At 44.4% G+C, this 57671-nt stretch carries 37 protein-coding genes (2 of these 37 running past the window's edge); 32 read left to right on the top strand and 5 right to left on the bottom strand.

Features of this window, described 5'->3' with window-relative positions; all coding sequences use genetic code 11:
* A protein-coding gene (locus tag AC58QT_RS09925; RefSeq protein ID WP_497408778.1) for an AraC family transcriptional regulator crosses the window boundary here: on the bottom strand, positions 1-1777 show its 5' portion. 467 nt of this gene lie to the left of the window's left edge; 1777 of the gene's 2244 nt are visible here — the first part of the coding sequence; it begins with the start codon at positions 1775-1777; its stop codon lies off the left edge, out of view.
* 239 nt (positions 1778-2016) lie between these two features.
* Between AC58QT_RS09925 and AC58QT_RS09920 the strand changes: the two genes are divergently transcribed.
* The 4 genes from AC58QT_RS09920 (at position 2017) to AC58QT_RS09905 (ending at position 6509) form a co-directional block, all read left to right on the top strand.
* Complete coding sequence (locus tag AC58QT_RS09920; RefSeq protein WP_497408777.1) at positions 2017-2907, top strand: carbohydrate ABC transporter permease; 891 nt, start codon at positions 2017-2019, stop codon at positions 2905-2907.
* 64 nt (positions 2908-2971) lie between these two features.
* The gene (locus AC58QT_RS09915; RefSeq protein WP_497408776.1) at positions 2972-4525 is read left to right on the top strand and encodes a DUF3502 domain-containing protein; all 1554 of its coding nucleotides are present in this window, start codon (positions 2972-2974) and stop codon (positions 4523-4525) included.
* 77 nt (positions 4526-4602) lie between these two features.
* Complete coding sequence (locus AC58QT_RS09910) at positions 4603-5523, top strand: ABC transporter permease (RefSeq protein ID WP_497408775.1); 921 nt, start codon at positions 4603-4605, stop codon at positions 5521-5523.
* A 98-nt stretch (positions 5524-5621) separates the two neighbouring features.
* Positions 5622-6509 carry an AraC family transcriptional regulator gene (locus AC58QT_RS09905; protein ID WP_497408774.1) on the top strand — a complete coding sequence of 296 codons (888 nt, stop codon included), beginning with the start codon at positions 5622-5624 and terminating at the stop codon, positions 6507-6509.
* Positions 6510-6524: 15 nt separating this feature from the next.
* Here the strand turns inward: AC58QT_RS09905 and AC58QT_RS09900 are convergent, their stop codons facing one another.
* Together AC58QT_RS09900 and AC58QT_RS09895 are read right to left on the bottom strand one after the other, a co-directional pair.
* Positions 6525-7667: a Gfo/Idh/MocA family protein gene (locus AC58QT_RS09900; protein WP_497408773.1), complete on the bottom strand. Its 1143-nt coding sequence runs from the start codon at positions 7665-7667 to the stop codon at positions 6525-6527.
* Between the two features lie 129 nt (positions 7668-7796).
* Positions 7797-8720 carry a helix-turn-helix domain-containing protein gene (locus tag AC58QT_RS09895; RefSeq protein WP_497408772.1) on the bottom strand — a complete coding sequence of 308 codons (924 nt, stop codon included), beginning with the start codon at positions 8718-8720 and terminating at the stop codon, positions 7797-7799.
* Positions 8721-8844: 124 nt separating this feature from the next.
* On the opposite strand from AC58QT_RS09895, the gene AC58QT_RS09890 reads away from it, so the two are divergent.
* From AC58QT_RS09890 to AC58QT_RS09835, 12 genes are all read left to right on the top strand, one after another.
* Positions 8845-10779, top strand: coding sequence for a glycoside hydrolase 5 family protein (locus AC58QT_RS09890; protein WP_497408771.1), 1935 nt, complete (start codon positions 8845-8847; stop codon positions 10777-10779).
* A 132-nt stretch (positions 10780-10911) separates the two neighbouring features.
* Entirely contained in the window at positions 10912-12723 is a 1812-nt protein-coding gene (locus tag AC58QT_RS09885; RefSeq protein ID WP_497408770.1) for a sensor histidine kinase, read from the top strand.
* Positions 12720-13808 carry a response regulator gene (locus AC58QT_RS09880; protein WP_497408769.1) on the top strand — a complete coding sequence of 363 codons (1089 nt, stop codon included), beginning with the start codon at positions 12720-12722 and terminating at the stop codon, positions 13806-13808. The genes AC58QT_RS09885 and AC58QT_RS09880 overlap by 4 nt, the downstream gene beginning before the upstream one ends.
* Positions 13809-13977: 169 nt before the next feature.
* On the top strand, positions 13978-16146 hold the full coding sequence (locus tag AC58QT_RS09875; RefSeq protein WP_497408870.1) for a glycoside hydrolase family 52 protein: 2169 nt from the start codon (positions 13978-13980) through the stop codon (positions 16144-16146).
* A 99-nt stretch (positions 16147-16245) separates the two neighbouring features.
* Positions 16246-17226: an ABC transporter permease gene (locus AC58QT_RS09870; RefSeq protein ID WP_497408768.1), complete on the top strand. Its 981-nt coding sequence runs from the start codon at positions 16246-16248 to the stop codon at positions 17224-17226.
* Between the two features lie 10 nt (positions 17227-17236).
* Entirely contained in the window at positions 17237-18118 is an 882-nt protein-coding gene (locus AC58QT_RS09865) for a carbohydrate ABC transporter permease (protein ID WP_497408767.1), read from the top strand.
* 72 nt (positions 18119-18190) lie between these two features.
* Positions 18191-19759 (top strand): extracellular solute-binding protein, encoded by a 1569-nt coding sequence (locus tag AC58QT_RS09860; RefSeq protein WP_497408766.1) that lies wholly within the window; start codon positions 18191-18193, stop codon positions 19757-19759.
* A gap of 153 nt (positions 19760-19912) precedes the next feature.
* Positions 19913-26971 (top strand): CBM96 family carbohydrate-binding protein, encoded by a 7059-nt coding sequence (locus tag AC58QT_RS09855; RefSeq protein WP_497408765.1) that lies wholly within the window; start codon positions 19913-19915, stop codon positions 26969-26971.
* 97 nt (positions 26972-27068) lie between these two features.
* Positions 27069-28466 (top strand): carbohydrate-binding protein, encoded by a 1398-nt coding sequence (locus AC58QT_RS09850; protein WP_497408764.1) that lies wholly within the window; start codon positions 27069-27071, stop codon positions 28464-28466.
* A 107-nt stretch (positions 28467-28573) separates the two neighbouring features.
* On the top strand, positions 28574-29416 hold the full coding sequence (locus AC58QT_RS09845) for an AraC family transcriptional regulator (protein ID WP_497408763.1): 843 nt from the start codon (positions 28574-28576) through the stop codon (positions 29414-29416).
* A 93-nt stretch (positions 29417-29509) separates the two neighbouring features.
* On the top strand, positions 29510-30382 hold the full coding sequence (locus tag AC58QT_RS09840; protein ID WP_497408762.1) for a sugar phosphate isomerase/epimerase family protein: 873 nt from the start codon (positions 29510-29512) through the stop codon (positions 30380-30382).
* A gap of 2 nt (positions 30383-30384) precedes the next feature.
* The gene (locus AC58QT_RS09835; RefSeq protein ID WP_497408761.1) at positions 30385-31401 is read left to right on the top strand and encodes a hydroxyacid dehydrogenase; all 1017 of its coding nucleotides are present in this window, start codon (positions 30385-30387) and stop codon (positions 31399-31401) included.
* Between the two features lie 47 nt (positions 31402-31448).
* Here AC58QT_RS09835 and AC58QT_RS09830 read toward each other — a convergent pair whose 3' ends face one another.
* Both AC58QT_RS09830 and AC58QT_RS09825 read right to left on the bottom strand, forming a co-directional pair.
* Positions 31449-32324, bottom strand: coding sequence for a sugar phosphate isomerase/epimerase family protein (locus AC58QT_RS09830; RefSeq protein ID WP_497408760.1), 876 nt, complete (start codon positions 32322-32324; stop codon positions 31449-31451).
* A gap of 14 nt (positions 32325-32338) precedes the next feature.
* Complete coding sequence (locus AC58QT_RS09825) at positions 32339-33082, bottom strand: phytanoyl-CoA dioxygenase family protein (RefSeq protein WP_497408759.1); 744 nt, start codon at positions 33080-33082, stop codon at positions 32339-32341.
* Positions 33083-33409: 327 nt separating this feature from the next.
* Between AC58QT_RS09825 and AC58QT_RS09820 the strand changes: the two genes are divergently transcribed.
* The 16 genes from AC58QT_RS09820 to AC58QT_RS09745 all read left to right on the top strand — a co-directional run.
* Entirely contained in the window at positions 33410-34009 is a 600-nt protein-coding gene (locus AC58QT_RS09820; RefSeq protein WP_497408758.1) for a TetR/AcrR family transcriptional regulator, read from the top strand.
* 64 nt (positions 34010-34073) lie between these two features.
* On the top strand, positions 34074-35276 hold the full coding sequence (locus AC58QT_RS09815; RefSeq protein ID WP_497408757.1) for an MFS transporter: 1203 nt from the start codon (positions 34074-34076) through the stop codon (positions 35274-35276).
* A 244-nt stretch (positions 35277-35520) separates the two neighbouring features.
* Complete coding sequence (locus tag AC58QT_RS09810) at positions 35521-36534, top strand: LacI family DNA-binding transcriptional regulator (RefSeq protein ID WP_497408756.1); 1014 nt, start codon at positions 35521-35523, stop codon at positions 36532-36534.
* Positions 36535-36712: 178 nt separating this feature from the next.
* Positions 36713-38419: a right-handed parallel beta-helix repeat-containing protein gene (locus AC58QT_RS09805; protein WP_497408755.1), complete on the top strand. Its 1707-nt coding sequence runs from the start codon at positions 36713-36715 to the stop codon at positions 38417-38419.
* Positions 38420-38509: 90 nt separating this feature from the next.
* Entirely contained in the window at positions 38510-39628 is a 1119-nt protein-coding gene (locus tag AC58QT_RS09800) for an ABC transporter ATP-binding protein (RefSeq protein ID WP_497408869.1), read from the top strand.
* A gap of 19 nt (positions 39629-39647) precedes the next feature.
* Positions 39648-42578, top strand: coding sequence for an extracellular solute-binding protein (locus AC58QT_RS09795; RefSeq protein ID WP_497408754.1), 2931 nt, complete (start codon positions 39648-39650; stop codon positions 42576-42578).
* On the top strand, positions 42578-43546 hold the full coding sequence (locus AC58QT_RS09790; RefSeq protein ID WP_497408753.1) for a carbohydrate ABC transporter permease: 969 nt from the start codon (positions 42578-42580) through the stop codon (positions 43544-43546). The genes AC58QT_RS09795 and AC58QT_RS09790 overlap by 1 nt, the downstream gene beginning before the upstream one ends.
* A 2-nt stretch (positions 43547-43548) precedes the next feature.
* Positions 43549-44421 carry a carbohydrate ABC transporter permease gene (locus tag AC58QT_RS09785; RefSeq protein ID WP_497408752.1) on the top strand — a complete coding sequence of 291 codons (873 nt, stop codon included), beginning with the start codon at positions 43549-43551 and terminating at the stop codon, positions 44419-44421.
* Positions 44422-44467: 46 nt separating this feature from the next.
* Positions 44468-46531, top strand: coding sequence for a YIP1 family protein (locus AC58QT_RS09780; RefSeq protein ID WP_497408751.1), 2064 nt, complete (start codon positions 44468-44470; stop codon positions 46529-46531).
* Positions 46524-48719, top strand: a complete 2196-nt coding sequence (locus AC58QT_RS09775) for a DUF5696 domain-containing protein (RefSeq protein WP_497408750.1) — start codon at positions 46524-46526, stop codon at positions 48717-48719. Before AC58QT_RS09780 ends, AC58QT_RS09775 begins: the two co-directional genes overlap by 8 nt.
* On the top strand, positions 48716-49657 hold the full coding sequence (locus tag AC58QT_RS09770; protein WP_497408749.1) for a carbohydrate ABC transporter permease: 942 nt from the start codon (positions 48716-48718) through the stop codon (positions 49655-49657). Before AC58QT_RS09775 ends, AC58QT_RS09770 begins: the two co-directional genes overlap by 4 nt.
* Positions 49654-50631 carry a carbohydrate ABC transporter permease gene (locus AC58QT_RS09765; protein WP_497408748.1) on the top strand — a complete coding sequence of 326 codons (978 nt, stop codon included), beginning with the start codon at positions 49654-49656 and terminating at the stop codon, positions 50629-50631. Before AC58QT_RS09770 ends, AC58QT_RS09765 begins: the two co-directional genes overlap by 4 nt.
* A 138-nt stretch (positions 50632-50769) precedes the next feature.
* Complete coding sequence (locus AC58QT_RS09760) at positions 50770-52134, top strand: ABC transporter substrate-binding protein (RefSeq protein ID WP_497408747.1); 1365 nt, start codon at positions 50770-50772, stop codon at positions 52132-52134.
* A 110-nt stretch (positions 52135-52244) separates the two neighbouring features.
* On the top strand, positions 52245-53258 hold the full coding sequence (locus AC58QT_RS09755; RefSeq protein WP_497408746.1) for a LacI family DNA-binding transcriptional regulator: 1014 nt from the start codon (positions 52245-52247) through the stop codon (positions 53256-53258).
* 156 nt (positions 53259-53414) lie between these two features.
* A complete protein-coding gene (locus tag AC58QT_RS09750) occupies positions 53415-55997 on the top strand; it encodes a glycoside hydrolase family 2 protein (protein ID WP_497408745.1) in 2583 nt (860 codons plus the stop codon).
* Between the two features lie 140 nt (positions 55998-56137).
* Positions 56138-57671: the 5' end (the start) of an Ig-like domain-containing protein gene (locus AC58QT_RS09745; protein ID WP_497408744.1), read on the top strand. Its footprint extends 3869 nt past the window's final position; only the first 1534 of its 5403 coding nucleotides appear in the window; its start codon is at positions 56138-56140; its stop codon lies off the right edge, out of view.

Raw genomic sequence — 57671 nt, 5'->3', positions numbered from 1 at the left:
TCTCCAATTGAATCGCCGTTGTCGAGATGGAATAGGCCATTTGATGAAATAGCGTATTGTAGACGATGTAAGGCTGATGTTCTATCGTAACTAAAATATCATTGAACCACTTGCGGGTTTCCTCTGCTTTGCCGAGCTTGAGCGTTTCGAGCAAGTTGCTCTCCATAGCACTTGGATGCACAAAGGGCTGTTGTTGTGGCTGCGGCACGTACGATCCCTGCAAAATACTCCGATATCCGAAGATGAACTTGTTCTCCATTAATTGGAGCGTTTCTTTATACAACTCCGAAATTTCAAATAAGTTATCCCCCACTTCACTGATGGCAGCGCTCACTGAGAGATGTAAATAGGCTTGAACAGATTCCTGTACTTTTTGCGTCAGTTCTCGAAGATGCTGTGTGTCTTCAAAATCCCCGTTTAGCAGCACGACGACACTTTTTTCGTCCATATCAATGCATTCACTTGTCCCATAGCTACTGAACAGCTCATCTGCGATATTCATAGCCGCATATTTCAATAGGGAACGATCTTCAAAGTTGTATTGATTGGAAAATTGATCGAATCGATCAATCGTAATTAGGATGATAATGAAATCACGATAGGGTTCAACGCGAATTTCAAATTCTTGGAGCTTGACTTCAATGTCGGTTAACCGCTTAGAGCTGCTATCCAAAATGAAGCGACGTAAGAAATCTTGCTTCAGCTTAAACTGGTTATTGCGCTTTTCATTTGTCAGTAAATGAACGTTGGAGAACACCTTATCAATCGGCTTGTGCAGAAATTTGGAGATCAAATAGGAGACCGTCAGCCCGATCAGTAAGAGTATGGAGCATACGATCAGTACATTCTTCTTCATGGCTTCGATTTTGCCCATAATTTTATCATAGGGAAGAACACGGATGAACGTCCAGCTGGATTGATCGTGCTTCGAATAAACCACTAAGGACTTCACGCCATCAACATCGGCCACCAAATAATCAGAAGCTTGATTCGCGGAAGCGCTTAATACTTGCTGTATGTAAGGTCGGTCATTTAAATCGGAAAGAAAAGGTACCGAATCTGTACTTGTTACAGCCTGGCCATGACTGTCGATGATGAAGGTTGAACCCGTTTTATCCGTATCAAGGCTCATGATGGCTTCCTTCATCCAGCGCTCAGACACATTCAGTATAATGACATTGTCTAATTCCTTCGCAGGTCCTTGTAGATCGTAGAACACGAATGTGTAGACATTCACTGTCTTCTCAACCCCTTGAAAGGGTGTCTGGATGGGGATCACGCGCGGAATCGGTGCTAGACGCTTATACATGTTGAAGTTTTCAATCAGTTTCACAGCATCGGGATCTGAGAATTCTTCAATTGATTGAACGTTCTTCATGGTCGCTTGCGATGTAGCGTACATGGTCTTCGAGTTCTTACTATAAATGTAGATGGAATTAAAGAAATAACTCACATTCATATAAGTACTTAATCGAGCGAGCGCATTATTTGTATCTAACGAGTTAGGAGCCGTGTAATGGAGTAATTTATCAAATTGTGGATCGGCATAAATTTGAATGGCATAATTGGTTGAGCTTTCGATCATGGATTTGGCGCTGTAACTAGACTGCGAAAGGCTGCTTTTCTCAGATGCATAAATGTTAGAGAGGGCGATTTTTTCAAAATTTGCATAGAGCGCGTAAGACAATGTGACAATCGTAACAATAATGCAAATGATGAGCGAAAGAAAAATATTGGCGTATAGCTTTTTGGAGGTGCGAGCTTCTGTGATTTTCATCCTATGTCATTGCTCCTTCACTAAACAGGGTCCCATGTACACATTATTATAATGAATATCCTTGAAATGCGTAAGTCTATATGCAAAAAGTGTACAGATGTACAAATTTGTATAGGTGTAAACCTCCAAAATGTTGAGTGTTTTCAAGGGATTGTGAAGTATACAACAAATTGCGACATAGGCTAGTATGAAATTAGGAAACCGGTCATCCTAACACACCTGAGAGATGGAGGGTCTGCATGGAGAGTAGACATACTGTAGAGAAATATGCGTTTAACCTTATTGGATATTTGATGATTATTGCTTTCGCAACGCTGTGCGTGATCCCCTTTGTCATGATTATTATGGGGTCGTTTACAGATGAGTCTGAAATCGTCAAAAAAGGCTATCAATTGTTCCCTCAGACATTTTCAACTGAAGCGTATTCGTTCATTATGAAAAATCCGAAGCAAATACTGAACGCGTATAAGATTACGCTATTGGTAACTATCGTAGGGACGATCGTTGGCTTGTTTCTTTCGGCGATGACCGCTTACGTACTGCAAAGAAAAGATTTTACGTATCGCAATGTGATTTCCTTCTATTTCTTCTTCACGACGTTGTTTTCTGGCGGATTAGTTCCTTGGTATATCTTGATCGTCAAATACTTGGGCTTCAAAGATTCGATTCTTGCCCTAATTGTACCGTTATTGTTGAATGTATTTTACATCATTATATTAAGAAGCTTCATTAGCTCGACAATTCCAGATGCCATTAGTGAATCCGCGAAAATAGATGGAGCTGGCGATTTCCGAATCTTCGTTGCCGTGATCCTGCCGCTGCTGAAACCAGCACTTGCGACAATTGGCTTGTTCATTGCTCTGAATTACTGGAATGATTGGTACCATGCAACCTTGTTCATTAATAAGGAGAACTTGTATCCGCTGCAGTATTTCTTGTACAAGATTTTGAATAGCATCACTTTCGCCAATTCGGCTGTAGCTGCACAAGGCTCGGTGGTTATGGATACGCCGAAGGAATCATTTAAACTTGCGATGACCGTTGTGGCAACAGGTCCAATCATTCTGTTATATCCATTTGTACAAAAGTATTTCATTCAAGGGATTACGATTGGCTCTGTAAAAGGGTGAATCCGGTTTATGCCGGTTTATCATAAGGGTTCATGTATAATGAGATTAAGGGGAGGATTTATCAATGAAACAATTACGAGTACTTATGGCTGTAGGTTTAACCGCTTCCATGCTAATTGCGGGCTGCACATCCAAAACGACGACAGAATCAACACCTTCAGGTAGTGCGGCACCAGCCACCACCACTGCAGCAGCTAGTAAGCCTGACATCTCTAAAGAAGTGAAGTTGAAAATGTATCTCATTGGTGATGCACCTAAGGATCTTGGGCTTGTCTATGATGAAGTGAATAAAATGCTCAAGAAAGACATTAATGCCACAGTTGAGCCTGTTTTCCTATCATGGGGTGATTATGTTCAAAAATATCCGCTGTTGTTCGCAACTGGCGAAGATTTTGACCTCATATACGCAGCTAACTGGTATAAATACAGTGAGTTTGCCAATAAAGGCTCTTACAAAGAGTTAACAATGGATATGTTGACGAAATACGCACCGCAAACGGTGAAAGAAGTTCCGAAAGAAGCTTGGGATCAAGTGAAAGTTCAAAATAAAATTTACATGGTTCCTAGTTCCAATAAAGATTTCGGGATGGCTACCGTAGGTGTGCGTGGAGATCTACGTGAGAAATATAATCTTGCACCACTCAAAACGGTTGATGATTTTGAAAAATATTTAGACACCATTGCGAAGAATGAGCCAAGCTTGGTTCCATTTGATGAGAATGGCGCTGGGTATGCTTTGTATGACAATATTATCTCAGCAGGAACTACAACGAAAATCATTGTAAGCAACACCTTACTATCGGTCGACCTGAAAGATAAATCAGGTAAAATTATCGATGTTGGACAGACGCCACAATATTTGGACTATGCGAAAAAGATGTCCGATTGGATGAAACGGGGCTTCTGGTCCAAAAATGCACTGGTCAACAAAACACCTAATAAAGACTCCTTCCTTGCTGGTAAGAGTGCTTCCATGGCAGCTAACGCATTAGATATCTCTAACTCCATAACTGCCGCTAATCAGAAGCATCCAGAATGGAAAGCAGAAATGTATAACCTATATAACGGTCAAGCAACGTATGTAAACAACTATTCCTCGAATGGGATGTCGATTAATGCCAACTCCAAAAATCCAGAGCGCGCATTAATGATGTTGGATCTTTTCCGCAACAATGAAGATTACTTCAACTTAACGACTTATGGTATTAAAGGTAAGCATTATGATTTGACAGCGGACAAGAAAGTTCAAGCATTAAATGGTTCAGATTCAGGCTACAAGCCAGATTCAGGTTCACCTTGGGGCTGGAGAACGGCAGGTCTTTACAAAACATTATCCGACCAACCTGCGGCATTCACAGCGATCAAAGATGTATGGACAAAATCAGCAATTACGAACCCATTGTTAAACTTCGTACTCGATACAACCAACATCAAGAATGAATTAGCTGCAATTAAAAACGTAAAAGATCAGTATCGTGACCCTATCAACCTTGGTGTTACGGCAGATGCGGCAGAAGCTGTAAAAACGCTTAACGCCAAATACAAAGAGGCAGGACTAGAAAAGATCCAAGCAGAAGCACAAAAACAAATTGATGAGTTCTTGAAAAACAATAAATAAGAGCGTACATGGGAGCGAGAGGGGCTGTGCCTGGTCGGACAGTTCCTCTTGTTATTGGCTACTAGGAGGTTATTCGGATGATCGCAAAGAGACTTTGGGGAGATTTAATTAAAAATCGTACGATGTACATCATGATTCTGCCAGCCATGTTATTCTTTCTTATTTTTAGTTATTTACCTATGGCGGGTTTGGTAGTAGCCTTTAAATCATACACGTATAACAAGGGAATCTTCGGAAGTCCATGGGTTGGGCTTGAAAATTTTAGGTTTTTCTTTGAATCAGGGAAGGCACTGCTCGTCACTAAAAATACGATCGTGTATAACTTTATTTTCCTAATCGTGAATAACTTTTTGGAAATCTTTATTGCCATCATCCTGTTTGAGCTAGCGGGAAAGTACTTCAAGAAAATCTTGCAATCGGTCATTTTCCTACCTTACTTTATTTCATGGGTTGTTGCTGGTGCGATCGTATATAATCTACTCAATTATGAATTTGGTGCGGTAAATACACTGTTGAAATCGCTAGGCTTCGAGCCTTTGAACTTCTATAACAGTCCGAAATTATGGCCTTATATTCTTGTTTTCTTTAGTGCTTGGAAAACAGTCGGTTATGGAACTGTCATTTACTTAGCCAGTATTGCCGGCATTGATTCCGAAATGTATGAAGCGGCAAAAATTGATGGGGCAAACGTTCTGCAGCGCATTATTCACATTACGTTACCTTCGATTATTCCCACGATTGTTGTCCTGTTGTTGTTGAAAATAAGCCAAATCGCTCGTGGCGATTTCGGGATGTTTTATCAGCTCATCGGGGCTAATGGGATTTTATATGATAAAACAGATGTTATTGATACCTTCTCCTTCCGGGCGCTTCTGGATATGCAGGAGTTCGGGATGTCGGCAGCCGTTGGTGTGTATCAGTCTGTCTTGAACTTTGTGATTATTATCATTGTGAATATGTCGGTGAAAAAAGTGAGTAAAGAGAACGCATTGTTCTAACCGTATTGTGAAATTGCATACGAAAGCTGTCAAGACCGAGGATTCCATGGTTTTGACAGCTTTTTGCTCCATTAATTTCCCAAGAAAGGAACGACGATATGGACCGAATTCGATTACATACAGGCTACTTTCCATTTATTCGTGATATGGGGAAAACGTTAACCACGGAAGGCTGGATTCATCCCGATCGTAAGGCTGATTTTAATGTGTTTATCTTTGTCATTAGTGGTCAGATGCAAGTGGTGGAGGAAGGGCAGGAATATCTTCTTACGGAGGGGACTGGCTTTTTTCTCAAAAGTGGACTGCACCATTGGGGGGGATCTGGCACGTTGCCGGACACCTCAACGATTTGGATTCACTTCTATGACCGCGAAGAGGAGTCGCTCCCCAAGAGAGAAGTTGAGGAACGAAGCTTACCCTCCTTCCGGGCTACGCAAGCGTACCAACTATTTACACCACAAGATTACCAACATCAGTTGGTTCTACCCAAGCTTTTTCAATTAGGACAGCCGTCTGCCTTGATCAGCAAATTAAAAGAGCTGTACGAGTTGTACAGCTCAGCCCCTTTATTTAGCCATTTATCTTTAAGCATGAAAACGATGGAGATTTTTCTTGATATCTATCGACAATCGCTGGAACGGCCCAAACTGTCTAGTAAGTCAGATGCGGTTGTCCAGAAACTCGCTGCTTATCTGGAAGAGCATTGGGCATATAAGCTGGACCCCGAGCGTATTACCGCGGAGTTCCAGCTCAATTACCGTTATATGAGTACGCTATTTACCAGTAAAATGGGAATTAGTTTATTTAACTATCATGAGCGGCTTCGCATTCATAAATCAGCCGAGCTTCTCAGAAATACAACGCTCAATATCTCAGAAGTGAGCCATCTCCTCCATTTTACGAACCCCTATTATTTCTCGCGTGTTTTTCGCAAAGTAATGGGGGAGCCACCGACAGCGTATATTCGCAATATTTATCGCACGTAAGTAAGCTTTAGCAAGTTATTCAAAGCTAGGAATAATGACTTCCTTACCGCCTTGCATCGCAGATTCATGTGCACAAATACCAGCGGCAGTCCAATTCGCGGCTGTCACGGCATCAATCGCCGGCTTCCGCTGTTCCACAATACTGCGTAGAAACTCATGAACTAAGTGAGGATGCGAGCCGTGGTGGCCATTTCCTTGTAAGACAGATTGATGCGGATTGTTCGGATCAAGAATGGCTTGGTGCGTAATATGATAAGCCAGTTCTTCTGGGAGCAAGTCCGGACGGGAAGGCGCTTTTACCAAGGTAACGTCGGATTTACGGCCTCGTTCCCCTTGTTCTGCAGCGGTCTTAAACACAGTCAGGGGCCCATCTTCCATGTGCCATTCCACGGAAGCTTCTTCCCCATAAATATTGAAGCTCTCCATGTAAGGGCGCGTTGTTTGGAAAAGTGTACGTGTAACCTCTGCACTTAGATGCTCTTGCTCCAATTGGAAGATCGCCGTTTCAATCGGATAGGGGTTCCCATATTGCTGCACAAGGTCGTCCGCCATGAGGCCAGAACCGATACAATTAACTTTTGTTGCTCGTGTTCCTGATAGAGCAAGAAGAGGAGAAATTGCATGCGTAGCATAATGCATAGGAGGAAGACCTTTCCAGTATGGCGGCCAATTCACCATATCTTGGTAATGAGCCCCTCGAAGGAATTGCACACGTCCGAACTCGCCTTTGCGATACATTTCTTGGGCATACAAGAATTGGTACGTATATACCGCTGTCTCCATCATCATGTAATTGCGATTGCTTTCTTTCTCCGCTGCCACGATGGCACGCAAATCCTCTAGGCTAGTCGCCATGGGCACTGTGCAAGCACAGTGCTTACCTGACCGAAGTACTTCTACGGATTGTTTCCCGTGCAATGGAATCGGAGATACGAGGTGGACGGCATCATAGTCATCTGACGCTAGAATATCCGCTAAGTTTGTGAAACGTCTGTCAAAGCCATATTTATCCCCATATTGATTCAAAAGTTCTTCATCTGTATCGCAAATCGCAACATGCTCGACATCGGGGTGGGCATGATAGATCGGCGCGAAAGCTCCTCCAAATCGAAGTCCGACTAGGGCAATTCTTACTTTTTTAGTGGATGTGTTACTCATGTGTGTCGCTTCCTTCCATCAAGTTATCGTAGTCTACGTCTTTAATAGTAGTCCTAATGATAGAACCTGTGAATGAAGCGAGAGACAGAAAAGTTGTATTCTGTTCAGGTTATTATAAAGCCGTGATGATCATGCTTTGCCCAGCAGAAGGAGCTGCTCTTTTCGATACCGCTTAGGTGAAATGCCCTTGAGACGTTTGAATTGTTTAATGAAATAGCTGGTATGGTTAAAGCCAGTTTCAAGCGTAATTTGCGTGATACTTTTTAGAGGGTCGAGCAACAATTGCTCGGCTCTTCTTATTTTAATAAACATGACATATTGTGTGAAGGACGTATGCATGACACTTTTGAAAAAACGTGCGAATTGACTGTAGCTCATCATACATTGCATTGCCGCTTCTTCTGCAGATATTGTTTGGTGCACATCGTCATTAATGGACGCGAGAAGTTGACGGAATGCGGACATGTTAAGGGCCTCCTCACTTTCCATCTTTAGCTGATCTGGCGACAGAAGTGCCCGCTGATCGCGAAGCAGCCAGAGAATAAGCTTGAAGATGGATGAGGAGACAGCCAGCTCGAAGCCAAATTCTTTCATGTTGTACTCACGATACATGTCTTCGACGAGGTCATGAAGGGCAGGCTTGTCTTGGACTTCTGGCACAATCCATTTGTTTAAACCTGCGAGAGGAGTGATATAGGGCAAATAATATTGCAATTCAAAAGCAAGCTGTGGCATTGGTCTCAGCAATTCTGGATCAAAACCAATGACATAATGCCTGGAAGGTTGGTTTGGCGCGATTGACACATTATGCACTTCACAAGGATGAATCAATATGAAAGTGCCTTCAGCGGCTTCAAACCGATCGCTGCCTACCGTAATGGTGGCATTTCCAGATGCTATATAAATAATTTCCATATGAAAATGCCAATGGGATCCAATCTGGTAGCCTTCATCGAGGGTCGTTTGCACACCAATATAGAAGAGGCGATCGATATCCGATTGACCGCTTTGGTTTTTATTTTGCTCAAAGTAGGGAGGAAGGATCTGGCTCATGTCAATGTCTCCTTGGTGCGAAAAAGTAGAATCGTTATATTTTTGGATAGTTTTATTATAGTGTATATGCATCTTTTTTTGTACGCTTGAGATACGTTATATTCCATTTCAGGAGGCATACTAGATGAATAACTTACTAAACCTGCCTAGCACATTTTTTGTAGGCTGTAATTACTGGGCTTCTCACGCAGGGACAGCGATGTGGTCCAATTGGCAACCAGAACAGGTTGATCTCGATTTGAAAAGATTGTCAGAGGCAGGAATCGAAGTCATTCGGGTATTCCCGTTATGGCCTGATTTTCAGCCGATTGAAAATATGTACTCAAGCGAAGGAGAGCATTTTGGCTACCGCTTTGGAGAAGAAAGATTGCCTACCACAGAAGCTGGTAAAGCAGGGATGTCTGTAGAAATGATGGCGCGATTCCAAGCGTTCACAGAAATTGCGGCTACATATAACATAAAACTTATCGTTGGACTAATTACAGGCTGGATGAGCGGTCGGTTGTTCGTACCGCCAGCCCTAAGAGGGAAAGCGATTCTGACAGATCCGGATGCGATTCGTTGGCAAGTTCGATTTGTACAATACTTTGTGAAACAGATGAAACATAACGATGCGATTATTGCTTGGGATCTCGGGAACGAATGCAACGTGATGGGGAAGGTAGCTTCGCAGCAAGAAGCGTATGTATGGACAGCATCCATCGCAAATGCGATAAAGGCGAAGGATACGACACGGCCATTGATTTCGGGCATGCACAGTCTGTTTCCGACAGGCAATTGGACGATGCAGGACCAAGGTGAGCTAACGGATATTCTTACAACACATCCGTACCCATTTTGGACGAAATATATGGATTTCGATCCGTTAACATCGATTCGTCCGACGATTCACGCGACAATGGAAAGCTTGTTATATGCACAAATTGGTGAAAAGCCTTGTTTCGCAGAAGAGATGGGCACAATGGGGCCGATGGTGTGCAGCGAGGAAGTCGCTGGAGCTTTCGCGCGTACAAGCATGCTTACGCAATGGTCACATGGTCTTCCTGGCTTATTATGGTGGTGTGCCAATGACCAAACGAAGTTGAATCATGCCCCTTACGATTGGGTGGCATGCGAAGGTGAATTGGGACTCATGACGGAGGAAGGACGAGTTAAGCCGGCACTCCAAGAGATGGGACGACTTAAGAAGGTAATCCAAGAGCTGCCGTTTGGGGAACTGCCTGCTCGTACGGTTGAAGCCGTATGCATCCTGAACAGCGCACAGGATCACTGGGCAACGGCGATCGGAGCTTTCTTGCTCGGGAAGCAGTCCGGTTTTGATCTCGAATTCCGCTTTGAAGATCAGCCGCTGCCAGATGCGAATTTCTATATGCTGCCGTGTGTGACTGGCGTATATGGTGTTGCGAAGCAGCGCTGGGAGCAGCTATTGGATAAAGTGCACGAGGGTGCAACGCTGTATCTGTCTTCGAATGACGGCTATATGCTGAATTTTGCCGAGATTACAGGGTTGACGGTGCAGAATCGCAGCAGACGGGCGAGCGATGCCGTTGCATTCCTAGGTGCAGAAGAGATTCCGTTAACGCTGCCTAGTGCATTTAAACTGGACTTCCGCAACGATCGGGCGGAAGTATTGGCCGCAGAAGCGGATGGCAATCCGGTGTTGACCAAGACATCCTACGGCAAAGGTACCGTGTATTTCTGTGCCCTTCCGGTAGAGCTAGCGATGTCGCAGCAGGCTGGTGTTAGCTACAAACCGGAACAATTCCCTTATTGGAAAATGTATGAACTCATTTCTGAAGAGGCGCGAAGTGCGCGTGTTGTCCAAGTGAAGGATCCTCAGATTGGACTCACCGAGCATATCGTAGATGCTCATTCACAGATAGCTGTAGTGATTAACTACTCGCCGGAGGATAGGGAGGTTCCATTGATTATGCAAGAGGGCTGGCAGGTTGAAGCGAGCTTGTATGGAAGTGGGCACAACGTCCGTGAAGGGGCGACGTTTGCGAGTGTAGGCGCGAACGATGCGGTTATTCTTACCCTGCGGAAAATCGAAGCGTAATTGTAAGGTAAGAACCTGCCACTTGGCAGGTTCTTAGTCGCTTTTCCTGTTTGCCCCAGAAATTCAGTGCTAAACAAAATGCATAACAGGGTGTATAATGCATGCTAAGTAGGCAGGGAAGGAGAGAGCAAATTGTTTAGCTACATCAAAAGCTCGTTGCAATGGAAGCTAATCCTCATGATTTCTTGCATTGTACTCTTAGTTGTTATCACCATTGGCGGCTTTAGTTATTATAAAAGCGCAAGGGCGATCGAATCGGATGCGCAGCGCTTTAGCAACCAGATTTTAAAGCAGGCAACGCTTAATTTAACACGTTATATCAACGATAATGAACAGTTTTTTCAAGCATTGGCGGTTAGTCAAGACTTTCAGGAATGGACACGCGTTTCACCAGGTGATACCTATGGGAACTATAGTAAGCTTAAAGATATGGAGAATCGCATTATCAGTCCTTTTATCAGCTTTCATCAGGAAACGCTTTCTATTCTGATGTACAATGAGAACGGTAACGAAATGGTGTATCGCAATGGGATATGGGACACGGTGTTAAGTACGCAATTTTCAATGCCAAGATCAGGATTACTGAAAAAAATAACAGATTCCGGCCGCATTCAATCCTTTGTTGAATTGCGAGATGATTATCGGAACAGTGGCGGTCAACCCATCCAGATTCCGATTCTAACTTATGTTCAGAGGCTTTATTACAGTGAGCATCCCGTGTATCTCGCCGTGGATATTTCGCTAATGCCTACCCAGCAGATTCTGAATCAAATTGAGCTTGGCAAGAGTGGGCAAGCGTTGATTTCGGATGCGGAAGGGGCTGTCATTTCAGCGCCAGATATCAAGATGATTAACACCAAATTAGATGCATCGGTTATGGCGAAAATGGGCAATCAAGCGTCCGGCTACATTTACGATAAAGATCATCAGCAAATGATCGTCTATCAATCAATTCCGAAGGTCAATTGGAAGGTTATCGTATTTGTCCCTTACCAAGATTTAGCTCAGCGCATTTTGGAAATCCGAAATTGGACGATTGCGATCGCGTTGCTTAGTCTCATAAGTGCCATTGTTTTGGTCTACCTCGTCTCCCATTCGATCACAAAACGGATTAAGGTGCTTCGCAGGACGATCAGTTCCTCGAAATTAGGCCGTTTCGATATCCGAACGGATGTCAAAGGGACGGATGAAGTGGCCGATTTAGCGGAAACCTATAACCTGCTTCTCGAACGAATCGATTCATCCATTCATTTGCTAGCGGAGTCTAAGATGGTTCAGCAGCAAGCGGTATTGTCGGCTTTGCAGTCACAGATTAATTCGCATTTTCTGTATAATGCTTTGGAATCTATTAATGCCATGGCTAACTTGGCCGGGCACCAGCAGATACGGAAATCAACGATCTCATTATCGAATATGCTTCGCTATACATCGAATTACAAAGAGTCCGTTGTCACGCTGGAGAATGAAATTGGCCATATTCGAGATTACATATTAATTATGGATAATCTATATCCTAATGAGATGGAATTTCATTTTCAAATTGAACCTGAAGCTGCACAATCAGCTTGTTTAAAAGCGTGTATTCAACCTTTTGTCGAAAATTGCATCAAACATGGGTATGAAAAGACGGGGGAACGTCTACGTGTGCAAATCTCCGCTTATCGCTGGGAGAACGACTATATCCGTGTAGACATCGAGGACGACGGGATGGGCATTTCTGATGAGAAGCTGAATGAGATTCGTAGCTTACTGGGTCAGGTAAAAACGGAGCAAGAGTTCCTGCAGTTATCGCGAATTGGAATGCTGAATGTACACTATCGATTGAAAACGTATTATCCCCATCATGCTCAAGTCGGGATAGGGGTGGAGAGGGTATCTGCCCAGGGCGGGACAAGAGTCAGTGTTATATTTCCCAATAAACAGAAGGAGAGGATGACAGTATGATACGCGTATTGGTAGTGGATGATTCTTCTTTAATTCGCGATAGTCTGTCTGTTTCCATTGAAACTTATAACCAGACGACCATCGTATCGGGAACAGCCGGTAATGGGGTAAAAGCCTTAGACTGGTTGGAAGATCACTACGCTGATCTATGTATAACGGATATTCGTATGCCCGTGATGGACGGCTTAGAGCTGATTGCTGAAATTAATAAACGCTTTCCTTGGATGCGGTGTGTGGTCGTTTCGAGCTATGATGATTTTCAATATGCCAAAATGAGTATCCAATTGCATGCGTTAGACTACATTTTGAAGCCGGTAAATGAGGATCTGCTCTTTCAAGCGTTAGATAAGGCCAAGGAACGACTAGAGGAAGATCGCCATCGCGATGCCGCTCAATTGATGCTTCGAAAGCTGCCCCATCATAAGCAATGGGTAGATACATGGTTGGAGCATATTCGCACGCTGCATGTGGAAACCTTGCCTTTGTTAATTGTGGAAACCCTTGAGCTGCTGGAAGGCTGGGTGGAGGGGAACTTTAGTCTATTGAATCCCCTAAGCAACTTGTGGTTGCGGACCATCATCGAGGAGCTTGCCTCGGAGCGTTTCAAGCTGGAGCTTGCCGAAGGCAATGATCTGGGGCTGGGTGACGCTACGCTGACCTTGCAAGCGATTCGCAGTTATTTCCGGTTATGTGCGGTGCGCAGGTTAGAGGAGGGAGCCCATCTTCTCATCGAGACGATGCGAGGCATCCGTGATCAGCAATCCGTCAAGGTGATTGATAAAGTGAAGCAGTACATCGATCAGCACTTCGGGGAGCAAATTAACCTGCAAGATCTGGCAGATCATGTCGCCATGAACAAAACGTACATGTGTACGTTATTTAAGCAAGAAACTGAGATGACGATTGGCACCTACACGGTATCCATTCGGATGCGGGAGGCTCGGAATCTCTTAATGGATACGTCCGAGAAAGTGTATACGATCGCTAATCAAGTCGGCTATGAGGATGTTACGTACTTTTCACAATTGTTTAAAAAGCACTACGGATTAAGCCCGCTGGATTACAAGAAGCGGATGAAGTCGTAGATTTGTTTTCACACGGAGCCTTCCTTATGGGAGGCTCTTTTTGTGATAAACAAAAGATTGTCCTAGTAAATCGAAAGACGCTCCACTGTTAGCGACCATGCACGAATTCTATAATTAACTACATAGCACATATGTGGATGAACTTCAGGAGGAATGTACGTTGCAACTAATGGGAGATGCATTAACTGTTTTGGGATCACGATTGGGGCTCGCTTGGGATCCAGCCAATCATCAGGCTTTTCTAGTACGACATGGGAATCATCCAGGGATACCGCTGCAGCTTCATGCAGGGATTGAATTGGGCGACCGAATATTAACCCTGCCGTTATCCGAAGACGGCCGATCTTTTGAGTTCTTGGATCAAGAAATGACGGCATCAACCATGACCATGAGCGGTATTGATCCGACAACAGGGATTCATGTGAAATTGACAGCACGCATTCCGTTCCGCCCAAGGGACGATTTCTTTAGTACCGTACCCGTCGTTTACGTTGACTTACAAGTGGATCGGTTGCCTTCATCTTTTCGCTGGACAGCGCAGTATGATGAAGTTGTAGAAGGTAAGCTGTTCCTAGGCTTCTCAGGCGAAGGTTTTCATTTTCTGAAAAACGCGTCAACCGCACAGGTTGATGTCACCTACGACTCAGTCATTTTACGTCCTTATGAAGAAGATGATCATCGTCAAGCCATTCGATCGACGGAAGAAATCATCGCGTGCAACGATCAATTAGCCATCCTGTCAGGAGATTGGGACGGGCAGCACATAACCTCACATTTTTCTTTGCAAAAAGGCATGGAAGGGACGACGCTCTCCCTCGCGTGGTGTGCATATGACGAGCCCTTATTGAATGTGTTAGGTAAGCGAAGCCCATTTAAATACACGCAAAGCTTTCAGAACGTGGAACAGGTCGTAACTTGGTCCCGTCACAATGTCGAAGTTGTGAAAGAAAACTCTGCCAAGGTAGACGGCATCTTATCCAATCACTCGCTTGGCGATACGACGTCCAAATTACTTGCGCAAACACTCCACGCCTGGTTGATGAACACGTGGTGGGTTGTTCGTAATAATGGCCAAGATTGGTTTACTGTCTGGGAAGGCAATTGTTACTTCCATTCGACGGTGGATGTGGAGTATACGCAAGGTCCATTCTACTTGGCCTTCTGGCCGGAATTGCTCGAGCTTGAACTCAACGAGTGGCCGTTATTTGGCAAGGATGGCTCGCGCGTCCTAGGCGAACGAGGTGTCAACTCACAATTCCTATCCCACGATATGGGCGTCATGGGGGATAGCACGAAGCAGTACTATCACCACGAAATGGAAATCGAGGAGAGCACGAATTACATCTTGCTGGCGTATACGCATTGGAGACGCACAGGCAAGGACGCTACGATTCGGAAGCACGCTGGCTTTATCCGTCAACTAATGAATTTCATCATAGGTTGCGATACGACGGGCAATGGTATTCCCGATAAGGGCTGCGCCAACACGGTAGATGATGCTTCGCCAGCTATTCAATATGGCTCTGAACAAGTCTATCTAGGTGTGAAGTCGCTGGCTGCGTGTCAGGCAGGCATTCAGATTTTGCAGCATGCGGGAGAGCAAGGGCTGGATGTTTACGAATACTTTGCCCAAGCTGCGCTAGCGACGATTGAAGAGCAAGGTTGGCTCGAAGATCATTATGCGGTCACGCTATCGAGAACGATGGACGGGACGGTGGATCCGTGGACAGGAGAACCGCAAACGGGTGAGCTGTTAGGCTGGGATGCTTATCACATTTACACAGCAAATGGATTAGCTTTACTCGATATGGTTGGACATCAGACAGGTATTCTCGATACGAGACTTCGCAAAGATTTGGAGACAGCTACGGCACAGACGCTGGGTCGATACGGCTGCCGACATACGAGTTATATCGATATGCAAGATAAAAGTGTTTTCATCCCCGGATTGGCGAGTCATTCTCGCAAGGTTGGATGGGTTTCGATGAATATGCTGAGAGATATCGCAGCTGCTTATCGTGGCTTGGATCTGTTCCACCTCACTGAAAATTACTGGAGTTGGCAGTGCACGACGAATACGCAAGACATTGCGATGTTCTTCGAAACCTTTTATGGCAATAGCTTGAGCTTCTATCCACGTGGTGTGGCAGTGTTCGGTTATTTGGATGCGGCGGCTGGATTTGTCTGTGATCAGGTAAGTGGAATCCACACTTTTGCTCCTGTGAGAGGTTCACTACAAGTGCCTATCTTGCTGTGGGCAGACTGGGAAAAGGGCACCGTGCCGAGATTGATATCGCGACTTGAAGATGGTCACATCACATATCATGTCGAACCCTGAAAGAACAGAAGATTACCATGAACTTCGAAAGATTCTCTACTAGGACCGCCAGATCGGACTTTATATAATAAAGATACAAAGAGATAAGGAGTGGGACCAATGAATAACGAGATGGCGGAGGCGGCATCGGTCCATGTGACGAAACCAGCTGCAGCTAAGAAGAGTAGATCAGGTGAATTGAGTTTTTTCGGATTTGTGAAGAAGAACAGCGCTTTATATATCATGCTGATCCCTGTATTTGTTTATTTTATTACCTTTAAGTATATTCCTTTGCTAGGCAGTGTCATTGCATTCAAGGACTACAATATTTTTGATGGCTTTTTGAAAAGTAAGTGGGTAGGGTTTCAATGGTTTGAAGTCATGTACACGAACCCGCAGTATGCGCGCTTGATTAAGAATACGTTATTGATCAGCTTGTATCAAATCGTCTTTTCCTTCCCAGCGCCAATCATTCTGGCATGTTTGTTGAATGAGGTACGGAATATGGCTTTCAAGCGTTCTGTACAAACGGTTCTGTACTTGCCTCACTTTTTATCCTGGGCGTTGGTATATGGATTAGCGTATATGATGCTGTCGGAGCAAAGCGGATTAGTCAATGATATATTCAAAGGTTTAGGCCTACCGACCATCGACTTCTTGCAAACGCCTTCGCTATTTCGGGGTGTCGTCGTCTCCTCTGGGATTTGGAAAGAGATGGGATGGAGTACCATTATTTTCTTGGCTGCGCTTTCAGGCATTAGTCCCTCCCTTTACGAAGCGGCTAAGATCGATGGAGCAGGTCGTTGGAAACAATTCCAATATGTCACTTTCCCGGGATTACTACCCGCCATTACCATTCTGCTTCTTCTAAAAATCGGAAATGTCATGGACGTTGGCTTTGAGCAAGTGTACATCTTCTTAAGTCCAATCACGTATGAAGTTGGTGAAATTTTAGATACGTATTCCTATCGTTTAGGGATTATGAATGGTCAATTTTCGATGACAACGGCGATTGGATTGTTTAAATCAGTGATCGGCTTCGTGTTGCTCGTCAGCGCGAATAAAATAAGCAAATCTACCACAGGTGAAAGCCTATATTAGGAGGCATCAGATGAAAATCAAACAATCCAAGGGCGAGAAACTATTCGATGCCTTCAATTTAATCCTATTGGTCGCGATGAGCTTAGTTGCGCTTCTACCGCTGCTGCATGTTGTTGCTGGTTCATTCTCATCCAATAATGCACTCATTCAATCCCGAGTTTCCTTCTGGCCGGTCGAGCCGACGCTGCAGCAGTTCAAATATGTGGCGGCCACTGAGGCCTTCTGGAAAGCGGGCTGGATGACGGTGAAAGTCGTCGTAATCGCTACGATCCTAAATATGGTATTGACGATTGTGGGTTCCTATCCACTCTCCAAATCGTATTTAAGAGGCAGACGCGCCATTATGTTGTTTATCGTTTTTACCTTAATCTTTCAAGCGCCATTAATTCCTACATACTTAGTCGTGAAGGAATTGCATATGATCAACACCATTTGGGCGTTAGTTGTGCCTGGTGCGATTAGTGCATTTAATATGATTCTATGCATTACCTTCTTCCGTAATCTTCCTGAAGAGCTATTTGATGCAGCAAAAGTGGATGGGATGAGCGACTATCGCATTGTATGGCAAATTGTCGTTCCATTATCGAAACCGATTATGGTGACGCTCCTTCTTTTTTACGCAGTCGGGCATTGGAACAGTTATTTTGCACCGCTTCTGTACATTAATGATCGAAATCTCCAGACGTTGCAAATGTATTTGTACTTCTTGATTGCAGCAGGCAGTTCCAACGATATTGCTTCAGCAGTTGCTGGTGAAATTGGTGGCAAGCTGCTGCCGAAAGCCTTAGAAATGGCCACGATAGTTCTGGCTACGACGCCAATTGTCATCTTGTATCCATTTTTGCAAAAGCATTTTGTTAAAGGGGCCACGCTTGGCTCTGTAAAAGAATAAGTCGTTATGTCGACCACGAGTCTTCATATATAATGAAAACAGCGATGTATACAAAAAGGGAGGAAATTTCGAATGAATGCATCAAAGAAATGGGTTAGCTTAGCAGTTGCCTTGTCAATGGTAAGTGTACTTGCAGCATGTGGGACTAAAGCAACGGATAGTGCTTCAACGGCATCACCAGCAGCAAGCGCTAAGGGGACAGAAGCTCCCAAAGCACCTGTTAAATTTAGTTTATTAACTGTGGATAACAGTCAACCTGTTCCTGGCGGGAACCCAATGGATGATCCAACCATCAAATATTTGGCTGAAAAAACCAATACATTTCTAGGCATTACCTTCCTGCCTGCTGCGCAATCCGATAACCTCAAAAAGGTTAAATTTGCGAGTGGTGAATTGCCAGATGCTATTCAGGATTATGGTGTGAATGGGGAACTCTTTGCCAATAATCAATTGATCGCACTTGATGAATACTTAGATAAATATGGTCAAAATTTGAAAAAGGTGATTCCAAAAGCGGCATGGGATGGTGTTAGCAGAGGCGGTAAAATCTACGCGATTCCTGAATCCGCATTAGGTGATTCGCCGGTTGCCCGGATGTTCTACGTTCGGAAGGATTGGATGGATAAAGTAGGCATCAAAGAAACGCCGAAAACACCAGAAGAATTCTTAACTATGCTTCGCGCTTTCCGTGATAAGGATCCAAATGGCAATGGGAAGAAGGATGAAATTGCACTGACAGGCAGAGAAAACTTTACGTGGTTAGATACCGTGCTAGGTATGTTTGGCGCTAACGTATTCGGAGGAAAATTAGTCAATGGTGAGATTGTTCCTTCCAATACAAGCCCACAAATGAAGCAAGCGCTTGCTTTCCTCAGACAATTGAATGAAGAGAAGTTGCTGGACAGCGAGTTCATGACGAATAAACGGAATACATGGGAACAAAAGATTCAAAACGATCAAGTTGGCGTATGGGTACACGATCCAAGCCTTGCTTGGGATTGGCAGGATAAATTAAATAAAGCACTTCCTGGTAAAGGGGCTGTCGTTGCACCGATGCTTTCGCCTAAGGCTCCTGGGGTTGAGTTTGCAGGATTTGGTATCTCGGCTTATGGCAAGACGTTCTCGGTTACGAAAAAAGCGAAAGATCCAGCTGCAATCGTTAAATTCTTTGATTGGTTAGTGACGCAAGAAGGTCAGGAATTTGTCAACTTTGGTATTCCTAATGTGACATACACGAAGGATAGCGCTGGCAAAATCACGTACAACAAACAAAAAGATACCGATGATAAATCCATCCTTTGGAGAGCACTTACGTTCAACCTAGCTGGTTGGAATCCAGAGTTGAAGAAAGTACAATATGGCCCTGAAGCTGTTGCGAAAATGGAAGAATTCTTTACAGTTGGTAAAAAAGAAGGCCAACCTAACATTCTGCTAGGTGCACCTACATTTAAATCCACACAACCGGAAATTGGTGAGTTTGGTACGGCAGGTACGATGTTTGTAGAAACGGCTGCGAAGATTGTGTTAGGCAATCAACCCGTTGATTACTTCGATCAGTTTGTAAAAGATTGGAGAACACGCGGTGGTAACGATCTTGTGAAGCAAGCGACAGATTGGTATAACGCGAACGGTAAGAAATAATTGTAGGGAACAAAGCTGGGAAAGTGGAGATCGTAGGTCTTCACTTTCTAACTTGTGAGTTAATCACGATAAAAGTTTATTTACAAGGTTAAATGAAAGCGTAAACATTTTTGGTAATGGGGGAAAATTAAACATATGAAAGGATGGAGCCATTTGAAATCCTTTAAATGGAAACATATAATAAGCAAAATAATTATCACCTCGTTGACACTTGCGATGCTAAATGGGCCGATCTTGATTGGGCCGCAGGTGGCGCAAGCTGCAACGGGGAGTGTCGGAGTTGATGCTGATGCCTATGTTTGGGGTACATCAGGCAAGCAAACTCTAAACTTTGGGAGTGATCCATTTTTAGGTTTTAAAGAAGATCCGAATACGAGCACATCTACGCCTGATACGAAACGAATTCTTATGCGCTTCCCTTTGACCGACTTGCCTACTTCTACTGCTGCGATTACAACAGCGAAAGTAAAAGTCTATGTCAAAGCATTTACAGGCTCTACGGTTATTGCCAATGTGTATGCTGCCGACAATACCATAAATAGTTCTCTATGGGGCGAGTCGACCGTGACATGGAATCTCAAGCCAAGTTATGGCACAAAACTAGCTACATTAACAATCGGTGAAACAGCCAGCTTTTATGAAATTGATGTGACCGATTATGTGAAATCACAAAGAGCTAGCGGCATGGTATCCATCATGATTTCGAGTACCTCGGCAACGGAGAGAGTTATTTACGGTAAAGATTATACAACGAACACCTCTCTTAGACCTGTTCTCGAGTACGCAACAGACAGCACAGCACCCGTGTATCAGTCTTCAACAGTCAGTTCTGATTTTCAAAGTGTAACTATGACTTTTAGCGAAGCACTCGTGCAACATGCGAGCGGCACCGTGAAAGACAACGTGTATCTTGCAACGAATGGGGTAGATTTTGGACCTCTAACTATTGGTGATTCTGTATCATTAAACGGAAATGCGATTCAGGTTCACCTGCAGCAAGCATTAAGCGGTTCAGCCAATAAGCTGAAAATGTCTGGTGCAGTTGTTAAAGACGCTGCTGGCAATGTCCTCTTGACTCCCGTCATAACGGAAGCACTTGTCGGGCAGCATGATGCGTCTGCACCTGCTTTTACCAACGCTGTAGTAGGAAACGATGGTAAGAGCATTACGTTAACCTACGATAAGCCCATTAGCATGTCGGGAACTGTATCTCAATTGAAGGATAACATATCGTTGTCACGCAATGGAGGAACGACTTATGGAGCCTTACAATCAGATGATCTTGTATCCATTAACGGTAATCAATTAATAATTACATGTAATCAAGCGCTGACAGGTTTGCAGAATAAAGTGAAAGTAGCTTTTGGCGCGTTAAAATCAACAAGTAGTGGAACAGCGACCGCTGTCGATACGGTGACTGCGATTCTGGGTGGACTAGAGAACGCTAGAGTTATTACAGTCTCTGAAGATACTGGTGTAGACAGTGGTACTTTAAATGTTGGAACGAATTACGCAACGATATCGCCCTTGGCTTTGAAAGAAGGCGGCTCTACGTATAATCGACGCGTATTTTTGAAGTATGCCTTAGGGACAACTGGTGTTTTCAACTCAGCGAAAGTTCGCTTAAACTTTGCTGATGCGGGACCAACAGCGGAATCGCTATCTCTCTATGCGGTTGACGACACGTGGACGGAAACGGGACTTACCTATACGAATCAGCCAGCATACGGAGCGGCTATTAGTTCCACGCAGGTAGGCGGAGCTAACGGTTGGTATGAATGGGATGTTACCTCCTATGTGCAGCAGCAGAAACTGACAGACGGTACGGTATCTTTCGTCCTTTTAGGGACGATGTCAGATAAGAATCGTACAGTGAATGCCAGAGAAAGTGGTGCGACTGCGCCACAATTGCTTCTGAACTATGATACAATTCCACCTGCTTATTCCGAGGGTGCAGTTAGCAATGAAAATAAGACAATTGACCTTCTGTTTAATGAGCGTCTTAACAATGCAACAGCGAGTGAGAGCACGTTAAAAGCTGCGATTACCTTAGCTAGAGACGGGAATACGTTCTCTGCTCTTGACAGTGGTGATCAAGTTACACTGAATGGAACGAAGTTAACGATTACACTTGCCAATCGCTTGAGCGTGTCTGGTGCGAAAGTTAAGATTAATGCCAATGCCTTACAAGATGATGGGCAAAATGTTCTTGCAGCCAGTGTGACGACGAATACACTATCTTATGATTCGAATGCGCCTGTTCTCGAACACGTTCTAGAAACGGATGCGACTAGCAAACAATTTATGTTGTCAGCAAATGAAGTCCTAGTTTCAAATAAGGCGAATCTCGCAGATTTGAAAGCGGCGGTTACGTTCTCAACGGATGGTACGAACTTCTTGCCACTCACAAGTGAGGACACTGTGGTTGTTACAAACGGCAAACTCAAAGTTACACGAACTGGGCAGCTAACTGGCAGCAGTAATCAACTGCGCGTTGCTGCAGGCACGCTGAAAGATACTGCGGGTAATGTCGTTGCGACTCCATACACGTCTGACCCTGTGATTGCGGATACGAGCGCACCAGACATTGTGTCAGCATTCCCATCTAATTTTAACAAGAAGCTTGTCGTTGTCTTTACCGAAAATATTCTCAACAACGGTGCGGATGAAGCTGCGCTTAAGCAAGCAATAACGCTTTCTTCAAATGGAGGTACAAGTTATAGCCCACTCGGAAACTCAGATCGCATCATTGTAAGTGGAAGCACGCTTACGATTATTTTTGCCGAACCACTAACAGGCAACAATAATAAGCTTCGTATTAGTGGAAACGCAGTGAAGGATGTTATCGGAAATGTAGCAACAACAGACTTAACTACATCAGCGTTTGCAGCTGCAAGTATTGTTTACTCCTATCTGCCTCCAAGGCAAACTGATTTGCAAAAGGCCATGACGGATACGGTAAACATTACGTTTGGTAATAAAGATGCTGCAGAAGGTTCAGCTGTCGAACTAAAGGCTACAAAGGGTCTTAGTTTTATTGCCGAAGAGATTGTTACCGGGGATCGGGATCCGATTTACATCAATCGGTATGTGTCGACGATAAAGAAGATGCTTACGACACCGGCGAACATGCCAAACCTGCAAGCGGGTCTGGACAGCAGAGGACAATCTCCGATGTTATATAGTATTGCGCTTCTATGGAATGATCAAGAAGTGATGAGTATGTTTACAGAGGCAGAGAAGTCCAAGTTATCGACGATGTTGAAAGCTGGATTGATTAGTACAGCATTCACCATTAATGATTACAATGAGTCAGGGATTCTTCGTAATGGTGATCGCACTTCCATGAACGGGGACACGAATAACTGGATCGGCACTGGGGTTAATTACTGGGAACCTAATCTAACGATTTTCTATACGTCATCCTTGCTCTTGGGGTTAGAGAATGTGAAGAATATTTTGCAAAATTATGATCATATTTCCTTTATAAATGAGCTGAATGCGCAAGGGTTATCAAAAATAAAGGAATCGTTCGAGAAAACAACGAATTTCTCCAACGCATCTACAGATGCAGCCAAATTGGCGGAAAAGGCAGATAAAATTCAACGCACGATTAAGCCTGCTAATTGGTCCTTCAAAGGGGTATCGTTGGAGCAATACCTCCAAAATCCGTTGAAGCTGCACGATGCAACACAACGTAAATCGTGGACGCATCCGGCACAAGAAGGCGATTATTTAGGTCAGCTTGGTATGGGGCATGAGTTTGATACCGTCGATTCGAAAGGGTCCAGACAAAGTGCAAGCTATACCGTTCTTGGTATTGACCCTAGCCTGCAGAATACGAGACTCCTGGGGTATTACGGCTATATGAATGCGCCGGGGAATGAATCGATGGCCGCTACGATTACACAACTGCAACGAGTAGGCGTATCGGATTATTATGCCAAAGTCATTAATGGCTATTTCACGCAATCGTCCTATGAGATTGCCATGAGTTACTTACCGGAAAGCTTCTATATCAACAGCATGAGCTCAATGGGATATTTAAAGCAAGCTTTGTTCAACGATACGTTTAATTATGACGGCGTCACGAACAGCTTGACGAATAATTGGATAGTGAAAAGTGGCAACTGGCAAGCGATTAACGACAGTATCGTTCCGTATAATACGAAGGAGCCTGTTTCACACATGACAGGCGCTAAGCCTGTTGACGAGAATGAAAAGCTAATCACTCAAAACAATGCTTCTGGCAATGGCGTTCTGTATTCGAAAAATAGCTTCGACAATGTTAGCTATTTCGCTTGGATGAAGAATACAACAAGTGGCGAGGCTGGGTTACTAGGCAGAGTCCAAGACGAGAACAATTTCTATCTCTTCTCCTACAAGAATGGTAAGCTCGCTATTAAGAAAAAAGTAGCAGGCACAGTAACTACACTTGTGGGGAAAGAGGTTACTTTATCAGCTGAGATAGCACATCGTCTACGGGCTATACTTAATGGTAATGAATTAACACTTTATGTTGATGGTGTACAGCAGTTGACGACGACAGATTCGACTTTCACTGCTGGTGCCGTTGGGCTTTATTCGGATCTAGCAACGGTGAAGTACGATGGTGTACTCGTGCAAAATGCTAGCATCCATGCGCCAGATTTTGGGTCCATTAGCGTTGGTAACGGGAAGTTGTCCCTCACGTATACAGGGGTAGCTGGAGCGGGTGCCTATAAGGTGAAATATGGCACTACACCAGGTCAGTATACAAACTCTCTAATTACGACTAGCACGACCCCAGTGATTACAGGCTTAACGAATGACACAACGTATTACATGGTGATTGCATCGATTGATGCAACTGGAGAAAGTGTAAATTCCAGAGAGCTATCCTTGGCACCGAAAGTGCCAGACGCAGCCCAGCCAACGATTACAGATATCATCTCGGATGGCAATCAATTACGCATTAACTTTACAATGGATCCAAAGAATACATCATACACGCTGAAATATGGAATTAGTTCGGGCAATTACACCAAGGCCATCGACAATATTACGACTTCAGGTTATGTTGTAACGGTTCCTGTTTCACAAGCGCCTTATTATTTCGCTATTGAGGGAAGAAATGCCAATGGCGCAAGCGCTCTCTCCGCAGAGAAGGCAGCAATTGCGAATAGCACGACGATGTTTAGTGATGATTTCAACGATGGAGAATATGTCAGTGACTGGGTTTTATCTTCAGGCTCACCAATTGTGGAAAATGGTAAAATGAAGACGAGCATTGGTAATCCTGAGCGACTATGGTTGACGCAAGGCTCAGCTTGGAATCATTATGCGATTTCAGCTAAGTTCACACTACCGACTGATGATATCACGAAGGAAGTAGGACTTCTTGGAAGAGTGAATACGTTAGCAACGTATTATGTAGCTGAGTATAAGTACGATAAAGCATCAAATACAGAGAAAGCCGTGCTGCGAAGAAAAGTAAATGGTGCTTTTTTACCGGATATAGCGTTTGACTTTACACTGAATAAGTCAATACTCGAACACACGATGAAGGCCACTTTTGAACGTGACCGCATCCAGTTATACTTCGATGATGTGTTGGCATTTGATGTTGTAGATGCAACGTTAACGACGGGTACAGTGGGTATTTTCTCCGTTATTACGCCAGTGTATTTCGATGACTTCAAAGTTGAGTTATTGAAAGGGTTAAGTAAGCCTGTGGATACTAGCCTCTCCACCACGAGTGGAACGACATCCCTTGTATTTAATCAAGTTGATGGAGCGGAAGGTTATAAGATTAAGTATGGTACGCAGTCTAATACCTACACGAGACAAGTAACCGTTGCGCAAAATGCTTATCAAGGCACAGAAATTCCTGGTCTTACAGCAGGAACCACCTATTACTTTACCGTAAGTGCAACGAATGCACAGACGGAAAGCCCGAATGCGGTGGAGGTTAGCTATACAGTGCCGATTCCAGCAACAGGTCCAGATCCAGGAACAAATCCCGGCACAGGTACGACTCCAACACCATCTGAACCGGTTGCGGGGAAAGTAATTTTAACTCCGGTACTAACGGGAAGTTCAGCTCAAGCTGACCTTGATGCAGCTACGCTAACGAAAGCGTTTGAACAAGCAGCCCCTGATAAAAAGGGGAATAAAGTGATCAGTGTGACCGTTGGTGAACTAGCAGGTGCTCAAGCTTACAGCTTAGAAATTCCCAAAACAGGTTTCTTGGACGTTTATCCTGGTCATGGGAAATCTCAGAAAGCAATTCAAATGCAAACTCCAATTGGAACGGTCACCATTCCCGACAACATGTTTAAAGAGAATGATGTTAAACAGACTTCCGTGCTAGGTGTATCGATTGGTTGGGCGGACATTTCGCAACTTAAAGCAAAGACAAAAGAGAAAATTGGCGAAAAACCAGTGATTGAATTGAACGCATTGCTGGATGGGAAAGTCGTTGCATGGAAAAATAACAATGCCCCGATCAGCGTCAGTATCGCTTATACGCCGACAGCACAAGAACTGAAACATCCAGAGCACATCGCAATCTGGTATGTGGATGGAGCAGGGGTAATCAATAAAGTTCCTGCCAAATTTGATGGTTCTACGGGCATGCTTACCTTTAAAACAACACATTTTAGTACCTATGCTGTGGGTTATGAAGTGAAATCTTACTCCGATCTAACGAAAGTGGCATGGGCGAAAGATGCGATTGAAGTGTTGACGTCTCAGGGAATTGTGAATGGAACATCCGACACGACTTTTAACCCTAATGCTAACATTTCCAGAGCCGAATTCCTTCAACTATTGATTGGCGCACTTGGATTATCTGCTGATGTGGATACGAATTTCGAGGATGTCCGGAAGACGGACTACTATTACGAAGCAGCTGGAATTGCACTGAAATTAGGCATTAGTCATGGTGTAGGAAATAATAAGTTAAATCCTACAGATGCCATTTCAAGACAAGACATGATGGTGATGGTTGAACGTGCCATGCAATTAGCGGGTAAGAATTTGAACAGTCAACTGTCCACTGAATTATCTGCATTCCATGACGCAAGTCAAGTTGCAGATTACGCAAAGGCAAGTTTGCTTGTGTTGATTCGTAGCGGCTTGGTTCAAGGAGCAAGCAATCTTCTTCAACCAACAGGCGTAGCAACACGTGCAGAAGCAGCGGTGTTGATGTACCGCGTTTACAACAAATAGCAAAATAAGGAACAGGGGACTTAGGTCCCTTGTTATTATGTCCTATTTTGTATGCGCTTACATAGTAATCCTACCATTTTAAAGGAGTGAATGATGAATGCAAAAACAAGGAAAACGAGTCATGAAGTTATTAGCCGGATTTGGAATAATCAGTATGGTTTTTGGCGCAGCCACCTCCCTTGCGGCAACCCCAGGATCAGTCATTTTTCAATCTGGTTTTGAAGGTAGTTCAACAATTTCTCAGCTTAATGCGCAGAAAGATGATATTACAGGAACAGATAGCTCGTATTCCACAAAAAATAATTGGGTTACAGATTTGGAAGGCAATGCTCAGATCGGCAGCTTTGAACTGCAATATGAAGGCGGCACTATTACGGACCGCTACGCCCAAATTATTGCAGATCCAGCTTATTCAAGTAATAAAGTGCTTCACTTTTGGATGAAAAATGGCGTAATTCCAGATGGCAGCTATAACAAAGGACGCATTCAAGCCAATATCTATGATGAAAGTGGCAATCCTCAGCAGTCATTGAACGAAGTGTACTATAAAGTTCGCTTGAAGCTCCATCCAGATATGCAGAAGCTTGAAAGCTACTCCAATGCAATTCCTTGGCTGACATTGGCTGAATTCTGGAACGACGGGACTTGGTATGGGAGCAGTTATCCATTCCGGGTTACATTTGGGTTGAATAAGGATGCGAATGTGGGTTCAAATAAACCGTTGTACTTCGAGGTTAACGCAGAAAAAATGGATACAAATCCCCGTGTTGAATTATGGCAAGCGGAAGCCAAGTCTTTTCCGATCACGTATAATCAATGGATAACCCTAGAGTTTTATTATAAAAAAGGGAATGCCACGAATGGCCGTTTCTATGTAGCGGCTACGCCGGATGGCGGCAGCAGGCAAGTACTCTTTGATGTGAAAAATTGGACGTATCATCCGAATAACCCCTCGCCAGTAGGCTTGGCTAATTTTAATCCTTTAAAACTATATACAGGGGATTGGTTGATTAACCATGTTCGGAACAATGGCGGCATTATGCAGCTGTATTGGGATAATTTCGAGCTATGGAATGGCTGGCCGCAAGCTGTTTATCAGGCAGAAGCGATGACGCTCGGAACAACATCAGGAGAAGCGTTGACGAATTCCAGCGATGCTAATTGCAGCGGAGGGGTTTGTCAAATTTTTGACAGCAACGGTGTCGGAGACTATGTGAACTATTTCGCCAATGTACCTCATGATGGTAATTATGATATTAAAGTGGGTGTCAAAAAAATAAACACGCGAGGTAAGTTTCAATTCTCGATTGATGGTGTGAACACAGGAACTGTACAAGATTTGTACGCAGCTACTGCCCAATATACGGAGTTGTCAATTGCAAGTGACGTCCAGTTAGATGCAGGCGATCGGAGATTTAAGTTCTATGTAACAGGAACGAGTGGAACTGGCTATCAGCTTGGCATTGATTACATCAAGATCATACCTAAGAATTAGCAGTGAAATTAAAGCCAATATCCTTCACTTGGGATGTTGGCTTTTCCTTTCGCATGGTATACTTTACTTATAACTAACTCGGAGATGACGGAGGAACTAGTTCACCAATGAGCACGCACCTCATTTATTACTATCAAGATTTTATGGAGAAAGACTTTCCATTTAAGCTGGACTTTCGGAAGGAAACCAGTCTGAATCTGGACTTTCATGCCCATGAGCATGTTCAAATTTGCTATCTGATGCGCGGAACGTGCTGCCATTATACGGATAATCAGAAGTATGTGATGAGTAAAGGGGATATGCTTGCCATACCGCCATTCGTGCCGCATCGTTTTGAACCTTATGAAGAGGAAAAAGTGGAGATCGTGCAAATTGATTTTATGCCGCTCATTGTTGATCAAGATGAGACGTCGCTCTCTAATCAATTTTTTCCGAAAATCCAAATTTCTGCACAATCGCAGGAAGTCGTGGAGCAGCTCATTTCCAGTATGAAGTGGGAGAATGAGAAGAAGGAATCTGGCTATCATTATTTGATCAAGGCAGATCTGATCCGATTGTTGGTGACCATCTTTCGTGAGAGCACGAAGGAAGGTCCTCAAGTTAAATCCAAGGATACAACTGGAAGAAGGCTATTTCATGATGCCGTTCATTATATTGAGCAGCACTATGCCGATAACCTTCAACTCGAGGAAGTAGCTCTGCGCGCCGCCATGTCACCAACTTATTTTAGCTACATGTTCAAAGTACTGAAGGGTCAGCCCTTTATTCAATATGTGAATGACGTTCGCATTCGAAAGGCGATTGATTTGCTGCGTTTGACTGAAAGGAGTGTCCTGCAGATTTGTCTGGAAACAGGCTTTAACAACGCGAGTCATTTTAACCGTATGTTCAAAAAAGCAACAGGGATGACGCCATTGAAATATCGCCAACAGTCTGAGGACACATCCTAAAAAACGTCCATTTTTTCGTAAAATACTGCATTTAATTTGCATAGCCTCGAGGTATAGTAGACGTAAGTCAACCATACTTGGAGGTTTTTTCTCATGAAATTATCCTTTAGCACGCTGCCTTGTGAAGGCTGGAGTGTAGATTCGCTGATCGCGAGCTGTCAAACCTTTGGTTATTCCGGAATTGAGCTCAAAGAAGACAATAATTATGCAGTAACCTTAGGTACACCTAGCAGTGAACTGCGATTAATTGCTGATAAGTTTAGAACAGCAGGCATAACCATTACGAATATTGGAAGCAAGGTTATTTTTAATGGGATACATTCAGAAGAAGAGAATACGTTGACAGAATTAAAGCAATACGTGGATATGGCATCCACATTAGGTGCAAAAGGGGTTCGGATTTTTCTAGGCTCATATCTTAGATTCGTTCATCAAAGGGAACAGGAACATAACCTGGAGCGAATTATCAGCTATGTGCAGGAAGCGTGTGACTATGCTGCTGCTCTAGATGTAGAAATATGGATTGAGACTCATAATGAGTTTTCTACTGGTAAGGTATTAAACGCGTTACTGGATCGAATTGAGCGGCCCAATTGCAAAGTCATTTATGACATTATTCATCCCTACGAGTTTGGTGAATCGCCTGCGAAAACGATTCAATTGCTAGGCGATCGCTGCGCCCATGTTCATATGAAGGATGGCAAGCCTTTTGAAGATTCAGAAATCCACGAATGGCAATATACAGCGATTGGTCAGGGTCAACTGCCATTGGAAGGTATCGTTTCTGCTTTGGAGGAAAGCGGCTATGACGGATTCTACTCCCTAGAATGGGAGCCGAAGTGGCGTCCTGAGTTGAGAGAGCTGCAATTGGAAGTACCTGCTGTGCTAGAATCCTATGTAACATGGGTAAACAATCAATTTGGATTAAATTATGGAAGTCACGATCGACTAAAAGGGAACATATGAACATGAAAACATTACTTGCAATTACCGACCCGCACTTGAAGGAACTTTTTTTCCCGAAGCATGTTGTTGAGAAGTTACAATCTTTCTCAGAGACAGTCTGGTTTGAAGAGACGGGGGAGACATGGAGCTCCGAAGGCTTGTCACGAATCATTGGTGAGTATGATGCGGTACTTACATCGTGGGGTACACCTTTTTTTACACAAGAGGTACTAGCGCATGCTGAAAAATTGACCTTTATTGGTCATGTTGCAGGCTCCCCGACGTCGATTGTTGACGACAGCGTCTTTCATAAGGGTATTACAGTCGCATCGGCAAATCCCGTTTTAGCGAAATCTACAGCAGAAGCAGCGCTTGCTTTAATCATGGCGGGTGCCTGGGATTTGCATGGCTATAATGCGAGGCTGAAACGGGGACAGTGGGGGAACAACAGCAAAGATACGGTAATGGGTTTAGCTAATCAGGTAATTGGGCTCATCGGCTTAGGTGAAATTTCAAAGAATGTCATTTCAATGTTGAGCGGCTTTCCAGTCCACATTAAACTTGCTTCACGTTACTGTACCGAAGAACAGGCAAAATCGCTCGGCGTAGAGTTGTGCTCTTTGGACGAGCTATTGCAAACAAGCCAAATTATCTCGCTGCACAGTACGTTGACACCTTCAACCATTGGTTCTATCGGTAAAAGAGAACTTGCACTCATACAGGATGGCGCCCTGTTCGTCAATACAGCTCGAGCTAAAATTGTAGATGAAGAGGCGCTTATGGACGAGCTCCAATCCGGACGTTTCTTCGCTGCACTGGATGTATTTCATAAAGAACCCGTGCCAGCGGACCATGCGTTGCATGCTTTAGATCATGTCATCTGTGTGCCTCATATCGGTGGATTCGCTAGAAAGTACAAACAATCCATGGGGGAATTTGTTGTAGACAATTTACAAAGCTTCTGCCGGGGGGATAGCCAAGTTGTCGGCTCCATTACATTAGAAGAGTTCGGTCGCATGACTACGATTCAGATGCAATAGTAGGATGAACGAATAACGGCCACAGGCAAAGTCCTATGGCCGTTATTCTATTTATTCGCAGCGGAAACTTCACGCGTGACTTCACTCCATAATGTTTCTGCAATGGATTTGAATAAAAGAGCTTGCTGCCAGCGATCGGAGGCTTCCAACTCTTGCCCCAAAGAATTCCTATATGTCATTGCATAGTTTCCAGGAGGTCCCAGCTCGGTTACGAACGGTAAAGCAGATCCGGGACGGGCGTTAGCTAGCCAGTTCAACATGGCTTTTCGCCACCATCTCTTGAAATGGCTAAGCATGGGGTGATTTGCTTCAGCTCCAACATCGATTTGTATTTTCTCACCATCTGAAACTCTGGCATGAATACAGGCTGTTTGCTTGAGCAGGCGATCGAATGCGGCCTCGGCGCTATCAGAAGTGCCGTTCATTTCACCTGCAACAACATAGTGGGATAGATCAATCGTCAGCGGCAGATAGGGAATGGACTGGCAATATCCAAGCGTACGGATCAAATCCTGAGTTACGGTCCCACGGTGTGTTTCAATATATACAGCAATATTTCTTTCAGTAGAAGCAGTCAAAATCCCCTCAATCAATCGAACTGCTTCCTGATCGATGACGAAAGCGTCCATCACTTGCGCGTTGATATAGGAAACCCTCCCAAAGACGGCTGCAGCATCCAGTGAATCGTGGATATCTTTTACGGTGCGTGGAAAGGCTAAAGCGCTAAAGCCAAGCTTGTATTTATCGAGAAGCCGGTGCCAAGTGTCCATGTCTTCTTTGGCAGGGATCCATCCGCAAATACTTGTATAACCGGCTTCAGCGATTTTTTCGAATCGTTCTTCCATCGACCAATCTGTACCCTTTGTTCCTAGTCCGCCCATGGCCCACCAAGATTGCTGCATATCCAAACGTAAATTCATCATCGTTGCTTCTCCTTTTAGTACAATGGGAATTTCTGACGTAGGTCCTCACGGAATAGGATGTTGGAATCCTCACGAATATAGTGGCAAACATAAGAACGACGCCAGCGGTCTTTACTGCGATTTTTCGTGGAGGAATGAATAAGCAGCTCGCTGAAAAATAAAATATCCCCTTTTTCCATGACAACCGGAATCTGTTTGCTTGTATCAATACCCTCGGTTTCTTCAGTCCAATGTTCGTGTTCTTCTAGATTTTTGACGGCGCCATGCGGCAGCAATCCTAGTTTATGCGTCCCAGGCATCACCCATAAGCAGCCATTCTCTTGGTCTACGCTTTCTTCCATGGCCGTCCATGCAGCAATCATGGTCATGGGATCGTTTTTAATATAATAGTAGTCCTGATGTGAGGCTTGACCTGGCGAACCGGGTTCTTTATAAAAGTACATACTTTGCACGCATACAGCTTCCTTGCCCATTAGTTGAGCTAATGCGCCGCGAACGATGGTATGTTTCATTAATTGACGAGAAAAACTATCGTGTTTATGCGGATTGAATAAGCGAAGCGAGAATTTTTTGCTTTCTTCACAGTCGGCCCATTGGGGAACGGATTCTTGGTGGCGAATGTCGTAAATGTGTCCGTTAAAGGCATCGACTAGATCGTCACTCATTCCTTTTTTGAACAGAAAGTAACCGGAATCTTTAAAGAAATCAATTTGTTCTTGTGTAAGCGGTGTTAATGGTGGCGTGAATGTTTGATTCATAGAGGCGCACTCCTTCTGATACGTACTGTTCTTTCTCTCTTCTAGATTACGATGAACAAGAGGTGCGGACAATGTCTGAGGTTAGCAGAAATATATCTGTAATTGATATTAAGCTATTTGATCATCTAATCTCGGGGAAGGGGAGAAGAATTGAGTGAAGGGGATAGCGAAATCATTACTTTAGATAGGATCAAATCTGTATCAGCTGGACTCAACATCTTATGATTTGCAAAGATTTCAATAATCACCTATAATACTGAATAAATGTTCAGTATTAATTCGGTTCTCCTTTTACAGATCGGATAGCTAGAAAGTGGTGAAGCATGTGTGAATAAAAAGCAACAACAAACCGAGCAAACGAAGAAGAAAATTGCTGATGCGGCCAGAGGTTTATTTGCTCAAAAAGGGTACAAAGCAACCGCGATTGAAGACATTGTAAAAGCAGTCGGGTGCAGTGCAGGCAACATTTATTATCATTTTAAGAATAAGGAAGGGCTATTTTTATATTTACTTGAGGATTGGAACAGGGAATGGGACCGTAATTGGTTGGTCAAGGAACAACTGTACACGACGACAACCGATAAATTATATGGCATGGTTGAATATTTGGCGCTTGATCAACTAAATCATCCGTTGACGAGGGCTGCTGATGAGTTTTTCAATAATGCGGAGAAAGCCCCCGATGTGGAGGAGCGAATAAATCTCATGGTTAAAGGGTACATTGACTTTAATCGGCAGTTGCTTCAGAAGGGGATCGATAACAATGAATTTGAAAGTGCGAATGTGTCCGGTCTCGCGATTATCTTGGACAGTCTGTTGCTTGGGCTCAGTCAACATAGCCGAAGGATGGAACGAGAAGAAGCGCTAGCGGCATATCGCTTGGCTATGGATGTGTTTCTGTTGGGAATTTCCAGACGGATCCACTAGCCTTTTTTTTGCCATAATACTGAATATATGTTCAGTATTATTCGATTATAGGAGGATTTACAAAATGACATTATTGACAAGACATCAGGGAGCATTATTGATACTCATGTTTAATCTTTTTTTAGTCTTTTCTGGTATCGGACTTGTTATTCCTATTATGCCTAAATTCATGGATAGTCTAGGTATTACAGGAGGTATTATCGGCTTACTGATTGCTTCTTTCTCACTGACGCAGCTTCTTTGTTCACCGCTAGCCGGCCGTCTAGCCGATTCCTTCGGCAGGAAAAAAATGATTGTCATCGGCATGCTTGTATTTGCTGTCTCGGAAGGATTGTTTGGATTAGCCAGTTCGCCTCTATTGCTTTTTGTATCGAGAATGCTAGGCGGCATCAGTGCAGCCATGATAATGCCGGCCGTAATGGCTTACGCAGCAGATATTACGACACCGAAAGAACGTGCGGCAGGGATGGGATATATCACAGCCTCCATTACAACGGGCTTTATTATTGGACCTGGTATAGGCGGCTATATTGCTGAATTTGGGATTCGTGTCCCCTTTTACGCTGCAGGAGCCGCGGGGCTTTTCGCGGCATGTATCACAATGTTTATCCTTCGGGAGTCGCGTCCGACGCAAGAGAACATATCCGATACACCTTCTAGTACAGTTGAACGAAGAGGTCTGTTCTCTCAATTGAGATATGCCTACAGAGAGCCCTATTTCTTTAGCTTAATTATCGTTTTTGTTATGTCCTTCGGACTTGCTAATTATGAAACGATCTATGGACTGTTTGTGGATCAAAAATTTGGTTTTCAGCCTAAGGATATCGCTTTTATTATTACGTTCGGGTCTATAGCTGGCGCTGTCGTTCAAGTTACGGCATTCAGCTGGCTGTTGAAACGGGTTGGGGAGCAGCGCGTCATTACGCTTTGTCTTTTCTTTGCAGGTTTGTTTATCATGCTGACGCTTTTTGTTCACCAATTTTGGATGATTTTTGCTGTTACCTTTATTGTATTTTTGGCGATCGATATCTTACGGCCTGCCATTAGTACCCAATTATCTATGGTGGCTGAGGATCAACAAGGCTATGTTGCCGGTTTGAATTCCGCTTTTACGAGTCTTGGTAATATAGCTGGGCCTATTGCTGCTGGATTTCTGTTAGACTTGGATGTCAATTATCCGTATACGCTGGCTTGCTTAGTCCTGTTGATTTGCAGCGGCTTATCGATTAGAAGTAAAAAGCGCAGTTTGCGAGTTAACCATTCATGATAAAATAGCTATTTATAGTAAATAATAAAACCAAAGTAGCATAATAAAGTAAAAAAGCAGTTAAGAATTCGCGTTTCTTACTGCTTTTTTGTTTGTGATCTAGTATACTGACTGTATAGGCATGCATGTTATTTCATGATGTAATCGCTTTATTTCATGTTTAAACGTTTAAATTAATGAATAAAGGAATTCGATATACAGGTCGGATGATACCATGCACGGATGTCGAATAGAGGAGGCTGCTATGGTAACACTGAAAGATATTGCTGAAAAGACGAATTTATCGGTCACAACGGTTTCCCGTGTCGTGAATTTTAACGATACAAGTATTTGCAGTGAGGAATCGCAGAAATTAATTTGGTCTTTAGTTGAAAGTATGAATTATAAAGTAAAAAATAAAAAACCGAAGCCGAGTAAAGATGGCGAGACGCAGGCTGGTTATAAGTTGGCATACGTTCTTGGACAGTCGTCCTATGCGGCGCAAGGTTCCTACGGATATCACATTATTAAGGGGATCGAGTCCGAAACGGTAAAAAGTGGATCATCGATTTCCTTCAATTGCTTAAATTTGGATTTGTACAAGCCTGAGGAGTTGTGTGATCGTCTGCTGGAGTCGGGTGTGCAAGCGGTTGTTTGGGTGGCAGGAACGGAAGAAGAATATCTCAGTATGCTCAAAAGTAAACATATACAGGTGACCGTGGCAGGCATTGAACCGAGCTATATACCGGAGCACGTAGATTATGTAGGAGTCGACTTTTATCCGGAGACACTCAAATGGCTCAAAACCAAATTCGTTAACCAGTTTGAGCGGGTGGGGTACATTGGGCCTACGTATAGTTCTAGGTATGAAGCTTTCGTGGATGCGAATAAAATTTTGGATAAAAAGGTGGATCCAGCCTTCATCGTTGCCCATGATGAATGGGATGCTGGTGCCGCGAAAACCGCAATGTCGGCTTATTTGCAAGGAAATAATCCATTGCCTGAGGCTTTCTTTGCGGCGAGTGATATCATCGCAATTGGTGCGATGAACGCTTTTAGAGATCATGGAATTAAAGTACCCGAGCAAGTGAAAATTCTTGGCTTTGACAATAATGAAATGGCGGCGTATTTGACGCCTGGACTAACGACCATCGGTGTCCCGACCTTTGAAATTGGGGTTATGGCTGTGCAAGCCGCGATCTCCCGGTTAAAAGAAGACCGCGGCTTCCCGGTTCGCTATATTTTGCCAACACGGTTTGTGGAAAGACAAACGCTATAGTTATCATCTATGTAAAAAAAAGTCTGTTTCAGGTTGATCCTGAGACAGACTTTTTTTTGATTTAAATTATAGTGTAATTGAATTTAGAGTGAATCCATTTTTAAACCAAATTAATCGTTGACTAATTTACTATAATAAACTAAAATTTAAGTAAATCATAGGAAATGGAGAGTTGGTATTGTCCATTGTAAATATGAAAGACTTTGGTGTAGAGCCCGACCAGGGGGCAGACGCTACCCTAGCAGTATATGCCGCAATTGAAAGATGTAAAGAACTAGAACGCCCAACCCTTGTGTTTCCTAAAGGGACGTACCATTTCTGGCCGGAGTATGCGGTAGAGCGCCAGTATTTCATTCCGAATCACGATCAAAACAAGAATCGGCGGATTGCTTTTCCTTTGATTGGCATGAAAGGATTGACGATTGACGGCCAAGGTTCCGAATTTATTTTTCACGGCTTAACACTGCCCTTTGTGCTCGATGACTGTCAGGAAATGACGGTGAAGAACCTTACCATCGATTGGGAGCGTCCCATATTATCACAAGGGCAAGTTATTGGTGTCTCCAAACAGTCCTTTGATGTAGAAATCCCATCGGGCTATCCGTACGACATTGTTGATCAGGAACTCGTATTTAAAGGTGAAGGTTGGCAAGAACCTTGCAAAGGCATTATAGAAATGGATCCGCTTACAAAATCACCCGTATTTCAATCAGGTGATTACCTGAACTATGGGAACTATACAAAGTTACGCGTGAAGGAAGTTTCACCTGGTGTCGTACGCTTCACGGAGGCAGGTGACCATCTCCCGAAAGTGGGGAGCGAATTGATTTTTCAATGCGGAGAACGTGACTGCCCTGGATTTTTTATCAACAACAGTACGGATACGCAGCTCATTGCCATTGATATGCACCATACCATCGGTATGGGTGTTATTGGGCAAAGAAGCGAGAACATCCGCTTGCAGTCGTTTAATGTGAAGCTCAGAGAAGGCACCAACCGTTTATTCACTACTTCGGCGGATGCGACACATTTTGTATATTGCCGCGGTATGATCGACATTGAAGGTTGCCTGTTTGAGAATCAAATGGACGATCCCTGTAATGTGCATGGCATTTATATGACGTTCTACAAACGCATCGCCGAGGATACGCTGTTGCTCAGATTGAATCATAATCAGCAAAAAGGTGCGGAAGTATTCCTTCCGGGCGAGCGGGTGCGATTTATCCAGAAGCAAAGCTTGTTGCCTCATTTGGAAGCACTTGTGAAGAGTGTTCGCTGCTTGAACCCGGAGTTTTATCTCGTGACGTTTGATCGCAAGCTGCCGGGCACGATTGATTTGCATAGCGCCGTGGAGAATGTGACCTGGGCAGCTGACTTGCGCATTCGGAATTGTATAGCGAGGGGCAACCGAGCTAGGGGATTTCTGATTACGACCTCGGGGAAAGTTTGGATCGAAGGGAATACGATTTCCACTCCTGGTGCGGCAATCAAAATTTCCGGAGATGCTAACTATTGGTTCGAATCCGGTGCGGTTCAAGATATTACGATACGAAATAATGTTTTCCAAGATTGTAATACGTGCTTCCCGCAATGGGGGAGTGCGGCGATCGACATTGATCCGGAGATACAGAAGCCGGATATCCAAGGGGAGTGTTATCACGCCAACATTATCATTGAAGACAATACATTTATTGCGTTTCATCCCTACCTAGTGAAGGGGCGAAGTATAAACGGCGCCGTCATCCGAAATAATGTTGTCAACCGTTCTGAGCAATACCCGTCTCCACGGGGAATGGCGTTTGAAGTGATTTTAAACAACTGTAAAAATGTCATTATTGATAATAATACATGTCCTTCAGAATCGTTAATTATAGTAAAAAAATAGTAAAAAAAGATTGAAATCTGACATGGAGTCGTCTAAGATGTTAGTGAATGCTAACTAACCAGCGATCGAGAAGGGACGAAGGTGAGTACATTGGCTAGTATTTCTTTTAATCATGTGTGTAAGTACTATAAGTCTGAAAAAAAGCCTTCCGTGAATAATTTCCATCTTGAAGTTGCAGATGGTGAGTTTTTGGTATTAGTTGGACCTTCGGGTTGCGGCAAAACGACAACGCTGCGCATGCTGTCTGGATTAGAAGAAGTATCTGAAGGGGAAATTTACATTGGAAGTCGATTCGTCAATTACGTTTCGCCCAAAGACCGAGATATTGCGATGGTGTTCCAAAATTATGCATTATACCCGAATCTATCGGTCTACGAAAACATGGCTCTCGGGCTCAAGCTGCGCAAGGTTGCTAAGCATGAGGTTGAACTGCGAGTCAAAAAAGCAGCACGCATTCTTGAAATTTCGAATCATTTGGATAAAAAACCGAACCAACTCTCCGGAGGGCAGAAGCAGCGCGTCGCTTTAGGAAGAGCGATTGTCAGGGAACCTGCGGTATTCCTAATGGATGAACCACTTTCCAATCTTGATGCGAAGCTCAGAACTCAGACGAGAGCCGAGTTAATCAAAATGCATCAAGCGCTGCAGACGACTACCGTGTACGTCACACACGATCAGACGGAAGCGTTAACCATGGGGACGCGTATTGTCGTCATGAAGGATGGCGTCATTCAACAGGTGGATACACCGTCCGAGGTTTACAGCAATCCAACCAATCTATTTGTGGCTAGCTTTATCGGGTCACCAGCGATGAACTTTATCAAAGGATCCATTAGCGAGAGCTCAGGAAAGTTTTATTTTATGAATAAACGTTTGAACTTGCGGATCCCGGAATCTTATTATCCTTTTTTCAGGAAGACGACCTGCAATTTGCGAGAAATTGTCCTTGGGATACGGCCAGAGCACGTAATCAGCGATCAGCAAGCAGTAAGTGAAGCTCAGGACTGGAAAGTAAGCGCTTTAATGGAGATCCTAGAGATGATGGGTGCTGACACGTTTCTCTATTTGAAAATTGGCGAAGATCAACTGATCTCACGCGTCGTCGAAGCCCGGGAGAGTTATGCGGCTAACGAATCGCTCGAAATCGCGCTGAACATGAATAAGGCACATTTCTTTGATGAAAAATCAGGAAACTCTATCTGCTGCTAGATGGAACGGAGGCAGAATGATGAAATATCGGAAAGCGATAATATATACCACGATACTTGCGATCATCGTTGGTTTTTATGCGATTAGATCTCATCTAGGTCAGGGCACGTATCCAGTCGTATCAGCTGAAAGTGTGCGTCTTCCGGCTGCGAATGCCGAGGGAATTCCTTACTATTTGGAACTTCAGCGTCAATATGCGGCTGCAAGTGTAAAAGGGTATACCGGCCAACCGGTAACGGTTCCTTCGGCCCGCGTTTTGGCAACGAAGGATGGGGCCAAAACGGACATAGTGAAGGATTCAGCATCTGGCGAAGACGTTCTTCACTGGCAGAACGGAGCAGGTGCGGTCGAATGGGAGATTGGAGTACCTCAAGATGGGCTGTATAATCTGGAGATCGCTTACAAACCGGAGAGTGAGAGTTCCAGCTCCATTTATTATGGTTTACAAATTGATGGGAAGTTGCCGTTTGCTGAAGCGAAGTCCGTGGAGTTTCTAAAGCAGTGGCGCGATCTTACGTTCCCTTATACGAAGGATGTGCTGGGTAATGAGATTCGTTCCCGGCAAGCGCAAGTAAAGGAATGGAAGACGATGCGATATACGGATTACAATGTATCCTCTCAACCTATCGCTTTTCATTTAAAAGCAGGTAAGCATACGATTCGTTTTCAGGCCGTCAACGAGCCCATGTTTTGGAAATCAATCAGCTTGGTCGCTCCTAACCAAATTGTAAGTTACAAGGATTATGTGAAGGATAAGCCTGAAACACATAGTGATCCACACTGGTTTATGAAGTTTGAAGCGGAGCAGCTAAGTTACAAATCACATACGTCCATTCAAACCGGCACGCGCAATGAATCGCAAGTGTCGCCTGACCCGAGAGGACGGATTATCTATAACGTTATAGATGGTGATAAATGGAAAAAACCGGGTGAATGGATTGCGTGGCAAATCGATGTCCCCGAAACAGGTTGGTATGAATTAGATACCAAATATTATCAACGCTTTCATGGAAAAACAAATGTATATCGCACGCTAATGATTGATGGAGCTGTCCCTTTTCAGGAGATGCTGCACTACACGTTTCCTTATAATGATAGGCTGGAAATTTATACGCTTCAGGATGGGCAAGGAACACCCTATCAGTTCTTCTTGGAGAAGGGCAAGCATGAGATTAGGATGATTGCGGACGCTTCCTTGGTTGATCAAGCTTTCTTGTCTCTAACCTCTACAATTAGCGACGTCAACACACTTGAGCAGGAGTTGCGCAAAGTAACTGGCGATTACGGGGCAAATGCTGGAGATACCTATCGAACTTGGGATTTAGAAAGCTATATGCTTGATGTGAGTGAGCGACTTCAGTCCATTTTGGACCGTTTACATCTCATTACCGATTACCTCAACGGACTCAACCAAAGCGCTACAACAGCTACGAACACGATTCGAATGGCTGCTGCGATGGTGGAAGACTTGATGGAAGATGTGGACAAAATCCCAAATAAACTGAAAGTGTTCCCGGATTTGAAGACGCGGCTTAGCACGTGGTTGGACACTTATAATGATCAAAGCCTTACACTTGATTACTTGGTTTTACGTGCGCCAGAGGCCAATACGGGGTTGAAGGAATCCAATATGGTTTCTCAAATGGCGTATTCGGCGGGCAACTTTCTTCGTACCTTCTATCAAAAGTACGACACAAGAGAAGAAAACAAGAAAGACGGGCTTGAGATTTGGATTGGCCGTAACCGAGATTATGCAGGGCTGCTGCAGGAGATGATTAATCAGGATTTCACACCTGCTACGGGCATCAAAGTGAACGTCAATCTCATGCCTGATCCTAATGCACTTACACTTAGTAATGCAGCTGGGGATCAACCAGATCTTGCGCTTGGCGTAGCGCAGGACACCCCTGTTGATTTTGCCATGCGAGGAGCTTCTGCGGACTTGAAGACGTTCAGCGATTATGAGGAAGTAGCTGCACGATTTAATCCTGGAGCCATGCGAAACATGAACTATAACCATGGCGTGTACGCGCTTCCGGAAACACAGGTATTTCATTTATTATTTTATCGTAAGAGCGTTATGAAAGCGCTGGACATCGAAGTTCCCCAAACGTGGGATGAGGTTAGAAAAATACTTCCAACGCTGCAAGAGAAAGGTTTGTCTTTCTTTTATCCGAACAAGGACTATGTACCGTTCTTCTATATGTATGGGGCAGAGTTTTACTCGAAGGATGGTTTGAAAGCGGCATTCGAAACGGAAGAGGGCTATGAAGCCTTTAAGTTATGGACAGATCTATTTAATAAATTCGACCTTCCGAAAGATGTCCCATCGTTTTTTAACCATTTTAAACTAGGGGATATGCCAATCGGGGTTTCGGATTATAATACGTATCTTCAACTGCTGTCCTCTGCACCAGAAGTTGTTGGAGACTGGGGTATTGCACCAATACCAGGCGTCAAGCAAGCAAATGGTGATATTGCCAGATGGTCGCAGAATACGATGTCGTCTGCCATGATGTTAGATAAAAGTGATAAGAAAGATAAAGCATGGGAGTTCCTCAAATGGTGGACATCAGATGCGGTACAGCTTCAATACGGTAGTGAGATAGAGTCGTACTATGGAATTGCCTATCGCTGGAATACAGCGAATATGCAGGCGCTCGCTTCGATGCCGTGGCCATCGGAAGATTTGGCTGTCATTGAAGAGCAGAATCGTTGGGTGAAAAATGTGCCGAATATCCCAGGTGGTTATTTTCTGTCTCGCGAGATGGAATTTGCTTGGAACCGAGTTGTTGTCAACAAGCTGCCGCCAAAGGATTCGCTCGACAAAGGGGCAGTATCTCTTGAGAAAGAAATGGTGCGAAAGCAGAAAAATCTAGGCATTTTGCCTACCGATAATTTGAATGTGGAGACGTTTAACCAGCCTTATGATTGGGGGGCCGTTCGCTAATGAAACCTAATGTGATGACGACAAAACGTACGGTACAATCCAGATTGTCTGTGTTCTCGATCCACAAGCTGGTGTCAACTTTGTATCAGCAGAGGCTGTCCTATCTATTTTTGGCACCGTTCTTAATCTGCTTCACTTTCTTTATTTTAGTACCTGTGTTTATGGCGATGTTTATGAGCTTCACTTCTTATGATGCTTTTCAATCGCCTAAATTTATTGGCTTTAGCAATTTTATATCCTTACTGACACAAGATCAGATTTTTATGAAGTATGCGCTGCCCAATACGATTAAATTTGCTTTTTTCGTAGGGCCGATTGGTTATCTGCTCACTTTTTTTGTGGCTTGGTTGATTTACCAGATGCCGAAGAGCATTCGCGATATTGTTTCGCTCGCTTTTTATGCACCATCCATGGTAGGAGGTGTAGCACTCACAGTAGTTTGGCAGGCTGCTTTCAGCGGAGATTATGTGGGATATTTGAACAACTTCCTGCTGAATTTAGGGTTTATTCAATCTCCCATTCTCTGGCTGCAGACACCAACGTACTTCTTAAATATTATGATTATCGTGACGATCTGGATGAGCTTTGGTGTTGGCTTCCTAGCCATGCTAGCGGGCTTTGATACGGTGAACAAAGAATTGTATGAAGCAGGACGCATCGACGGTATTTCCAATCGTCTGCAGGAAGTCTACTACATCACCGTTCCTTCCATGAAACCGCAGATGCTATTTAGCTCCGTTATGGCGATTGTTGGGACATTGAAAGCCGGGGCCATTTCGACACAATTGTCGGGAGCGCAGATCTCCCCACAATATTCTGGACATCTGATTCTCAATCACATCGATGATTATGCCTTTCTCCGCTACGAGCTAGGCTATGCCTCGATGGTGTCCTTTGTGCTTCTTATCATTTCGTATTTTGCGATGAAACTCAGTTATCGGCTGTTTGGCCATAAGGAAGGTGAATAGGGGTGGCGACACTCGTTCAGCAATTTCGAAGAATGACTTGGTCAGAGCTCGTGCTGTTAATTATCTTGCTGCTGACTGCGGCTTTCCTTTCCCTTCCGATCGTTTTCATCGTGAATCATGCGTTTAAACCATTTAGTGAGTTATTCGCTTTTCCGCCTACCTTTATCGTCAAACAGCCGACACTGTCGAATTTTTATGAATTGTTTCAACGTACATCAACAGGGGCCGTACCGTTTACTCGCTATTTATTTAACAGTATGATTGTTGTCATTTTCACGCTAGCTGCGGTTATCGTCTCGAGCTGCATGGCCGCTTATGTGCTTTCCAAGCATAAGTTCATGTTCAAAGCGATTATTATGGGGGTCATCATGTTAGCGCTGATGTATGCGCCGGAAACCGTGGCAATCCCGCGTTATTTAATGATCAGTTGGCTGAACATTAACAACACGTATTTGGGGCACATTCTCCCATTTGTGGCATCGCCGGTTGCGGTATTTCTGATGAAGCAATTTATTGATCAAATTCCGAATGAATTGCTCGAGGCAGCCAAAATCGACGGCGCTTCTGAACTGCGAATTTTCTTCAAAATGGTCGTTCCTCTCTCATTTCCAGCTGTTGCGACGATCTCCATCATCACCATTCAAGGGGTATGGGGAGATACGCAAGCTTCTACGCTGTTTATGCAGGATGAAACGATGAAGACGTTGCCGTACTATATTACGACGTTAACGACAGCAGCAGCTGGCGGCAATACGATTGCCGGGCAAGGGATGGCGGCAGCAGCGGGATTACTCATGTTTTTACCTAACCTGTTTGTGTTTCTAGCTTTCCAAAAACGAATTATGGAGACGATGCTGCACTCCGGCGTGAAGTGACGGCAGGGCGGAGGAGCACGAAGCTATGATGGAAAGAGGGTCTTGTATGCTTACAAGCAAAAACATCGTTTGGATTGCGCTGGTTTTCATGCTTCTTTTTCCGGCATCCGCCCGCGCTTCGCAGCCATACGATACCTTTTATGTGAATCAAACATCAGATGGCAATTACATATCGTGGATGCAGGATGTCTATACGACCGGCGATACCATTGTTGGCATGGGACCAACGGCGTTCAATAGTCCTTCTGACTTGTTTATAACAAGCTCGGATGAGGTGTTTGTCGCCGATACGGGCAATCAACGTGTTGTGCAATTAGATGCACATGGCAAATATGTGAGAGAGATTGGCAAGGAGAAAGGGCCGGGACAATTACGGGCACCTGAGGGTGTATTTGTCACAAGTAACGGCACCATTTATGTTGCCGACACAGGCAATCAGCGCGTTGTCGTCTATGACAGCAAGGGTGCTTTTATCAAGGAGATGAAGAAGCCGAATTCTCCTTATCTCCCTAAGGATTTCTATTTTGTACCTGTCAAAATTGTCGTAGACGCCAGAGATGTTCTCTATGTCGTGTCTAAAGGTGCTTATCAAGGCATGGTGCGAATTGGAAAAACAGGCGAGTTTGAAGGATTCTTCGGTGGGAATAAATCCACGGCTTCTGTGATGGATCGCTTGAAAAGACTCCTTTTCACGAAAGATCAATTAGAGAAAGAAACGGCAATTCGCCCGCTGGAGGTAAGCAATGTCACCTTAGGCAGCGAAGGGTTCATTTACACGGATACGAAGGGAGTAACCTCCAGCCAAATTAAGCAATTAAGTGCAGGTGGAACGGATCGGTTTCAGAATTTAAAAACCGTCAAATTCAATGATTCTGATCAAATTGTGGATGTTGCGATGGACAGCAAGCAGTTTATGTTTGTTCTGGATCAAAGGTTGGCTAGCAGAGAGACACGAGGATTGGGTATGATTTCGATTCATAGCCCTGGCGGTACGGAAATGTTTCGGTTTGGTAAAACGTTTAAGGCACCGGAACAGAAGGGGATATTGGCTTACCCGGTAAGTATTGGCGTCAATTCTCGGAATGAGCTCTGGGTGCTGGATAAAACATTAAACATGATTCAAGTGTATGAGCGGACCCCTTTTGGCCAAACGTTCTTAAGTGCCGCTTATGATTATTACATCGGGGATTTTGAGAGGAGCAAAGAGAATTGGCAGAAGGTTCTCGAACAGAACGAGTTGATTAGCTTAACGTACAGCGGTCTGGGCGAGGTAGCAATTAAAGAAGGCCGTATCGAAGATGCGATGACTAACTTTCGAATTACGTACGATGCTGACGGTTACTCGGAAGCTTTCTGGACGTATCGGATGCACTGGATCGACCAAGATCTGATCCGAACGTTGGCAGGGTTGCTTGCGCTGTGGCTCTTGTACCGGTATGTGCTAAAACGATGGCTGGGTGTGTTGTTGCAGCGCGCTCCGCGTTTCTTCCGGCACATCGCAGATGAATTACGAGATTGCGTGTATACCATGTTTCATCCGTATGAAGGTTTTTATCGTTTGAAAGGCAGGAAAATCTCGTTCTGGAGCCTTGGAACGCTTACTCTTCTGTTGTTCCTTACGAAATTGGCTACGATTTACTGGACAGGTTTTAGCTTTTTCCCAACCAATCTGAAGGCGATTGCTTGGGGACAGGAGATGATATTCTTGGCTGCGCCTGTCATCACATGGGTCGTTGCCAACTATTTGATCAGTACGATTAAAGATGGCGAAGGTCGTTTTCGGGAAGTGCTGCAGGGCGCCATATTCGCCATGGTTCCTTACATACTTTTCTCGATTCCAATTCTGATTCTATCGAACATTCTGGTACTTGAAGAGAAGATATTGATTACGATGCTGACAACGATCATGTGGCTATGGATCGGCACGTTGTTTATTGTTAAGACGCAAGTCACGCACAATTTTGAGTTTATCGAGAACATTCGCAATTCGGTAACGACAGTATTTACGATTGGGATTATTTGGGTGTTCATTGCGGTCGGTATCGGACTAACCTTCAATCTGTGGGACTTTATCTATCAGCTGTATAAGGAGGTTGCTTTCCTTGGTTAAACCGATCTGGAAAAACCGAAAAATAGGGATCGCAGCCGGTGCTGTGCTTGTGATCCTTGGTGTAGGAGGATATACGATCGCCTCTTCGGCTTCCCTTACGGGAACCGTTGATTTCTCACCACGTGAGACCATAAGGATGCCGATCACGCAAGGTGCTGCTCTGAACACATCAGCGACGGACCTGAATGGCTGGACAGTCGTGAAGCAAAACCAACGATATGCCTTAAAGCTACATGTAAAATCCGGTAATCTAGCTGTCAAAGATCTTTCGACCGGCTTTGAATGGACAGCTTTTGCGAAGCAGGAGCTCTTAGACAGGGAAAAAGTAGGTGGAACGCTGCGAACTAATTTGGAATCTCCGTTTATAATGGAATATTTCGAAACGTCCGCGATTCAGCGCAAGATTAAAAACGCGAAAGATCCGAATGCCGTGATTACCTACTCCCAAACCAATCAAGGATTTGCAGCCGATTACACCTTCAAGGATATTGAAATTGGTTTTCGGATGGAATTTGACTTAACGGATGATGGGGTGAAAGTGTCCATTCCGGTACAAAGTATTTCGGAGAAGAACAAGTTCAAACTGATTTCCATAGAATCGTTGCCTTTTTTTGGAGCGGCCGGAGCGGATTCGAAAGCAGGGTATATGTTCATCCCGGATGGCCCTGGTGGGTTAATTCGCTTTCCTCAAGAGCAGGAACTGGTTGGGAAAGGCTATGAGCAGCCGGTTTATGGTGCGGAGCTTACCACAGGCAACTTTCCTGAAACCAATATGAGTCCGGTCTCAATGCCGGTTTTTGGGATGAAGCAAGGAAATAACGCATTTCTGGCGATCATTGAGAAAGGCGAGTATACGGCGTCCATCAAAGCGTATCGGCCAGGCATTATCAGTAATATGAACTCCGTAAGCACGAAGTTTGTGTATCGTGAGGAATATGATCGACGGTTAAGTCTCGGTGGAAAGTCTGTGCGCGTATTCCAAGATGAGATGGCGGCACAGGACCGGGTCGTGGATTATCATTTTTTACGCGGGGATCAGGCCGATTATGTCGGCATGGCAAAGACGTACCGAACGTATATGCTCGATACGAATCGGATCACGAATAAACTAGCGCCTACTCCGCATGTACCGCTGGATCTCACCTTAATAGGAGGGGATTCGGACTGGAACGGAAACTCGGGATATACGCCAGCGACTACCTTCAAACAAGCGCAGTATATTGAGGAAGACTTGAAGAAAAGCGGCGTTGAAGCCATGCATATTACGTATGAACAGTGGCAGGAAAAAGGCAGCCTAAGTCCATCTAGACTTTTTTCACTGGAAGGAAAATTAGGTGGTGACAAAGACTTGCAAGCCTTCGTCGATTCATCCCATAGCAACGGCTATAAAGTGCTCTTCAAAACAGATGTTGTCGAAGCGAGTACCGAATTTGTTAACCATTCCCCCAAATCATTCGGTATACGCTCCATTGAAGGCAATGTCATGATGGATAAAGATTGGTTTTGGTTTACGCCAAATGTTTCGTATAACTTGACGAGGAGCATCGGCGACAAATTGAAGGGCTTCGGCATCGATGGTATCCAGTTCTCTGATATAGGCAATCTGCTTTTTAGAGACTATAATCCATCGCATAACTATCAGCGGGAGGATTCGGCCTATGTGTACCAGCACATGTTGGATTATTCAAACCGTGAGCTGGGGATGAACGGGATAAGTTTAGGCAATGCCTATGCGTTGCAGCATGCGAAGCATATTCAGAATTTGCCGAATGATATTAATCATTTCTATGACATTAGTGAAAGGGTGCCTTTCGCGCCAATCGTATTACATGGCAATATCTCTTATTCGATGGGAGCGGGAAATATTCGAGATAATGACCAAGAGGAGTTCCTGAGAGCTGTCGAATACGGCGCGGTTCCTTCATTTGTGCTGACATACGAGTCGACGCGTGCGTTGCTGGAAACCTATTCTTGGGGCGTATACAGCTCCCGCTATGCCTCGTGGAAAGATAAACTACTGAAGGAATATAACGATTTTAATCGGCTAGCCGAAATTTATGATCAACCGATTACGAATCATCGGCAGGTAAGTGATGGTGTGTTCGAAACGCAATATGGGAATGGCACAAGTGTGATTGTGGACTACAACAGTCTGTCGTTTCGAGTGGAAAAGGGGGGGAGTTGGTGAGTACAGTGATCCAAGACAACGTGAAAACAACAGAGAAAAGAGAGATCTCCCCTCGCAGTAAAAAGAGAGCCAGATTCCACTTTAGGTGGAAAGAATATGGTGTAGGTTATCTCTTCATGCTCCCCTGGATCATCGGTTTCAGTGTCTTTATGGCGTTTCCGATCGGGTGGTCATTGTACCTATGCTTCAATAAAGTGAGCTTAACCGGCAGTGGGTTCAAATATCAATGGGTTGGCTTGCAAAATTTCAAGGACACGCTGTTCAAGGATAACGAATACAGTGTGCAGATTATTGCCTTCTTCCAGCAAATGATCGTCATCTTACCTGTCATCATTATATTTTCCCTGTTGGTAGCCATTCTGTTGAATCAAAATTTTCCGGGCCGATTCCTTTTCCGGGCTATTTTCTTCCTTCCCGTTATTTTCTCCACAGGGCAGGTTTTGACAGAGTTGTTCAAACAGGGAGCCGGTGATGTACCGTTTATTTCACAATATGGCATTGATACCTTTGTAACTGAAAATTTCAGCAAAGCCTTGGCGGATCCGATCATTAGCTTTCTGGGCATGATGATCATTATTCTGTGGTCGTCTGGCGTGCAGATCCTCATCTTTATTGCCGGTTTCCAAACGGTTTCACGCTCGATCTATGAGGCTGTGCGAATCGATGGGGCATCACCATGGGAAAGCTTCTGGAAGATTACACTGCCGAGTATCGTACCCTTCATTGCACTGAATCTACTCTATACGACGGTAGACCTGTTTACATTCCCATTGAATCCCGTTATGGAGCAAATCCGTAAACATATGTTCAATATGTCGACAGGGTACGGATATGCTAGTGCGTTAGCCTGGTTCTATTTCTTGCTGATCATGATTGTCATTGCATTGATCTTGTGGTTTCTGAACAGCGCCAATCAGTCAAGGAGGGTTAGAGCATGAAGGCGGATACTCCACTCAGAGAAATAGCCCAATCCGTTCAATCGTTCGTGGAAGGGAAAAAGGCTCAGAAAATGAAGCTGTTGATTCTCGGACAAAACACGAATGATGGCTGGTTGGCCAAAATAGTCATTTATTACTTACTGTCTATCGTAGCGTTTTTGTACTTGCAGCCTTTTTTCTATATGGTGACTACCATGCTCAAAAGTCTAGGGGATTTATTGGACCCAACGGTCCAATGGATTCCACGTACGCTGGATTGGAGTAATCTGGAACGGGCATTCAAAGGACTGAAATACCCGGAAGCGGTTCTGAACACGTCCACTATTGCTCTGTTTGGATCACTCATCCAGGTGTTGATTTGCGGAATGACTGGCTATGCACTGGCTCGTCTTACATTTCCGGGAAAGAAACTGATCTTTGGACTCGTCTTTTTGACCTTTCTCATTCCGCCGCAAATTATCATCATTCCGCTTTACGTTATTTTTAGTAAATTAGGTTGGTTAAATACGCCATTTGTTTTCTTGGTTCCGGCACTGTTTGGGCAAGGATTGAAAAGCGCATTGTTTATTATTATTTTTCGTCAGTTTTTCAATTCACTGCCGAAAGCGTTGGAAGAGGCGGCTATGATTGACGGTGCGTCCGTATTCCGCTTGTTTTTTCGCATTATTTTCCCGTTGTCGCTGCCGGCATGCTTGGTGGTGTTCCTCTTTTCATTTGTCTGGTACTGGAATGAATTTTACATGACATCATTTTTCCTATCCACGGAATTTACGCCGCTATCCCTGCGTTTAGGATCTCTGGAGACAGTGATATTCGGTCCAAATCCCGTTCCTGAAGCACAAATGAACAATCCAGTAACCGAAGGAACGAAGATGGCGGGGGCCTTTCTCATTGTGTTTCCACCATTGCTCCTCTATATGATTGCGCAAAGATGGTTTGTAGAAGGTATTGAGCGGACAGGGCTGATCGACTAAAAATAAATTAAACTAAAATAATAAAAATTAAATTAAAAATGTATTGTATTTTAAACTATAATTATATATGATAATGGAAGAGATACTTCTTAGTTTGAACATCCAAGATGGTTGATAACAAACAAATGGAGGGTTCACATGAAAAGAAAATTACCGGTTATGCTGTTTTCCGCACTCATGATGTCTTCGATTATGCTAAGTGGATGTTCAAGCTCGAATGAGCCGGCTGCGAGTTCTACACAGCCAGGTGCTACAGATGCGCCGAAGGCAACGGCCAAGGCAGAACCTGTTACATTGAAATATATTCGAGGCTCTGGACTTTCGGATACTGAGAAGAAATATCTGGACCTGTTTCAACAACAAAACCCGAACATTAAGATCCAAGTGGAGCAAACACCGGAAGGTAAGGGTGGTCTAGGGGATATCATGGAAAAAGCGGCAGCGCTGCAGGCAGCTGGTACACCAGGCGATATCACTTGGGTCCAAGATGTTCTCCCTTGGGGCAAAGGTGAATTGTTGCTCGATCTAGCGCCTTATATGAAATCCGATCCAGTGCTGAGCAAAGCCAAAATACCAGCGGATTCTTTGAAAGCGCTGCAATTCAAAAACAAGCAAGTCGCGCTGCCGAGAGCAGAGAATCCAATCATTATGTTCGTAAATAAAGATTTGCTTGCTAAAAAAGGAATTGAGATGCCAAAGAATGATTGGACATGGGATCAGTACCGTGACATCGCGAAGAAAATAACGGATCCGAAAGCTGGGGAATACGGTATTGCTTACGGACATTTTAACTCCATTATTACGGCAGGCGTACTTCCGGTAGCTAATGGCACGACACCTAATTTGTACTTTATGGATAAGGATTGGAAGCAAAGTTTGTTGAATACGCCGGCTGGAAGAAGCGACATTGAATGGATTGCTGATCTGCAGCGTGTCGACCACTCTATCGGGACATGGGAAGAACTTACGAAAGTGGGTTCGGACGACGGTTGGTTGAAAGGAAAGACGGCGTTTGAAATTCACGGGGTTTGGGAAGGTAAAAACCGTAGGGAAAAAGCGAAGTTTAACTGGGATGTGCTGCCTTTACCAAAAGGAAAAGAGAAACAAATTGGTTATAACGTAGGGACGGGGATAGGTGTATTGAGTGCATCTAAGCATCCAGCAGAAGCCGTGAAATTCTTGTCCTTTATGCACACGGCAGAAGCGCAGAAGCTCATGATGCAGAACGGCGATTTCCCGCTGACTGAAGATCAAGAAATGAAGCAAGCCTTGGTAGAGACGCCGATTTGGAAAGGTACGAACATTCTTGCAACGATCGGTGTGGAGATGAGAGCGGAACCTGTTGGTTCGATTGTTGGGAAAGAAGAATACGTCCAATGGTGGAGCGATGATGTTCAAAAAGCATTCAAAGAAGGTGCTGATCTGAATAAACCGTTCTTTGATCAAACTCAACATTTTAATGAAGTCACATTGAAGCTGCGTAAGGAACTTGGACTGGAATAATAGCATAAGTGGCTGCTGTCCGGTTTTAGCGGATAGCAGTCGTTTTTTATATTTTATTAAAATATAGAAAATTAATTTCGAGGTTTGACATGTCGAAAAAGGAGGCTGCCATGGTTACGCTGAAAGATATCGCTGCGAAGACGAATTTGTCGGTGACGACAGTTTCCCGAGTTGTGAATTTTAATGATACCACCATCTGTAGTGAAGACACGCAGAGATTAATTTGGTCATTGGTCGAAAGCATGAATTATAAAGTGAAGAATAAAAGAGCCAAGGTAAGTAAAGAGGCAGACCCCCAACGCGCATATAAATTGGGTTATGTATTGGGGCAATCGTCATATGCTGCCCAAGGCTCCTATGGCTATCACATCATTAAGGGGATAGAGTCGGAGGCGATTAATCGAGGCTCATCAATAACATTCAGCTGCCTGAACTTGGATCTCTATAAACCTGCTGAGCTCTGTGAGCGGTTTGAAGAGGCAGGAGTGCATGCTGTCATTTGGATCGCAGGGACAGATGAAGCGTATCTCAACATGCTGAAGAGTAAAAATTTCCGAGTGACGGTAGTGGGTATTGAACCAAGCTTTCTGCCTGAACACGTAGATTATGTAGGGGTTGACTTCTATCCGGAGACACTGAAATGGCTCAAGACGAAGTTTGTGAATAGGTTCGAACAGATGGGATATATAGGGCCGTTGTTTAGTTCAAGGTACGAAGCGTTCATCGATGCCCATAAAATTCTTGGGAAGCCTATCGATCCTTCCTTTGTCATAGAACATGAAGGCTGGGAGGTCTCTTCTGCTAAAGCGGCCATGGCAGAATTTCTGGAGCGGACAGAGCGCCTTCCTGAAGCTTTCTTTGCAGCAAGCGACTTGATCGCGATCGGTTCCATGACAACGTTTAAGGAAAAGGGGGTCCTTGTACCTGATCAGGTGAAGATACTGGGCTTTGACAACAATGAAATGGCAGGCTATGTGTCACCTGGCCTAACAACGATCGGCGTGCCGACCTATGAGATCGGGGTTGTAGCTGTTCAGGCATCGATCTCCCGTTTAAATGAGGAGAGAGACTTCCCTGTTCGATTCATTTTACCGACGCGTTATGTAGAAAGAGAGTCTCTCTAATGAGCATGAGACGGCATCCTGGAGTAAGATTTAATTTAGTTTATTTAATACATTTTAATCTAAAATTATATTGATTTTTTAACTAAAATTATATAAAATGAAGGTATCAAAATGTACCACTATTTTAAGCGCTTACACGATGGGAGAGATTGAAACATGGGCAACGAGAAACGAAATCCGCACTATTCTACAGCTGATTTTTACGGAATTGAGGGAAGTCCAAGACAGGTATTTAATTTTAACCCAGGTTGGCGATTTACGAAAGGTGATAGTCAAGGCGCGCAATATGAGTACTATGATGATCGTGAGTGGGAAGCGGCAGCGCTCCCGCATGGGTTAGAAATTACTGGAGAAAATGCTAGCGGAATGCGAAACTATCAGGGGGCAGCGTGGTATCGAAAGCGTTTTACTCTTCCTGAGTCGATGAAGAACAAGCGCGTTGTGGTCTACTTTGAAGCGGTTATGGGGAAATCGGAAGTCTGGCTGAACGGCAAACGTATTGCACAGCATTTTGGCGGATACTTACCGTTTGCAGCGGATATCACAGAACTTATTCATCTTGATGGGCGTGATAATTTAATCGCAGTGCGTGCTGATAATGCGAATGATCCGACATATGCGCCAGGCAAAGAACAGGCTCACCTAGATTTTAGCTATCTTGGCGGTATTTATCGCAACGTTTATTTAATTGAAACAGAGTCGTTGCATGTGACACATAGTTTGCTTAGTCAGACGACAGCTGGCGGAGGCGTTTTCGTTGGGGTTCAAGATGTCGTAGACAAGAATGCCAATATTGAAGTGCGTACGGAAGTGTTGAATGAAAGCGATCGCCTTCATACGTTTACGCTTCGCACGGTGCTCGAGACCATGGAAGGGGCAGAGTTGCTCATTCAAGAGGAAGCAGCTGAGTTGCAGCCAGGGGAAGCTCGTCAATTTACTCAGCAGTTACTGGCCAATGATGTTCATCTCTGGGAGCCGAATGATCCTTATCTTCACTTTATTCGAACGGAAGTTGTTGCGGACGGTCGCGTTGTCGACAGCTTTAGAACCCGATTTGGGATTCGTTTGTTTGAAATGCGTGGCGACGAAGGATTCTTCGTTAATAAACAATACATCGGATACAAACTAAGCGGAGTAAACCGGCACCAGGATTACGCCTATGTGGGGAATGCACTGCCAAATTCAGGGCAATGGCGCGATGCCGTTCTGCTTAGGGAAGGCGGATCCAACGTTGTGCGAGCGGCTCATTACCCGCTGGCACCATCCTTTATGGATGCTTGTGACGAGTTGGGGCTGCTGGTAACCGTTGCGAATCCAGGATGGCAATTCCATAATCATGTGGATGCGATTTTTGAACAACGTGTAATCGAAGATACGCGTGACATGGTTCGTCGTGATCGCAACCGTCCTGCTGTTCTGCTTTGGGAAACCGCATTGAACGAAACGGATGACCAACCGATCTCCATGCTTCAAGAGATGCATCGCGTTGTACATGAAGAGTTCCCATACCCAGGTGCGTTTACTTGTGCAGACGTGGATCATGCGAAATTAGCTGGATTTGATTTTTATTACCATGGCAGCATGGAAGATGAGAAGTGCTCCCTTACACGTGAATATGGCGACGGTGGAGAAGTTGACAATTTCTACTCGCAGAATGCCATGACGCGTGTAAAACGCGAGTGGGGCGAGCAAGCTATGCTGAACCAAGCGATGGTGAGAGCTAGGGACTTAAATGAGATTTATGGTACACCTCCCAAACGCATTGGAGCAACCGTATGGTGTGGTATCGATCATCAGAGGGGGTATCATCCGGACCCGTTCTTAGGCGGAGTGCTGGATGTATACCGTCTTCCACGCTATTCCTACTTTTTGTTCAAAAGTCAGTACGATGCGAATTTCAAGTTGAACGGTATCTCTACAGGTCCAATGGTGTATATTACCCATGAAATTTCCCAAGTGTCAGGCAGCGATGTTGTCCTGTTCACCAACTGTGAGGAAGTCCGTCTGACCTGGCTAGGTCAAGTAATCGGTATGCAAAAGCCGGAGCAAGGTTACGATCAAGTTCCGCATCCCCCAGTCATTTTCCGCAACGTGTTTGATTATCACGAAATTTCCTCGAAATGGCGAAATCGGACAAAAGAAATCGAAATGGTCGCTGAGGGACTTATTAATGGTCAAGTTGTGTGCCGCCAAATCAAATCTTACGCCGAGCGTCTGACGGGAATCCGGTTGGAGTTGGACGATCAAGGGATTGATTTGCAAGCAGATGGTTCGGATTTTGTAGCTGTGCGTGCCGTGCTGATTGACAATAAAGGTGTAACTAAGGTATTAAACAGCGAGTATATTCAATTTGAAGTAGAAGGCTGCGGTGAAATTATTAGTGGTGATACGCCTGGCGCAAACCCAATGAAGACGCAATTCGGTGTTGCTACAGCCTTTATTCGCGCGACGACGGAAGCGGGTGAAATCCGTGTGACCGCATCAAGTTATGGGCTAGAACCCGCACAGATCGTGATTCACTCAGTGAAGTCGGAGCTGCCGATCTTGTTCGATCTAGGGTACGCAGAAAGTGAGCAAGCAACGTCTTCAGGTGTGCAAAAGGTTAAGGCTGCGGATCAGCCAATTGCTCCTGTGAAGCCAGAGGAAATTAGCAAACTTGAGGCAGAGGTTAAACGTCTGCAGCTAGAGCTGATAAGCAAAGAGCAAGATATTATGGAACTGCGGGGAACTCGCAGATAGCGAAATGGAGGAGGCTGCATGCAGAAACGCGTGATGGGCAGCCTCCTTTTTTTAAAAGTGAGGGTATAAGCAACTAATCTAAGGCAATGAGAGTTCGGGGACCCGAGCGTCATGTGCCTAAAAGTGAGGGAATATTACGTATGAAGTCTAACAGAACAAGCAAAATGTTTGTCATTATGTTGGCCATCATGATGGTAGTAAGCAGCTTACCTTTCAGTATGAACGCCAATGCTAACGCGTCTACACTGCCGGTTTACCAAGCATCAACCGGTTACTCTGGCGTGCAAGGGAATCAGCAGTGGCGCTATCAATACCTCCCCTTCGATAGGACGGAATATCAAGATTTGCCATCATTTGCTGGAAACAACTGGTGGAAAGGCACGAATAACTGGGATTGGGGGAAATTAACGAATACCATTGTGACGCCTGGATCCCTGGCAGATACAGCTCGTACGTTCCTTGTACCCGAAACGGGGAATGTTACCATTGCAGCTGCACAGTCGATTACCATTAATCCGGAAACTTATGGCGGTGCAAGACTGAAAATCATGAAGAACAATACACAGCTCTGGCCTTCTACGGGAGACTGGCAGCCCATTGCTGCTAATCAACCACTCGACTTCCCAAGTGTGACCGCCTCCGTGTATAAAGGAGATCGGTTGTATTTTGTGGCAAACAGCGGGCAAGATCATGCGAATGGTCACGATGATATCCAGTGGGATCCTGTGATTTCGTATACGGACATCTTGGAAGCGGTTTCTCCAACGGGAGTGACGCTGGATCAGCATGCTTTACAGCTTACAGTAGGTCAGTCTGCATCTCTGCAAGCTGCCGTGTTGCCTAGCAATGCGTCGAACCAAAGCTTGTTCTGGAGCTCTAGCAATTCGCAAGTTGCGACGGTTGTGAATGGTCAAGTGACAGCATTAGCCAATGGTACAACAACCATTACCGTAACGACGATGGACGGCAATCTGACGGATACCTGTACCGTAACTGCCACAGGATGGCTCCCTACATTTAAAGCTTCGAGTGGCTATTCCGGCGTACAGGGAAGTAATCATTGGCGCTACCAATATCGTACGTTTGATGCATCTGTCTTTTCCGATTTGCCATCTTTCGCCGGCAATCAATGGTGGAAAGCATCAGGTAACTGGGATTGGGGTTTGCTGACTAAAACGAGTGTAACACCAGGGTCGCAATCGGATACTTCGCGTACCTTTATGGCGCCAGAGAGCGGCACGATAACGATTACAGCCGCACAGCCAATTACGATTCATCCGGATACATACGGTGGTGCAAGATTGAAAATTATGAAAAATGATACGCAAATTTGGCCAGCCAGCGGTGAGTGGCAGTCCCTTGTTGCTAAGCAAGTCATTACGTTCGCACCTTTGTCCGTTACTGTCTCCAAAGGAGATCGCCTTTATTTTATCGCCAACAGCGGCAGTGACCATTTGAATGGGTTTGATGATATGGTATGGGATCCAGTTCTCGTCTACACGGAAGTTGTGAATACGGTTTCACCGACACAAGTGACACTGGATCAGCATGAGATACAAATGAATATGGATGACACACTTACCCTGCATGCAACGGTGACACCTAGTGATGTGACCAATGCCAATGTGACCTGGACATCCAGTAATCCGCAGGTAGCGGTAGTCGAGAATGGTC

It is taken from the genome of Paenibacillus sp. J31R109 (assembly GCF_059692055.1).
Note: the sequence above shows the minus strand (reverse complement) of the source record. Positions and strands in the feature narration are given on the sequence as shown.

Excerpts from the sequence above, each read along its gene's own strand:
- AC58QT_RS09920 (WP_497408777.1), top strand. The coding sequence starts at position 2,017 with ATGGAGAGTAGACATACTGTAGAGAAATATGCGTTTAACCTTATTGGA.
- AC58QT_RS09835 (WP_497408761.1), top strand. The coding sequence starts at position 30,385 with ATGAAAACATTACTTGCAATTACCGACCCGCACTTGAAGGAACTTTTT.
- AC58QT_RS09825 (WP_497408759.1), bottom strand. The coding sequence starts at position 33,082 with ATGAATCAAACATTCACGCCACCATTAACACCGCTTACACAAGAACAA.
- AC58QT_RS09850 (WP_497408764.1), top strand. The coding sequence starts at position 27,069 with ATGCAAAAACAAGGAAAACGAGTCATGAAGTTATTAGCCGGATTTGGA.
- AC58QT_RS09895 (WP_497408772.1), bottom strand. The coding sequence starts at position 8,720 with ATGAGCCAGATCCTTCCTCCCTACTTTGAGCAAAATAAAAACCAAAGC.
- AC58QT_RS09905 (WP_497408774.1), top strand. The coding sequence starts at position 5,622 with ATGGACCGAATTCGATTACATACAGGCTACTTTCCATTTATTCGTGAT.
- AC58QT_RS09765 (WP_497408748.1), top strand. The coding sequence starts at position 49,654 with ATGAAGGCGGATACTCCACTCAGAGAAATAGCCCAATCCGTTCAATCG.
- AC58QT_RS09780 (WP_497408751.1), top strand. The coding sequence starts at position 44,468 with ATGCTTACAAGCAAAAACATCGTTTGGATTGCGCTGGTTTTCATGCTT.
- AC58QT_RS09790 (WP_497408753.1), top strand. The coding sequence starts at position 42,578 with ATGAAACCTAATGTGATGACGACAAAACGTACGGTACAATCCAGATTG.
- AC58QT_RS09810 (WP_497408756.1), top strand. The coding sequence starts at position 35,521 with ATGGTAACACTGAAAGATATTGCTGAAAAGACGAATTTATCGGTCACA.
- AC58QT_RS09865 (WP_497408767.1), top strand. The coding sequence starts at position 17,237 with ATGAAAATCAAACAATCCAAGGGCGAGAAACTATTCGATGCCTTCAAT.
- AC58QT_RS09870 (WP_497408768.1), top strand. The coding sequence starts at position 16,246 with ATGAATAACGAGATGGCGGAGGCGGCATCGGTCCATGTGACGAAACCA.
- AC58QT_RS09795 (WP_497408754.1), top strand. The coding sequence starts at position 39,648 with ATGAAATATCGGAAAGCGATAATATATACCACGATACTTGCGATCATC.
- AC58QT_RS09750 (WP_497408745.1), top strand. The coding sequence starts at position 53,415 with ATGGGCAACGAGAAACGAAATCCGCACTATTCTACAGCTGATTTTTAC.
- AC58QT_RS09875 (WP_497408870.1), top strand. The coding sequence starts at position 13,978 with ATGGGAGATGCATTAACTGTTTTGGGATCACGATTGGGGCTCGCTTGG.
- AC58QT_RS09860 (WP_497408766.1), top strand. The coding sequence starts at position 18,191 with ATGAATGCATCAAAGAAATGGGTTAGCTTAGCAGTTGCCTTGTCAATG.
- AC58QT_RS09830 (WP_497408760.1), bottom strand. The coding sequence starts at position 32,324 with ATGATGAATTTACGTTTGGATATGCAGCAATCTTGGTGGGCCATGGGC.
- AC58QT_RS09760 (WP_497408747.1), top strand. The coding sequence starts at position 50,770 with ATGAAAAGAAAATTACCGGTTATGCTGTTTTCCGCACTCATGATGTCT.
- AC58QT_RS09845 (WP_497408763.1), top strand. The coding sequence starts at position 28,574 with ATGAGCACGCACCTCATTTATTACTATCAAGATTTTATGGAGAAAGAC.
- AC58QT_RS09910 (WP_497408775.1), top strand. The coding sequence starts at position 4,603 with ATGATCGCAAAGAGACTTTGGGGAGATTTAATTAAAAATCGTACGATG.
- AC58QT_RS09890 (WP_497408771.1), top strand. The coding sequence starts at position 8,845 with ATGAATAACTTACTAAACCTGCCTAGCACATTTTTTGTAGGCTGTAAT.
- AC58QT_RS09900 (WP_497408773.1), bottom strand. The coding sequence starts at position 7,667 with ATGAGTAACACATCCACTAAAAAAGTAAGAATTGCCCTAGTCGGACTT.
- AC58QT_RS09840 (WP_497408762.1), top strand. The coding sequence starts at position 29,510 with ATGAAATTATCCTTTAGCACGCTGCCTTGTGAAGGCTGGAGTGTAGAT.
- AC58QT_RS09880 (WP_497408769.1), top strand. The coding sequence starts at position 12,720 with ATGATACGCGTATTGGTAGTGGATGATTCTTCTTTAATTCGCGATAGT.
- AC58QT_RS09815 (WP_497408757.1), top strand. The coding sequence starts at position 34,074 with ATGACATTATTGACAAGACATCAGGGAGCATTATTGATACTCATGTTT.
- AC58QT_RS09915 (WP_497408776.1), top strand. The coding sequence starts at position 2,972 with ATGAAACAATTACGAGTACTTATGGCTGTAGGTTTAACCGCTTCCATG.
- AC58QT_RS09755 (WP_497408746.1), top strand. The coding sequence starts at position 52,245 with ATGGTTACGCTGAAAGATATCGCTGCGAAGACGAATTTGTCGGTGACG.